This is a genomic window from Vitiosangium sp. GDMCC 1.1324 (assembly GCF_003044305.1).
Lineage (GTDB): Bacteria > Myxococcota > Myxococcia > Myxococcales > Myxococcaceae > Archangium.
This window is the reverse complement of sequence record NZ_PZOX01000008.1, coordinates 461,372-517,199: the sequence shown is the minus strand read 5'-3', so window position 1 is coordinate 517,199 and position 55,828 is coordinate 461,372. Positions and strand designations below refer to the sequence as shown.

General features: G+C 69.0%; 51 protein-coding genes (2 of these 51 cut by a window edge). 19 read left to right on the top strand and 32 right to left on the bottom strand.

Going from position 1 to position 55,828, the window contains the following annotated elements; genetic code table 11:
- The 5 genes from DAT35_RS25385 to DAT35_RS25365 all read right to left on the bottom strand — a co-directional run.
- Positions 1 to 2,763, bottom strand: the 5' portion of a protein-coding gene (locus DAT35_RS25385) for a type 2 lanthipeptide synthetase LanM family protein (RefSeq protein ID WP_108069709.1). The gene continues 84 nt to the left of window position 1, outside the view; the window shows 2,763 of its 2,847 coding nt (coding positions 1–2,763); its start codon is at positions 2,761 to 2,763; the stop codon falls past the left edge of the window.
- A 108-nt stretch (positions 2,764 to 2,871) separates the two neighbouring features.
- Positions 2,872 to 3,066 carry a DUF6229 family protein gene (locus DAT35_RS25380; protein WP_108069708.1) on the bottom strand — a complete coding sequence of 65 codons (195 nt, stop codon included), beginning with the start codon at positions 3,064 to 3,066 and terminating at the stop codon, positions 2,872 to 2,874.
- A 115-nt stretch (positions 3,067 to 3,181) separates the two neighbouring features.
- Positions 3,182 to 4,129, bottom strand: a complete 948-nt coding sequence (locus tag DAT35_RS25375) for a sulfotransferase domain-containing protein (RefSeq protein WP_158501868.1) — start codon at positions 4,127 to 4,129, stop codon at positions 3,182 to 3,184.
- 110 nt (positions 4,130 to 4,239) lie between these two features.
- A complete protein-coding gene (locus DAT35_RS25370) occupies positions 4,240 to 5,316 on the bottom strand; it encodes an acyltransferase (protein WP_158501867.1) in 1,077 nt (358 codons plus the stop codon).
- A complete protein-coding gene (locus tag DAT35_RS25365; RefSeq protein ID WP_108069705.1) occupies positions 5,313 to 6,389 on the bottom strand; it encodes an acyltransferase in 1,077 nt (358 codons plus the stop codon). Before DAT35_RS25365 ends, DAT35_RS25370 begins: the two co-directional genes overlap by 4 nt.
- Before the next feature lie 222 nt (positions 6,390 to 6,611).
- Here DAT35_RS25365 and DAT35_RS25360 point away from each other — a divergent pair, with 222 nt between their 5' ends.
- Complete coding sequence (locus DAT35_RS25360; protein ID WP_108069704.1) at positions 6,612 to 7,286, top strand: DUF4336 domain-containing protein; 675 nt, start codon at positions 6,612 to 6,614, stop codon at positions 7,284 to 7,286.
- 19 nt (positions 7,287 to 7,305) lie between these two features.
- On the opposite strand, the gene DAT35_RS25355 is transcribed toward DAT35_RS25360, so the two are convergent.
- A complete protein-coding gene (locus DAT35_RS25355; RefSeq protein ID WP_108069703.1) occupies positions 7,306 to 8,844 on the bottom strand; it encodes an alpha/beta fold hydrolase in 1,539 nt (512 codons plus the stop codon).
- 201 nt (positions 8,845 to 9,045) lie between these two features.
- On the opposite strand from DAT35_RS25355, the gene DAT35_RS25350 reads away from it, so the two are divergent.
- Positions 9,046 to 9,963, top strand: a complete 918-nt coding sequence (locus tag DAT35_RS25350) for an endonuclease/exonuclease/phosphatase family protein (protein ID WP_108069702.1) — start codon at positions 9,046 to 9,048, stop codon at positions 9,961 to 9,963.
- A 22-nt stretch (positions 9,964 to 9,985) separates the two neighbouring features.
- Here DAT35_RS25350 and DAT35_RS25345 read toward each other — a convergent pair whose 3' ends face one another.
- The gene (locus tag DAT35_RS25345; RefSeq protein ID WP_108069701.1) at positions 9,986 to 10,363 is read right to left on the bottom strand and encodes a hypothetical protein; all 378 of its coding nucleotides are present in this window, start codon (positions 10,361 to 10,363) and stop codon (positions 9,986 to 9,988) included.
- A gap of 73 nt (positions 10,364 to 10,436) precedes the next feature.
- Positions 10,437 to 10,916: a MarR family winged helix-turn-helix transcriptional regulator gene (locus tag DAT35_RS25340; protein WP_233261694.1), complete on the bottom strand. Its 480-nt coding sequence runs from the start codon at positions 10,914 to 10,916 to the stop codon at positions 10,437 to 10,439.
- Between the two features lie 274 nt (positions 10,917 to 11,190).
- Between DAT35_RS25340 and DAT35_RS25335 the strand changes: the two genes are divergently transcribed.
- Positions 11,191 to 11,682: a hemerythrin domain-containing protein gene (locus DAT35_RS25335; protein ID WP_108069700.1), complete on the top strand. Its 492-nt coding sequence runs from the start codon at positions 11,191 to 11,193 to the stop codon at positions 11,680 to 11,682.
- A 43-nt stretch (positions 11,683 to 11,725) separates the two neighbouring features.
- On the opposite strand, the gene DAT35_RS25330 is transcribed toward DAT35_RS25335, so the two are convergent.
- Entirely contained in the window at positions 11,726 to 12,373 is a 648-nt protein-coding gene (locus DAT35_RS25330) for an NlpC/P60 family protein (RefSeq protein WP_233261693.1), read from the bottom strand.
- Between the two features lie 147 nt (positions 12,374 to 12,520).
- Here DAT35_RS25330 and DAT35_RS25325 point away from each other — a divergent pair, with 147 nt between their 5' ends.
- The 6 genes from DAT35_RS25325 to DAT35_RS25300 all read left to right on the top strand — a co-directional run bounded on the left by DAT35_RS25325 (position 12,521) and on the right by DAT35_RS25300 (position 18,095).
- Positions 12,521 to 13,150, top strand: coding sequence for a LysE family translocator (locus DAT35_RS25325; protein WP_233261692.1), 630 nt, complete (start codon positions 12,521 to 12,523; stop codon positions 13,148 to 13,150).
- 165 nt (positions 13,151 to 13,315) lie between these two features.
- Positions 13,316 to 14,401: a type III polyketide synthase gene (locus tag DAT35_RS25320; protein WP_108069699.1), complete on the top strand. Its 1,086-nt coding sequence runs from the start codon at positions 13,316 to 13,318 to the stop codon at positions 14,399 to 14,401.
- The gene (locus DAT35_RS25315; RefSeq protein ID WP_108069698.1) at positions 14,395 to 14,967 is read left to right on the top strand and encodes an isoprenylcysteine carboxyl methyltransferase family protein; all 573 of its coding nucleotides are present in this window, start codon (positions 14,395 to 14,397) and stop codon (positions 14,965 to 14,967) included. The genes DAT35_RS25320 and DAT35_RS25315 overlap by 7 nt, the downstream gene beginning before the upstream one ends.
- Positions 14,960 to 15,253 carry an acyl carrier protein gene (locus DAT35_RS25310; protein WP_108069697.1) on the top strand — a complete coding sequence of 98 codons (294 nt, stop codon included), beginning with the start codon at positions 14,960 to 14,962 and terminating at the stop codon, positions 15,251 to 15,253. Before DAT35_RS25315 ends, DAT35_RS25310 begins: the two co-directional genes overlap by 8 nt.
- Positions 15,250 to 17,004: a fatty acyl-AMP ligase gene (locus DAT35_RS25305; protein ID WP_108069696.1), complete on the top strand. Its 1,755-nt coding sequence runs from the start codon at positions 15,250 to 15,252 to the stop codon at positions 17,002 to 17,004. Before DAT35_RS25310 ends, DAT35_RS25305 begins: the two co-directional genes overlap by 4 nt.
- Positions 17,001 to 18,095 carry an NAD(P)/FAD-dependent oxidoreductase gene (locus tag DAT35_RS25300; protein WP_108069695.1) on the top strand — a complete coding sequence of 365 codons (1,095 nt, stop codon included), beginning with the start codon at positions 17,001 to 17,003 and terminating at the stop codon, positions 18,093 to 18,095. Before DAT35_RS25305 ends, DAT35_RS25300 begins: the two co-directional genes overlap by 4 nt.
- Before the next feature lie 27 nt (positions 18,096 to 18,122).
- On the opposite strand, the gene DAT35_RS25295 is transcribed toward DAT35_RS25300, so the two are convergent.
- Complete coding sequence (locus DAT35_RS25295; RefSeq protein WP_233261691.1) at positions 18,123 to 19,247, bottom strand: 5'-nucleotidase; 1,125 nt, start codon at positions 19,245 to 19,247, stop codon at positions 18,123 to 18,125.
- A 179-nt stretch (positions 19,248 to 19,426) separates the two neighbouring features.
- Here DAT35_RS25295 and DAT35_RS25290 point away from each other — a divergent pair, with 179 nt between their 5' ends.
- Positions 19,427 to 20,317 carry a zinc metalloprotease gene (locus DAT35_RS25290; RefSeq protein WP_108069694.1) on the top strand — a complete coding sequence of 297 codons (891 nt, stop codon included), beginning with the start codon at positions 19,427 to 19,429 and terminating at the stop codon, positions 20,315 to 20,317.
- A 133-nt stretch (positions 20,318 to 20,450) separates the two neighbouring features.
- Complete coding sequence (traA, locus tag DAT35_RS25285; RefSeq protein WP_108069693.1) at positions 20,451 to 21,992, top strand: outer membrane exchange protein TraA family protein; 1,542 nt, start codon at positions 20,451 to 20,453, stop codon at positions 21,990 to 21,992.
- 82 nt (positions 21,993 to 22,074) lie between these two features.
- Here traA and DAT35_RS25280 read toward each other — a convergent pair whose 3' ends face one another.
- The 10 genes from DAT35_RS25280 to DAT35_RS25235 all read right to left on the bottom strand — a co-directional run bounded on the left by DAT35_RS25280 (position 22,075) and on the right by DAT35_RS25235 (position 33,688).
- Positions 22,075 to 22,962, bottom strand: a complete 888-nt coding sequence (locus tag DAT35_RS25280; protein ID WP_108069692.1) for a zinc metalloprotease — start codon at positions 22,960 to 22,962, stop codon at positions 22,075 to 22,077.
- A gap of 207 nt (positions 22,963 to 23,169) precedes the next feature.
- The gene (locus DAT35_RS25275; protein ID WP_108069691.1) at positions 23,170 to 25,014 is read right to left on the bottom strand and encodes a fatty acyl-AMP ligase; all 1,845 of its coding nucleotides are present in this window, start codon (positions 25,012 to 25,014) and stop codon (positions 23,170 to 23,172) included.
- Positions 25,015 to 25,042: 28 nt separating this feature from the next.
- Positions 25,043 to 26,101, bottom strand: a complete 1,059-nt coding sequence (locus tag DAT35_RS25270) for a type III polyketide synthase (protein WP_108069690.1) — start codon at positions 26,099 to 26,101, stop codon at positions 25,043 to 25,045.
- Complete coding sequence (locus DAT35_RS25265; protein WP_108069689.1) at positions 26,098 to 26,442, bottom strand: acyl carrier protein; 345 nt, start codon at positions 26,440 to 26,442, stop codon at positions 26,098 to 26,100. The genes DAT35_RS25270 and DAT35_RS25265 overlap by 4 nt, the downstream gene beginning before the upstream one ends.
- A gap of 256 nt (positions 26,443 to 26,698) precedes the next feature.
- Entirely contained in the window at positions 26,699 to 28,561 is a 1,863-nt protein-coding gene (locus DAT35_RS59110; RefSeq protein ID WP_158501866.1) for a methyl-accepting chemotaxis protein, read from the bottom strand.
- Between the two features lie 170 nt (positions 28,562 to 28,731).
- The gene (locus DAT35_RS25255) at positions 28,732 to 29,469 is read right to left on the bottom strand and encodes an SDR family oxidoreductase (protein WP_108069687.1); all 738 of its coding nucleotides are present in this window, start codon (positions 29,467 to 29,469) and stop codon (positions 28,732 to 28,734) included.
- A gap of 46 nt (positions 29,470 to 29,515) precedes the next feature.
- Positions 29,516 to 30,847, bottom strand: a complete 1,332-nt coding sequence (locus DAT35_RS25250) for an FAD-binding oxidoreductase (protein WP_108069686.1) — start codon at positions 30,845 to 30,847, stop codon at positions 29,516 to 29,518.
- A 19-nt stretch (positions 30,848 to 30,866) separates the two neighbouring features.
- On the bottom strand, positions 30,867 to 32,162 hold the full coding sequence (locus DAT35_RS25245; RefSeq protein WP_108069753.1) for a UbiA family prenyltransferase: 1,296 nt from the start codon (positions 32,160 to 32,162) through the stop codon (positions 30,867 to 30,869).
- Between the two features lie 105 nt (positions 32,163 to 32,267).
- Positions 32,268 to 33,308, bottom strand: a complete 1,041-nt coding sequence (locus DAT35_RS25240; protein ID WP_108069685.1) for a methyltransferase — start codon at positions 33,306 to 33,308, stop codon at positions 32,268 to 32,270.
- Entirely contained in the window at positions 33,305 to 33,688 is a 384-nt protein-coding gene (locus DAT35_RS25235; protein ID WP_108069684.1) for an MXAN_6627.5 family MYXO-CTERM protein, read from the bottom strand. The genes DAT35_RS25240 and DAT35_RS25235 overlap by 4 nt, the downstream gene beginning before the upstream one ends.
- Before the next feature lie 98 nt (positions 33,689 to 33,786).
- Here DAT35_RS25235 and DAT35_RS25230 point away from each other — a divergent pair, with 98 nt between their 5' ends.
- Complete coding sequence (locus DAT35_RS25230) at positions 33,787 to 35,112, top strand: response regulator (RefSeq protein WP_108069683.1); 1,326 nt, start codon at positions 33,787 to 33,789, stop codon at positions 35,110 to 35,112.
- Between the two features lie 63 nt (positions 35,113 to 35,175).
- Here DAT35_RS25230 and DAT35_RS25225 read toward each other — a convergent pair whose 3' ends face one another.
- The 3 genes from DAT35_RS25225 to DAT35_RS25215 all read right to left on the bottom strand — a co-directional run bounded on the left by DAT35_RS25225 (position 35,176) and on the right by DAT35_RS25215 (position 39,621).
- On the bottom strand, positions 35,176 to 36,462 hold the full coding sequence (locus DAT35_RS25225) for a hypothetical protein (RefSeq protein WP_146209877.1): 1,287 nt from the start codon (positions 36,460 to 36,462) through the stop codon (positions 35,176 to 35,178).
- A 69-nt stretch (positions 36,463 to 36,531) separates the two neighbouring features.
- Complete coding sequence (locus tag DAT35_RS25220; protein ID WP_158501865.1) at positions 36,532 to 38,724, bottom strand: carboxypeptidase regulatory-like domain-containing protein; 2,193 nt, start codon at positions 38,722 to 38,724, stop codon at positions 36,532 to 36,534.
- Positions 38,725 to 38,979: 255 nt separating this feature from the next.
- The gene (locus DAT35_RS25215) at positions 38,980 to 39,621 is read right to left on the bottom strand and encodes a hypothetical protein (protein WP_108069680.1); all 642 of its coding nucleotides are present in this window, start codon (positions 39,619 to 39,621) and stop codon (positions 38,980 to 38,982) included.
- Between the two features lie 52 nt (positions 39,622 to 39,673).
- Between DAT35_RS25215 and DAT35_RS25210 the strand changes: the two genes are divergently transcribed.
- The 5 genes from DAT35_RS25210 to DAT35_RS25190 all read left to right on the top strand — a co-directional run bounded on the left by DAT35_RS25210 (position 39,674) and on the right by DAT35_RS25190 (position 42,377).
- Positions 39,674 to 40,045 (top strand): hypothetical protein, encoded by a 372-nt coding sequence (locus tag DAT35_RS25210; RefSeq protein WP_108069679.1) that lies wholly within the window; start codon positions 39,674 to 39,676, stop codon positions 40,043 to 40,045.
- Between the two features lie 54 nt (positions 40,046 to 40,099).
- On the top strand, positions 40,100 to 40,750 hold the full coding sequence (gene bcp, locus DAT35_RS25205; protein WP_108069678.1) for a thioredoxin-dependent thiol peroxidase: 651 nt from the start codon (positions 40,100 to 40,102) through the stop codon (positions 40,748 to 40,750).
- Between the two features lie 392 nt (positions 40,751 to 41,142).
- Positions 41,143 to 41,451, top strand: a complete 309-nt coding sequence (locus DAT35_RS25200) for a hypothetical protein (protein ID WP_108069677.1) — start codon at positions 41,143 to 41,145, stop codon at positions 41,449 to 41,451.
- Between the two features lie 171 nt (positions 41,452 to 41,622).
- Positions 41,623 to 42,033, top strand: a complete 411-nt coding sequence (locus DAT35_RS25195) for a hypothetical protein (RefSeq protein ID WP_108069676.1) — start codon at positions 41,623 to 41,625, stop codon at positions 42,031 to 42,033.
- A 68-nt stretch (positions 42,034 to 42,101) separates the two neighbouring features.
- Entirely contained in the window at positions 42,102 to 42,377 is a 276-nt protein-coding gene (locus DAT35_RS25190) for a hypothetical protein (protein WP_146209876.1), read from the top strand.
- Between the two features lie 17 nt (positions 42,378 to 42,394).
- Here DAT35_RS25190 and nagZ read toward each other — a convergent pair whose 3' ends face one another.
- A complete protein-coding gene (nagZ, locus tag DAT35_RS25185; protein WP_108069674.1) occupies positions 42,395 to 43,504 on the bottom strand; it encodes a beta-N-acetylhexosaminidase in 1,110 nt (369 codons plus the stop codon).
- 168 nt (positions 43,505 to 43,672) lie between these two features.
- Positions 43,673 to 45,310: a CocE/NonD family hydrolase gene (locus DAT35_RS25180; protein WP_108069673.1), complete on the bottom strand. Its 1,638-nt coding sequence runs from the start codon at positions 45,308 to 45,310 to the stop codon at positions 43,673 to 43,675.
- Positions 45,311 to 45,443: 133 nt separating this feature from the next.
- Between DAT35_RS25180 and DAT35_RS25175 the strand changes: the two genes are divergently transcribed.
- Positions 45,444 to 45,836: a response regulator gene (locus tag DAT35_RS25175; protein ID WP_108069752.1), complete on the top strand. Its 393-nt coding sequence runs from the start codon at positions 45,444 to 45,446 to the stop codon at positions 45,834 to 45,836.
- Between the two features lie 4 nt (positions 45,837 to 45,840).
- Here DAT35_RS25175 and DAT35_RS25170 read toward each other — a convergent pair whose 3' ends face one another.
- From DAT35_RS25170 to DAT35_RS25150, 5 genes are all read right to left on the bottom strand, one after another.
- Entirely contained in the window at positions 45,841 to 47,943 is a 2,103-nt protein-coding gene (locus DAT35_RS25170) for a BatA domain-containing protein (protein ID WP_108069672.1), read from the bottom strand.
- The gene (locus tag DAT35_RS25165; protein ID WP_108069671.1) at positions 47,940 to 48,818 is read right to left on the bottom strand and encodes a DUF58 domain-containing protein; all 879 of its coding nucleotides are present in this window, start codon (positions 48,816 to 48,818) and stop codon (positions 47,940 to 47,942) included. The genes DAT35_RS25170 and DAT35_RS25165 overlap by 4 nt, the downstream gene beginning before the upstream one ends.
- A gap of 9 nt (positions 48,819 to 48,827) precedes the next feature.
- Entirely contained in the window at positions 48,828 to 49,859 is a 1,032-nt protein-coding gene (locus DAT35_RS25160) for a MoxR family ATPase (RefSeq protein WP_108069670.1), read from the bottom strand.
- Between the two features lie 300 nt (positions 49,860 to 50,159).
- Positions 50,160 to 50,585, bottom strand: coding sequence for a hypothetical protein (locus tag DAT35_RS25155; protein ID WP_108069669.1), 426 nt, complete (start codon positions 50,583 to 50,585; stop codon positions 50,160 to 50,162).
- Positions 50,586 to 50,587: 2 nt separating this feature from the next.
- Positions 50,588 to 50,893, bottom strand: coding sequence for a hypothetical protein (locus DAT35_RS25150; RefSeq protein WP_108069668.1), 306 nt, complete (start codon positions 50,891 to 50,893; stop codon positions 50,588 to 50,590).
- Between the two features lie 299 nt (positions 50,894 to 51,192).
- Here DAT35_RS25150 and DAT35_RS25145 point away from each other — a divergent pair, with 299 nt between their 5' ends.
- The gene (locus DAT35_RS25145) at positions 51,193 to 53,916 is read left to right on the top strand and encodes a TIGR02266 family protein (RefSeq protein ID WP_199242987.1); all 2,724 of its coding nucleotides are present in this window, start codon (positions 51,193 to 51,195) and stop codon (positions 53,914 to 53,916) included.
- Between the two features lie 13 nt (positions 53,917 to 53,929).
- Here the strand turns inward: DAT35_RS25145 and DAT35_RS25140 are convergent, their stop codons facing one another.
- Together DAT35_RS25140 and DAT35_RS25135 are read right to left on the bottom strand one after the other, a co-directional pair.
- Positions 53,930 to 55,510 (bottom strand): glucosyltransferase domain-containing protein, encoded by a 1,581-nt coding sequence (locus tag DAT35_RS25140; protein ID WP_233261702.1) that lies wholly within the window; start codon positions 55,508 to 55,510, stop codon positions 53,930 to 53,932.
- Between the two features lie 157 nt (positions 55,511 to 55,667).
- Positions 55,668 to 55,828, bottom strand: the end of a protein-coding gene (locus DAT35_RS25135) for a hypothetical protein (RefSeq protein WP_146209875.1). The gene runs 1,627 nt beyond the window's last position; the window shows 161 of its 1,788 coding nt (coding positions 1,628–1,788); its start codon lies off the right edge, out of view; the stop codon is at positions 55,668 to 55,670.

Genomic DNA, 55,828 nt, shown 5'->3' with positions numbered 1-55,828 from the left:
GTGCATCCTGAGCAGGAGGTGGATGACTCCGCCGAGCCCTGGCATCAGCCCGGGGGAGAAGGCCTCTCGTGCCAGGCCTCCCACGGGTCCGCGCTCCTCCAGGCTGGACAGCAGCTCACCGTCCATCCAGTCGCGGTCGGGTCCGGAGTAGCCGGAGTCGAGGCTCCGTGCGGTGTTCAGCAACTCCCACAGCCCGAGGTCGCCATGGCAGAGGGTGTGGCTCCAGCCAAAGCCCTCGCGGAAGCCCGCGGCGCAGGCCCGTCGCACCACGTCCAGGTGACGCTGCTCCCCGGTGCGGACGTAGAGGTCGCACGCCGCGAGCCCGATGCCCGTGCTGCCATGGCACCAGGCGGTGACGAAGTCGACGGCGCTGCCCTTGCGCGCATCGGCCCAGTTGCCCGCTTCCGGGCGGTACAGCGACTCCTCGAAGGCGAAGGCTTGGTCGGCGAGGCCGAGCCACCGTTGACGGTCGGACCCCGTGCCTGTGGTGCTGAGCCCCAGCCGGGCCAACGACCAGCCGATCCCCGTCGCGCCGTGGGCGAAACCGCCGATGGCCTCGGGGAACATCGAGGTCGACCATCGTGCGCCGGTCTCATCCCGCTGCGCGGTGCTCTCCAACCGGTGGCTGGCCGCGATGGCGGTGCGCAGCCACCGCTCCTCTCCAGTCTGCTCGGCCAGGTTGAGCATCGGCACGATGACTCCGGACACTCCGCCGATGATCTCCAGCAGGCGGTCCTCCTCGGTCATCCGCTGGTTGAGCACCTCGGCGCGGGCGCGCGCACGCTCCAGCATCCACGGCTCGCCCAGCAGGTCGTGCAGCGTGCTCCAGGTCCACACCTGGGAGGCCAGGCCCAGGAACGCACCGAGCTGCTGGGTGGGCACGTGGTCCTCCGTCGCGCGGAGCACCGCGATGGTGCCGGCGAGGGTGTCCGCCAGGCCCTCCACCGCATCGGCCCGCCGGTGACGCACCTCGTTCAGGTACTCGGCGAGCACGACCGCGACCCCTCCCTGCCCGCTGTAGACGTCGGCGGTCAACGGGCGGATGGCCCAGCCGAACTCGGTGAGCACGGGGCTGATCCATGTGACAGTGCCGTCCGTGCCGCGGATGGCCGCGTCGCCCATCATCTTGACCATCCTGGCGGCGAGCGTCCTGCGGCGGCTGTCCAGCTGCTCTCGGCGCCGCTGCTGTGTGGGGGTCTGCCTGCGCGGTGGCAGGACCCGCTCGTTCAGATAGGCGCTGACCAGTGCTCCCTGAATGGTCATTTCCTCTAAGGGGAGGTCGGCCGACCTCCACGTGTCCACGGTCCTTTCGAGCAACACGTCATCCACGGTGGCCGTGAAGACGGGGACGTCCCCCAGGAGCAGGTCGCCGATCTCGCGGTCGATCTCCTCGGGCTCGGTCGGTGCACCGGGAATCGCCTCCGCGTTGCGGCGCAGAATGTCCCGGGCGCGCGTGATGGCGGTGGGCTCGTTGTGCAGAGAGGCGGGGTGCCAGAGCATTCGGCCGATCTCTGCATAGGCCTGGGTGGGCCGGAGAATGCGCCGGACCTCGCAGCCGGAGAAGGGCCGCAGCAGCTCGGTGATTCCACGCCCGGCGTCCAGCTTGCCGAGGTGCGCGGTCAGGTCCCGGAAGCCGGTGACGATCTGGTCCCAGTAGCGTTCGAGGACCGGCCGCGGACTGGGATGGTTCTTCGTCGGCCGCAGGTCCGCCGTGGTCATTCCCAGGCGTGCGGTGTCCTTGCCTCCGTCGACGATGGTGGGAACGGGGATCTTCGGTTGCTGCCCGGGCAGCGCGCCCACGGCCGAGATGTCTACGCCCGCCAGGGCGAGGCCCGCTGTACGCAGGGGCAGGAGGCCGGTGCGCAGCACGGTGCCGCGGATCGTCTTCGCGGCGATGTCCACCGCATCTCCCCGGCCGGAGGGGGGAACCGTGGGGTCCGGAGTGAACAGGCTCTCGACGTCCACCACCACGGGGACCGGGCCATGCGCGATGAGGTTCTCCGAGTGCAGGTCGGTGCCGCCCACCAGCCGCATCACGGCGAGCCAGTGGCCGAGATTGAGATAGAAGCGGGTCAGCTCGGCCTCGTCCTCGCAGTAGCGGTGCTCGACGAACTCCGCCCAACCGTAGCCGTCGCGTACCAGTACCTGCGGAATCCGTATCCGCTCCTGGGCGGGTGTGCCGGCCAGGACGAGGTCCAGCACTGTCTCCAGGGCGCTGTCGACCTGGACCGGGCGCGGCTTGTACATCACCGTGCCCTGTTCGAAGTCCAGCCGGGCCACGGTGTGGCCGCCACGATGGGAGTCACCCGCGCCGAGACTGAGGGCGCGCAGCTCTCCGCCGGGCCGGCCCGGCAATCCGGTGAGGGCGTCCCGGTCCGCGACGAAGCGCTCCACCAGGGTGAGCACCGCGTCGAGCTGCAATCGGCAGGCGGTGGCGAGCCGCTCGTGCAGCGTCGGGTAGCGGCGGCGCAGGTGCTCGGAGAACGGTGCGGTGCGGGCCAGGTCGATGAACTGCGCCCACCGTCGCTGCTCGTCGGCCGCGTCGAGCCTGCCCGTCAGTCCCGCGGCGTGGAGCTCCAGCAGCAAGACCCGGTTGAGCTTGAGCTGGGCGTTGTTGCGCAGGCCTGCATCGGCGGCCGCGAGGACGATGGCACGTTCGCGCTCACCGAGGCCGCTCACCCGGCCGATCCGCTCGGCCAGCGTCTCGAGGAATGGCTCGATGAGCGTGGCCACCGGACGTGCGAATCCTTCCGAGTTCTCCATGCGAAGGCTCTCCCCCAGGAATCAATTCCTCTCACGACCACCGCGCGGCATCGGAGCTGGAGCGTCCGGTGCCGCACGGCGAACGGCAAGCACTGCCTCAGCCAGAGATCAGCAGCAGTAGCTGTGGAGGGAGCCAGTGCAGGAGCTACAGCCGGTGTACAGCGCATCAGTCGAATTGGTCAGCGCGGCCTCGGTGGCCTCGCCGCCGATATACAGCGGCCCCGCGGGGTTGTTCATTCCAAAGGCAGACTCGGAACCCGAAAGCCAGCCGGTCAGAATCTCGTCAATGCGGGAATCAGTCATTGAATCCTCCACTTGATACGAGTTTGAACCACGGAATGCACCGGGTGCGGTCACTCACAGGTCTCACCGTTCCCGGCGCGCGCATGATAAGCGCACCCGGTTTCGGGACGACAAGTTACGACGGTAACTTTCTCAGCTTTTCGTGAGTCGCTTCCTTTGACGCATCGTGTGAAGAGAGGACTTCTCCGCGCAGCAGCCGCTCTAGAGCGCCCGAGGCATCCAGCTCCCGGGCCCGGTCGAAAACCCGCTGTTCTTCACACAACACATCCGCCTGGAGCTTCGCGTCCAGCTCGCGCAGCCCGTCGCCCGTCTCGCCTTTGCGGACGAAATTTCCACGGCGGCTCAAACGCGGGTCGAACCTGGCTTCGAGTCTCTTCATGAAGGCCACACCGCACTGCTCCACGAGCAATGGCATGAGCGCCTCATCCAGCGTGAGGCCGCTGAACCGGGCCACGCGCCGGAGCGTCCCCGGCAGATCCGCCTGCATCTCGTCGTAGGAGAGGAACAGCACGTTCGGGTCGTTCCGGTGCTCCAGCCACGAGAGGACATGCCGGGCCCAGCTCCCTCCGTTCGTGCGCCGCGTCACCAGCATCTTCACGAAGACGTTGAGTCCACCCTTGAAGTCCTCCATCAGGAGGTAGTGGTGGTAATACGAGACGGCGACGTCCTTGAGGTTGCGGACGACGTAGATGTATCTGCCGCCCCGAGGCACGTCCTCATACGGTAGGTGGCTCTTGAAGAAGCGGGGGGACTCGAGCGCCTCCAGCCGGGGCAGATCCGCGGCGCCGCACCGGTCCAGAAAGGGCACCACGTCCTCGATGTGACGGAAGTCCAGGCTCCCCCCGGACTTCAACTGCCACACGATCATCTGCATCCAGGTGGTGCCGGACTTCGGATACGTCACGATGAACACATCATCCGGGCGAGCCTTGAACTGATACATCCGGAAGCGCTTCCACCGGAGCCGCATCGAGAGGGTGTGGATGGGGCCCATGACGCCCCAGACCAGCGACGCCAGCATGCCGAGGAGGGTGATACCGGAATCGAGCAGACGTCGATGCATCGGGGAGTGCCTCATGCGGCCCTTCGTAGCGCGGAAGGGCCATGAGCGAGCGTGCCTCGTGCCCGGCGCGTCCAGCATCGTTCACTGCACGGGCTGTTCGCCCGGTGAACTCAGTTCGACGACGGAGCCTGTGCGGGCGGGAGGGTGGGCTTCTGGCTCCGACGGTCGCGCCAGCGCAGCACGGGCTGCTCGATGAAGTAATAGCTCGCGGCGGCGAGCGCGAAGGAGGCGAGCACGTTCAACGGGAAGCGCTCGAACCAGGGGCCGCTGCTCGTGGTGCAGAACAACTGCTGCCACAGGTAGAGGCTGTAGGAGATCCGCCCAACCCATCGGATGGGGGCCAGTTCAAAGACGGACGAGAACATGCCGCCACGCCCTTCCACCAGCACCACCAGCGGCACGACGATGAGGAGCGACTTCAGGAGCTCCGGATCCACCCGGAAGAGCCTGGGCTGTGCGTCCAGGGGAGTGGCCAGCAGCGCCACCAGCGCGACCCCGGCCGCCACGAAGAGCCAGGGACCGAACGCCAGGAGCCTGTCCAGCTTCGCCTTCAGCCGCGGCTCCTTGCGCACCAGCGCGAAGAGCGCGCCGAGCAGCAGCCCGCTGTAGCGCAAATCCATGCGGACCCAGTTCACGTGGGCCGCGCCAAGGAGCCAGGTGTTGGCCTGACGCCAGACGGGCTCGGCGCAGATCAACCCCGCGGTGGCCCACAGCCGCGCCCGGCGCGGCAGCCACATCAACAGCAGCGGCCAGACGAGATAGAACTGCTCCTCGATGGCGAGGCTCCAGTAGTGGCGCGTATAGGTGGAGTCCACCGGCCCCAGGTTGCGGACGAAGAGGGCGGCGGAGAGCAGCTCTCGCATCGCGATGGGCGTGTCCCGGAGGTTCGCCACCACCGCCACCACCGCCAAGTACACGAAGGCGGGCGGAAGGATGCGCAGCGCACGCCGGTAATAGAAGCCCTTGAGGTCGATGCGGCCGGTCTTCTCCTCCTCGCCCAGCAACAGCCAGGTAATGAGAAAGCCGCTGATGACGAAGAAGACCTGGACGCCGATGTTTCCCGCCTCGGCGATCCGCTCGAGCGTGTGGCTCCTGGGAAAGCCCTCGGTGCCAACGGCGTGGTGCAGGATGACGAGCACGACCGACAGCGCCCGCAGGCCATCCAGTCCTGGCAATCGAGAGCTCATGGAAGGGGTTCTCCAGGTGCTGGAGCGAGGGCCGGTTTCTGGCGCCGGCGGTCGCGCCAGCGCAGCACGGGCTGCTCGATGAAGTAATAGCTCGCGGCGGCGAGCGCGAAGGAAGCGAGCACGTTCAACGGGAAGCGCTCGAACCAGGGGCCGGTGCTCTCGAAACAGAACAACTGCTGCCACAGGTAGAGGCTGTAGGAGATTCGCCCGACCCATCGGATGGGGGCCAGTTCGAAGAAGGACGAGAACACGCCGCCGCGCCCTTCCACCAGCACCACCAGCATCACGACGATGAGGAGCGCCTGGATGAGGCCTGGATCCACCTGGAGGAGCTTGGAGCTCGCTTCCGGGAAGATGTGCATCAGTCCCATCAGTGTGGCCCCTGCCACCGCGAACAGCCAGGGACCGAACGCCAGGAGCCTGTCCAGCTTCGCCTTCAGTTGCGGCGCCTCGAGCACCAACGCGAGGAGGGCCCCAACCAGCAGACCGCTGTAACGCAGATCCGTGCGGGTCCACATCACCTGCGTCGCGCCGTAGTGCCAGGTGTTGAGCTGGCGCCAGAGCGGCTCGGCGCAGATCAACCCCGCGGTGGCCCACAGCCGTGCCCGGCGCGGCAGCCACATCAGGAGGAGCGGCCAGACGAGGTAGAACTGCTCCTCGATGGAGAGGCTCCAGAAGTGCTTCGTGAAGGCGGAGTCCCCCAGGTTCAGGTTGCGGACGAAGAACACGGAGGCGAGCAACTCCCGGTTCGTCACGGGGAGCCCCCGGAAGGCCGCCATCACCGCCACCACCGCCAGATACACGAATGCGGGCGGAAGGATGCGCAGCGCGCGCCGGTAATAGAAGCCCTTGAGGTCGATGCGGCCGGTCTTCTCCTCCTCGCCCAGCAGCAGCCAGGTGATGAGAAAGCCGCTGATGACGAAGAAGACCTGGACGCCGACGACTCCCGTGCGGGCGACCGCCTTGAGCAGCGCGATGTCGGGGAAGCCCTCGGTGTGCGCGCAGTGGTAGAGGATGACGAGGCCGATCGACAGCGCCCGCAAGCCATCCAGTCCTGGCAACCGTGACCGCATCAAGGCGCTCTCCAGATGGGCCCCCGAGCCGCCTGGCCCCGGGAGAAGATCCGCCCCTTCTAGCCGAGCGCCCGGTGTCCCTCCAAGGAGCGGAATCCGATGCCTGCTTGCAGGGCGCGCGGGTCCTGGACCGTGTCTTCCTGCCTGGAGAGCCCATGGCTGGCGTTGATTCCGGACGTGGGTTGGTTTTTGGTTCGCCGGTCGGCAACCAAGGAGCCCGCCATGTTGCGTCCGCTGTCCGATGACCTCTTCGTCCTGGATGTCCCCTTCCGCATCGGGGGCATGGAGCTGGGCGGACGGATGACGGTCGTCCGCCTGCCGGACGGAGGACTGTGGCTGCACTCCCCCGTGAAGCTGGACGCGGCTGCTCGGAGCGCCGTGGATGCCCTGGGGCCGGTGCGCTTCCTGGTGGCGCCCAATGTGATGCACCACGTGTCGCTCGGGGACTGGGCCGCCGCGTACCCCTCGGCCAAGGTGCTCGCGCCCGCGGGGCTGCGCAAGAAGCGGCCCGACCTGCGCATCGACGTGGACCTGTCGGACACGCTGGACGTGGGCCAGTCACCCACCGTCGAGCTGCTCCTGACGCACGGCATCCCCAAGCTCGAGGAGTTCGTCTTCCTGCACCGCCCCAGCCGGACGCTGCTGCTCACCGACCTGGCCTTCAACATCCACGACTCGCCCTCGTGGGTGACGCGGACCTACCTCAAGCTGTGCGGGGCCTACGGGCGTCTGGCTCCCACGTGGCTGCTCAAGTCCATGGTGAAGGACCGGGCCTCGCTGCGCGCGTGGCGGGACCGCGTGCTCACGTGGGACTTCGACCGCGTGGTGCCCTGCCATGGCCAGGTGCTCGAGAGCGGTGGCCGCGAGGCGCTGCGCGATGCCTTCGCGTGGCTCTAGGTCCTCCAGCGCGGTCTCGTCACAAGGCGGGCCTGGCGGGCGCTGGGAACGCCGGCCGCTGGAACTCGGGAGCGCGGAGCGTCACGTGGACCGGAAAGTTTCGTGTGTCTCCGGTCTTGAAGAATTCGATGAGCTGAGCCCAGAGCTGAGGGTGCTGTTCGCGCAGGGTTTTGCGATCACCATGCGTGCCGCGGTGGACCAGGATCGCCCGGCTGTTGGTGAAGTACGGCAGGATGTTCAACAGGTTCTCGATGGGCGTGGAGGTGTCCCAGTCCCCATGCAAGAAGAGCACGGGAATCGGGCTCGGAACCGTGAGCCTCATTTCATCGCCGAGGTCCGGCGTCGGCCAGGCAGGTGCGGAGGCGATGTAGGAATGGAATGCCCCCGTGCCCAGGAAGTCGATGCCTGAGTCGGTCCGCAGGAGATGTTCACGCTCGGCGGATACCCCCAGGCTCGTATCGATCAGCGGACCAATGAGCGCGGCGGGCTCAACGCTCCTGCGCTGGTGGATGACCTCACGCGCCCAGTCGTCGTAGTGACGGTGATAGAGGGACAGAATGAAGGCGGGCCAGGTCTCCGCTGACCTGAGCAGCGAATCCTGAAAGTCTTCCAACCCGAGCGTCACGGTCTGGGCCTTGCCCGTCGTCTCATCCTTGACCTTGACCTTGATGGGCCCGCTCGCGAGACGGTCGCGAACCGCGCGCAGCGCCCCCATCACTCCGCCCTTCGGCAGATAGGGCGCAAGTCCAGGATCCCGATCGGCATCCCAGGCAATCCGCTGGAGCGCCGCGAAGACGTGCGACGGCATGTCATAGCCGTAGTCCAACGGCTCCACGTCCGTGAGCAGCGCTCGCGCCACGATCTCCGGGTGAAGCCGCATCACCGCGAAGCCCCACTGCGAGCCGAAGCTTGCTCCGTACAGTGTGACCTGGCTGTACCCGAGCGCCCGCCGCAGGTCGTTCACGTCCTCTGCGCACTGGGCGATGGTGTACCCGGCGAGATCCTTGTCGGGGTGGGCCGCAACCGCCGCCTTGGCCGCCTGCACCAGGCTGTCGGCGTTCTCGGCCAGGGAGCGCGGCCGATCCAGAGGCTGCTCTGGAGTGGTGAACTCCAATACCTCGCCCCGTTTCGAATAGCCGCGCTGGTCCACGACCACCACGTCGCCCGCGGCGCTGTACTGGACCCACAGAGCCAGTCGGCGTCGCGAAGCCGCGTCGCTGTCGGTCAAGGTGCTCAGAAGGGTGCTGCCGGGACCGCCGGTCAGAATGAAGACCGGTGGGCCTCCGGTGGGGCTCGCTGCCCGGATGCGGGCGAACCCGACGCCGATGAGCCGGCTGTGAGGCGCCGCCCGGTTCTCCGGAACGAACAAGGTGCCGAGCTCGTATGGAACCGTCTCTCCCTCCGGCGTCTTTCCCGCGCCGCTCTCCATCACGACGTCCCCGGCCTTCCGCGAGCCGGTCGCGTCCGCTGCGTGGGCTGGCTGGGCGATGACCATCCGCGCGAGAATGAGCAGGGCGCCTGCTGTCCGGAGCCACCGTATCCCCTCGAGGCCCATCATGATTTCCTCCATCCGTGCGTGGGTGCTTTACCGAGAGTTGGGCCGCAGAACGCCTGCCTGGTCTGAAGATTCCCTCCAGGTGAATGACCTTCACCGCCGGTACAGGGGTGTCCTCTCGGGTTACCTGGCTGCTCTCCGGCCTGACTCAGAGGGGCGTGAAGACGGGCTTGCGGATTGCTGAGATGATCCCTCCCCACCCTCATGCGAATTGACCGACTCCTTGCCGGCCTGTTCCTCGCGACCCCGCTCGCGTGTGCCTCCAACCCGCAGCTCCTTCGCGCCGAGCCCACTCCCGTGGCGCTCTCGGCTCCCGGAGCCTTGACGGTCCCCGCGGCCGCGCCGGCGCACGCCGAAGGTGATCTGCGGGTGATGACCTTCAACATCCAGTCGGGCCGCCAGGGTCTCGACAAGGTGGCTGAAGCCATCCACTCCGCCGCGCCCGACATCGTTGCTCTCCAGGAGGTGGATGTCCGCACCCGGCGCTCCCATGGGTTGGATCAGCCCGCCGTGCTGGCCCAGCGCACCGGGTTGCCCTACTTCGCCCACTTCCGCACCACCACCCTGTACGGTGGGGACTATGGCGTGGCGATCCTCTCCCGCTTCCCGCTGGAGTCCGTGGAGCAGCATCCGCTGCCCGTGGAACCCGGCGCCGAGCCGCGCACCGTGGCCCGCATCCTCATGAAGGTGCATGGGCAGGAGGTAAGCGTCTATGTCACTCACCTCACGCGGCGCCCCTTCAACGGGAACATCCGCGTGCGCCAGAGCGTGGCCATCATGAAGCTGATGGACCAGGATCCGAGGCCCAAGCTGCTGATGGGTGACATGAACGACACGCCCGATTCAGGTGCCGTGCGCCTCTTCAAGCGCGAGCTGCTGGATGCGTTTGCCCTGCGCGGCCAGGGCTCCGCGGACACCTATCCGCTGCCCATCCTCCCCAGCGTGCGCATCGACTACGTGCTGGCCTGTGACCGCTTCATGCCCAAGAGCAGCAAGGTGCTGCGCGTGAAGGCGTCCGACCACTACCCCGTGGTGGCCGACCTCACCCTGCTCGAGCCCGTGAAGGCGCCCACCGCCGAGGTGGTGCAGGCCCAGGCGCCTTCCGCCGTCACCAGTCCGTAGCCCCCGCCAGCGGGTGGCCGGCTCACTCGAGCTGCAACCCGCAGTCGCTGCACGCGCCCTCGACCAGGGGGGCGGCCGTGCCGCACGCGGGGCAGGGGAGCTCGCCGTCCTCCGGTACCTCCCGTGGACCGCGGCCCTCGGGGATGACGCCCTCTCGCTGCAGGCTGTCCAGCCAGCGCTGCTGAAGCAGCTTCGCGACCCGGGGAGCATCCTCGGAGCGCACGAGCACCTGGAACTTCGGAGAGCAGCTCGGCTTGCTACACGCCTCGCGGTGGACAATGGCGGGAACGTCCTCGGCCAGGCACGCCTCCACCAGCATCCGGGCGTCCGCCAGTTGTGTCTCCATGCACGGCACGACTTCCGCGTCCGCCAGGGCCTTCTCTGCTTCGTGAGGAGTCATCGGCCGCAGTGAAGCGCAGCCGGACGCACTCGTCCATGGCCTCCGGTGTCTTCTGTCCGCTCCATCCATCCGCTCAGTCTCGTGGCCCTGTCTTCGGCGTGTCCGAGGCGATGAGCTTCTCCAGGATGCGGAAGAGGGCCCGCCGGTCGGTGGTGTCCAGGTGCTCCAGGAACTGGCCCATCCCCTGTGTGACGGAGGCATCCAGCTTGCGGCGGAGCCGGGCGCCCGATGCGGTGAGCCGGCAGCGGATGACGCGGCGGTCGTCGGGGTTGCGCTCGCGGTGCACGTGGCCACTGCGCTCGAGCCTGTCCACCACGCCGGTGACTGTCTTCTCGGTGATGCCCAGCCGCTGGGCCAGCTCGCCCATGGTGAGGGCGCCTTCCTGCCCCAGCCACAGCAGGGCATGGGTTTGCGGTGCGGTGAGCTCCATCCGCTCGCAGTGTCTGGCCAGCGGGTCCCGGAGCGAGTGCTGCCGGCCCAGCGTGAACAAGAGCCGGCGGAGCCGGTCGACATCGGCCGCCGTGCCTCCCGTCGTGGCGATAGTCCGTGACACGGAGTTTCCTCGTGCCGGCCCGGGTCGCTGAGTGTACCCGCTCCGTCAAGGCAGAATGTTGGCGCGCTCCTTCTGGAGGGAAGGCCACCTGGAGGCGGCAAGCGGCCACCGCCGTGCACGTCCCGTCGGGGAGCGGGCATGCATCCGGGGCTTCCACACCTGCTCTGGCACGTCCCCTGGCGGGGGAGGGGCCTTCCAGTTGGCGTCCCCGGATGACGTGCCGACATTAGGTCCACCGCACCGGATGGAACTCACGCAGCACGGGAGAGACACCATGGACGCCATCGAACTGTTGAAGCAGCAGCACCGCGAGGTCGAAGACTTGTTCGAGAAGTTCGAGAAGGCCATCGACGGCGGCGACGAGTCGCTGATGGACCTGTTCGCGCGCATCGCGGACAACCTCGCGGCGCACTCGTCCATCGAGGAGAAGATCTTCTACCCCAGCGTCTACGTCGGGCCCACGGCGGACAAGCTCCAGGAGGCCGTGGAGGAACATCTGGCGATGAAGCGCATCATCGCGGATCTGCTCGACATGGACCCCTCCGACATGCAGTTCAGGGCCAAGATGAAGCTGCTCCAGGAGATGGTGGACCACCACGTCGAGGAGGAGGAGGGCGTGCTCTTCAAGGACGTGAAGAAGATGATGACGAAGGAGGAGCTGGCCGTCATGGGTGAGCAGCTGGAGACCCTGTTCTCCGAGCTCATCCAGACCGAGCCTCGCATGCAGATTCCCCGTGAGACCGGCGAGGCGGCGCCCCTGGTATGAAGCACGGGGAGTCCATCGTCATGCCGGGATAGCGCCGCGTTCGTCAAGGAGTTGTGAACCACCGCTGGTCCACGGTGGCGAAGCCCGCGAGCAGCTCGCCCGCCAGCCGCGGCCGCACGCGTTTCTCCGGGCGGCGCAGGTAGTCGTTGAGCACCCGGCCCTGGGCGTCCCTGCGGACGCCGGGCTGGCTCAGGTTCAGCTTCGAGCGCTTCACGCCTCCGCCCGCGCGGTGAACGAACGTCACCGTGCCGTCCGGCTCCACGCGCTCCACCACGCCGATGTGCGTGAGCCCGTCGTTGCGCCGCCCATCGCCGTTGCGGTCGTACGTCTCCCGGAAGAAGACCAGGTCTCCCGGGCGCGGCTCGTCGTGCAGCGCGTCGAGTGACCGGGCCTTGCGGTAGATGGCGGCGACTCCTCCCTCTCCGGGGTTGGTGCGCTCGGGCAGCAGGTTCAAGCCCCGCTTCCGGTAGGCGAGGTTCGCCAGTCCGGAGCAATCATCGTTCACCGAGCGGCTCACCCTGGTGAGAGAGGGAAGCCCCACCCACAGGGAGGCACGGACCACGGCCCGGCGAGCGAGCGTCCCCGATGCGCTCTCGGTGCTCTGGCTCGAGGCGGCGCGGCGAGCGGCCCCGGCCTCGGCGCCCGAGAGCAGAATGCCCAGCATGGCACACAGCAGGAAGGCACGGTGCATGCCGGGTCCTCATCAGCAACCGCCGTGCCCCCGGCTTTCACCGGGTGTGCTGTCCGTTCGCCAACGGCCGTGTTCCCTTCCTTTGTCCCACCTGGGGAAGGACTCTGCCCAACGCGTCCTCCCGCCGGCGCGCGATAGAGTCCAGCCATGCTCGACCTGACGACCTTGATGGTGTTCCTCGCCGCGACGCTCGCGCTCAACGTGACGCCCGGCCCCGACATGCTCTACGTGGTGGCCCGCAGCGTGAGTGAGGGCCGCAAGGCGGGCATCGTCTCCGCGCTGGGCATCGCGGCCGGGTGCCTCGTGCACACCTTCGCCATCGCCGCGGGGCTCTCGGGCCTGCTCATGGCCGTGCCGTTCGCCTTCGAAGTGGTCAAGCTCACGGGGGCCGCCTACCTCCTGTACCTCGGCGTGCGCGCGCTCGTCAGCCGCGACACCGCGCTGGCCGCGCCCACCGTCGAGCGCGCCCGGCTCTGGGCCATCTTCCGCCAGGGCGTCGTCACCAACGTGCTCAATCCCAAGGTGGCCCTGTTCTTCCTCGCCTTCCTTCCGCAGTTCGTGGACCCGAAGCGTGGCCCCCTGGCGGCTCAGTTCCTGTTGCTCGGGTTCATCTTCAACGTCTCGGGCACGCTGGTGAATGGCGTGGTGGCGCTCGTGTCGAGCGGGGCCGGGCTCTGGACGAAGCGCCGCCTGGGCGCGTCCACCGTCTTCAAGCGGCTCACGGGGCTCGTCTTCGTGGGGCTCGGGTTGCGGCTCGCCCTGCTCGAGCGGAAGTAGCCCCCGGCCAGCCCTGGGGGGCGGGTTTGTGCACCAGCGGACACGTGCGCGTGCCGCGAGGTGGTGGCTCGAGTTGTCAGCCCTTTTGCCCTTTTCACAAGGGGTCGCACTCTCGCGGATGGGTGATAAACCCTCGATTCCCCCTCCACTCCAGGGACGGCGTCGATGAACTCCGCACCAGGCCAGGACTCTTCTCCCGTCATCCGCGCGGTGGAGAGAATGCTTCCCCCCCACTACGTCCCCCAGGACCAGATCATCGGCGCCCTGCGCGGCCTGTGGTCCACCCGGCACTTCAACATCGAGCGGCTGGAAGAATTGCACCGCTCGGTCCAGGTGGACGGGCGCTTTCTCGCGCTGCCCATCGAGCGGTATCTGTCGCTCGTCACGTTCCAGCAGCGCAATGACGCGTGGATTCAAGCCGCGTTGGACCTGGGCGAGCAGGTGGTGCGCAAGGCGTTGGACCGTGCCGGGCTCACGCCCCGGGACGTGGACCACGTCTTCTTCGTCACGGTGACGGGCATCGCCACGCCGAGCATCGACGCGCGGTTGATGAACCGGCTGGGCATGCGCGCGGACATGAAGCGCACGCCCATCTTCGGGCTGGGGTGCGTGGCGGGCGCGGCGGGGACGGCGCGGGCCTCGGACTACCTCCGGGCGTGGAAGGGCCAGACGGCGCTGCTCCTCTCCGTGGAGCTGTGCTCGTTGACGCTCCAGCGCGAGGATCTCTCCATTCCCAACATCATCGCCTCGGGGCTGTTTGGCGATGGCGCGGCCTGCGTGGTGCTCCAGGGCGCCGAGCGGGGGAATGCCACGTCCGGCCCGCGCATCGTGGCCACGCGTTCGGTGCTCTATCCGGACACCGAGCGCATCATGGGTTGGGACGTGGTGGATACGGGCTTCAAGGTGGTGCTGTCCGCCAAGGTGCCGCAGCTCGCTCGCGAGTTCATCCGCCGGGACGTGGATGGCTTCCTCGCCGAGCACGGGCTCACGCGCAAGGACGTGAAGCACTGGGTGGCGCACACCGGTGGCCCCAAGGTGTTGCAGGCCTTCGAGGAGGCGCTGGAGCTGACGCCGGAGGCGCTGGCGCACTCATGGGCCTCGCTGCGCGAGGTGGGAAACCTGTCTTCGGCCTCCGTGCTCTTCGTGCTGGGCGACATGCTGGAGTCCGGCAAGGCCCAGCCGGGGGACTGGGGGGTGATGTTGGCCATGGGACCGGGCTTCTGCGCCGAGCTGGTGCTGCTGCGATGGTGAGCTCCCTGCAGGGTTATCTGGCCTTCCTGGGGCTGCTCGCCGCCGAGCGGCTCGTGGAGCTCGTCCTCTCCAAGCGCAACGCGGCGCGGGCCTTCGCTCGCGGCGGGGTGGAGACGGGACAGGGCCACTACCGGGTGATGGTTGTCTTTCACTCGCTCTTCCTCGTGGCGTGCGCGGCGGAGGTGCTGGTGCTCGAGCGTGCCTTTCCCGGGGCGTCTGGCTTTGCCGCGCTCGGTGTGGCGCTCGTGGCCCAGGCGCTGCGCTACTGGGCCATCGCCTCGCTGGGAGACCGCTGGAACACGCGCATCATCGTGGTGCCGGACCTGACCCCGGTGACGCGGGGGCCGTACCGGTTCCTGCGCCATCCCAACTATGTGGCGGTGGTGTTGGAGCTGGCCGCGGTGCCGCTCATCCACGGGGCGTGGGTGACGGCCGTCGTCTTTACCTTGGGCAATGCCCTGCTGCTCCGGGTGCGCATCCGCGCCGAGGAGGAGGCACTGGGCGCCGCCTACGCAGAGGCCTTCGCGAACAAGCCTCGCTTCATCCCGGAGGTGCACCGTGGTTGAGAACGAGCTGGTCGTCCTCTCCGAGATACGCCGCATCGTCTCGCAGGAGCTGGACTGGAAGGGGCCGGTGGAGCCCTCGCAGCACCTGATGAAGGACCTGCAGTTGGACAGCCTCGGGCTGACGGTGCTGGCGGTGGAGTTGGAGAACCGCTTCCGCATCCGCCTGTCGATGGAGGACTCGGTGGAGGTGAGCACCGTGGGGGACCTCGCGCGTCTGGTGGCGGCGCGCGCCGCCGAGGAACCGCACGAGGAACCGCAACAGCGGCGCGCGGGAGGTGCGTCATGAAGGGAGCGGCGCTGCCTTCCGTGAAGCACGCCACCCTCGATGCGGTGCTCGCCGCCGCGGCGCGGACCCGGCATGGGCTCGTCTTCGTGGACGCGGCGGAGCGCGAGACGTCCCTGTCCTGGGCCCAGGTGTACGGGCGCGCCCGCCGCACCGCCGCGGGCCTGCAACGGTTGGGGGTGGCTCCCGGGGAGCGCGTGGCGGTGTTGCTGCCCACCTCGCCGGGCTTCATGGATGCCTTCTTCGGCACGCTGCTCGCGGGCGCGGTGCCGGTGCCGCTCTACCCGCCGGTGAGGTTGGGGCGGCTGGAGGAATACCACCGCTCCACCGCGCGCATGCTGGAGGTGTCCGCCTCGGTGGTGGTGCTCACGGATTCGAAAGTGAGGCTGCTGCTGGGCGAGTCCGTGGCGGCGGCGCGTCCGAGGCTCGGCTGCCACACGGTGGAGGAGGTGTCCCGCGACGAGGGGGACCTGGCCGTGCCCGCCAGTCCCGAGGCGCTCGCCCTCATCCAGTTCTCCTCGGGCTCGACGGTGGACCCGAAGCCGGTGGCGCTCCGCCATGGCGACCTGGTGGCGCAGCTCGCGGCGCTGGAGGCGGAGATGCCGCTCACGCCGGATGTGGCGCGAGTGGGCGTGTCCTGGCTGCCGCTGTACCACGACATGGGCCTCATCGGCTGCCTGCTGTCCGCGGCGTACTACCCGGGCAACCTGGTGCTGATTCCTCCCGAGGTGTTCCTCGCGCGCCCGGCGCTGTGGCTGCGTGCACTGTCGAGGCACCGCGGTTTCATCTCCCCCGCGCCCAACTTCGCCTATGGGCTGTGCCTCAAGCGCGTGAAGGACGCAGACATGGAGGGCGTGGATCTCTCCGGCTGGAAGCACGCGCTCAACGGCGCGGAGCCGGTGTCGCTGGAGACGCTGCGCCGCTTCACCGAGCGCTTCTCCCGGTGGGGCTTCCAGGCGGGAGCACTGCGGCCGGTGTATGGGCTGTCCGAGGCCTCGCTGGCCGTCACCTTCCCACCAGCGGGCCGGGGGCCGCGCGGGCTGGGCGTGGACGCGCGGGTGCTGGCCACGGAGCGGCGCGTGGTGGACGGCTCGCGCGAGGTGGTGTCCGTGGGACGTCCGGTGCCGGGCTTCGAGGTGCAGGTGCGTGACGAGCTGGGACACGAGCTGCCGGAGCGGCGGGTGGGGCGGGTGTTCGCGCGAGGGCCCTCGGTGATGGTGGGCTACGTCGGCAACACGGAGGCCACGGCACGCGCGCTGGACGCCGAGGGCTGGCTGGACACGGGAGACCTGGGCTTCGAGGCGGACGGCGAGCTGTTCCTCACCGGCCGGGCCAAGGACCTGGTCATCATCCGAGGCGCCAACCACGCGCCCCAGGAGTTCGAGGAGTGCCTGGAGGGAGTGGAGGGGCTGCGCACGGGTTGCGCGGTGGCGCTGGGCTTCACGCCCGAGGGAGAGCAGGACGAGGTGCTGCTCGTGCTCGCCGAGAGCGCGTCGGGTGCGGAGGTGGAGGGGCTGGAGGAGCGGGTGCGCGAGGCGGTGGTGGCGGGCACGGGCGTGAGGCCGCACACGGTGCGGGTGCTGGAGCCGGGGACGTTGCCGCGCACCTCGAGCGGGAAGCTGCGCCGGGCCGAGGCGCTGCGGCGCTACCTCGCGGGCGAGCTGACGGCGCCGAAGAAGGTGGGGACGGTGGGACTGGTGGTGGAGATGGCGAAGAGCGCGCTGGCCTTCGCGCGAGCGGGACGCGGGGAGTGAGCGCCTGGGACGTCGCGGTGGTGGGCGGAGGTCCCGCGGGGTTGGCGGTGGCGCTCACCACGGCGAAGCGGGGCCTGCGCACGGTGGTGCTGGAGCGCGCCGCCGTGCCACCGGACAAGGCGTGTGGTGAGGGGCTGATGCCCTCGGGAGTGGCGGCGCTGGAGCGCTTCGGGGCGCTCGAGTTGCTGGACCGGAGGGAGTGCGCGCCCTTCGTGGGCATCCGCTACGTGCAGGAGGACGGGAGCGGCGCGGAGGGCCGGTTGCCGGCGCCTGGAGGACTGGGCGTGCGGCGGGTGGCGCTGGCGACGGCGATGGCCACGAGGGCGCGGAGGGTCGGCGTGGAGCTGCGCGAGCGGTGCGCGGTGTTGGGCCAGCGGCGCACGGCGGAGGGCTGGGAGGTGGAGACGGCGGCCGGGCCGCTGCGAGCGCGGATGCTGGTGGCGGCGGACGGGCTGGCCTCGCCGCTGCGGCGCGCCGAGGGGCTGGAGCTGGAGGTCGCGGGGCCGAGGCGCTTCGGGCTGCGCAAGCACTTCCGGATGAAGCCCTGGGCGCCCTTCGTGGAGGTGCACCTGTCCGAGGGCGTGGAGGCGTACGTGACGCCAGCGGGGGATGAGCGGGTGGGGGTGGCCTTCCTGTGGGCGGATGGGCTGCCGGGGCACATCGGCTTCGAGTCCCTGCTCACGCGCTTCCCGGTGTTGGCCGAGCGGGTGACGGGAGCGGAACCGGACTCGAAGGCCCGGGGGGCGGGGCCGTTGGCGCGAGCGGCGCGGGCGCGAGTGGCGGACCAATTCGCGCTGGTGGGAGACGCGGCGGGGTACGTGGACGCGGTGACGGGGGAGGGGTTGTCACTGGCCTTCACGTGCGCGGAGGCGCTGGGGAATCTGTTGCCGGACGCGCTGACGAAGGGCGCGACGCGCGAGTCGTTGCTGCCCTATGAGCGGGTGTTCCAGCGGGCGTTCCGCAAGTACGCCTGGCTGACGCGGGGAATGCTGATGCTGGCGAACAGGCCCAGGCTGCGCCGTCCCCTGGTGCGCTGGTTGGGCACGAGCCCGCGCGTCTTCGAGCGGATTCTCGCCCACGTCATCGTCTAGCGAGCTCCCCCTGCGCGCGGAGGCTCGTCAGTGCGGGGCACTGGCCGAGCCGGCCGGCTCGAGCTGCTCCACCCGCTGCTTCAGCACCGGGTCATCCGGCACCGCCAGGCCCAGGGTGACATAGGAGAGTTGGTGCGCGCGTCCGCCGGCGGGGGGCTTCACGTCCACCTCCGCCTCGAGCTGCCGCAGGCGACCCTCCAACTCCACGATGGTGCGGGTGAGCTCCGCGCGCGTCGGCTCGTCCTGGGTGCTGGCCAGACGCTCGTTCGCCTTCAGGAGGTTGTCCTCCACCACGCGCAGCTGCTGGCGGGCCCGCGTCCCCGAGCCCAGGTCCACCGAGGGCCCTGGCCCGTCCACGCTCAGCTCCAGCCGCGTTACCTGCTTCCCGAGCTCCCCCGCGGGGAAGACGGCGGTGTGGCTGCCCACCAGCTCGCCTATGCCGATGCCCCGGGCGTCATTCGACTGCACCACGAAGTCCACCGCGTCCCCGGCCAGCAGGGCCATCTTCACGGCCTGCTGGTAGGGCACCGCCGCGAGGATCACCACCACGTCCACCTTCCGGGTCTGGCGCAGCCGGCGGGCCTCGGCCAGCGCGACTTCCACCGGAGGGCGGCCCTTCAATCCAGGCTCCCCGGCCGGCGAGCCCTCGGGGGACACCCCGACCACGCCCAGCTTCAGCCCTCCGGCCTCCACCACCATGGAGGCTGCGAAGGGGGCCTTGCCGGCCTTGTCCACCAGGTTGGCCGACAGCAGCTTCATCTTCTTCCCGCGCGTGGCCTTCTGGAGATAGGGCAGGCCCAGCGACAAATCCCTCTCTCCCACCGCCATGGCCGCCGTGCCCTGCGCCTCCATCTGATCGAGCACCAGCTCCGCCCGCTGTTGCACCAGGGGCTCCTCCCGGCGCCCGGGCTCGCGGAACAGTGCGTTACCCGAATCCAGCAACACCACCGGCAGTCCCCGGGCCCGCTCCTGCTCGATGGCTGTCTTCCTCCGCGCCAGTCCGCCCTGTGGTTCCTGCTTGCAGCCACAGGGGGCGATCTCTCCCCGGTTGTCTCCCGTGAAGAGCAGCACCAGCCGCCGGGGCGCCGCCTGGGCCATGAGGGGCACCAGCAGCAGCACGGCCATCAGCATCAGTGTGAATCGGGTCTTCACTTCTTCTCCTCGGCACGGGGACGGGCCCGGAAGGTCGTTGCAACTGAAACTTGTTTTCTGGGGCAGACCAGGAATTCCGTCTTAAAAGATATTTGGTGTATTGAGTATTTTCTCAGACTAATTTAAAAGATGCGCCTCCTTCAATTGGGGCTTCTCAATTGCGAAAGGTGGAGGCACACATGCGTTCGATTCTCGGGAAGTCGGTTCTGGCTTTTGGTGCGATCGCTGCGATGACGGGCTGCGGCCCCATTGATGGCGCGGAGCAGCAGGGCGAGGCTGTGGATGCCCAGGCGGTGGCGGACCCCCGCCAGTGCGGCAACGCCGACTTCGAGCCGGAAGAGGTGGCGCAGATCGAGGCCCGCTTCGAGGCGCTCCAGGCGAAGCAGGCGATGGGCGGGCAGGTGCACGCCATGGCCGTCTCCATCCCCGTGTACGTTCACGTCATCCGTGACTCGAGCGGCAACGGCGGTGTGACCACCACGCAGATCGCCAACCAGATCTCCGTGCTGAATGCCGCCTACGCGTCGGCCGGCTTCAGCTTTACGCTGGCGGGCACGGACTATACGAACAACTCCACGTACTACACGTGTACTGGCGGCACGTGTGAGACGAACATGAAGAATGCCCTGCGCAAGGGCACCGCGACCGCGCTCAACTTCTACACCAACAACATGGGCGGCGGCCTGCTGGGCTGGGCGACCTTCCCCTGGAACTACGCCAGCAGCCCGAAGATGGACGGCGTGGTGGTGCTCCAGTCCTCGCTGCCCGGCGGCTCGGCCACCAACTACAACCAGGGCGACACCGGCACGCACGAGGTCGGTCACTGGATGGGCCTGTACCACACGTTCCAGGGCGGCTGCGCCAGCCCCGGTGACAGCGTGAGCGACACCGCGCCCGAGGCCTCGGCGGCCTCCGGTTGCCCCACCGGCCGCGACACCTGCTCCGGCGGCGGCGTGGACCCCATCACCAACTTCATGGACTACAGCTACGACACCTGCATGAACACGTTCAGCGCGGGCCAGAACACCCGCATGAACAGCATGTGGACCTCGTACCGCTCGGGCAAGTAATCCCCGGCTCGGGACATCTCTCGTCCCGGACATGAGCAGCGGGCCTCTCACGCGAGTGGGGGCCCGCTGTTTGTTTTTGGCGTGCAATGCCCTCTGTCGGAGCGGCGTCCGACCCGCATAGTAGGACCACCGGATGCTCCTACTCCGACGCTTCCTGGTCCTCCTGCCCTTCGTGCTGGTGATGAACTCCGGACCCGCCTCCGCCGAGCTCCTTCCCTCGGTGGTAGTCACGGGCGACCCCGTTGCACCTTCGCCAGCGCAGCCCGGCACGGGACTCTGCTCCACGTCGAGGATCTCGACGAACCCGTCCACGGACTTTCCCCAGAGCAACGCCACCTTCATGGGGGGAATCAATGCGTTCCTGGAGGCCCCGCCGGATGCCGCCAATCCCAATGCGCGGATGACGTCGGTGCTCCGGACGTGGCTGGACCTGTCCAACAACAACACCTCCGGGTTGAAGCTGAGCCACGGCGATTTCGAGAACGCCGCACCGGGCTGCCAGAGCGGTGGCTGCGATTTCTTCGTCAACGACGCCACCACCTCGTTCGGCACCCGGCTGCGCGGCTATCTGAACGTGACCCCGGACATGGTGGGTCTGCCCGTCCATTTCGGGTTCTACGCCGACGACGCGGTAGCGTTCACCCTCTACGACCGCAGTTCCCGTATCTACCTGGTCATCAACCGGCCATTGCAGCTCGGGTATCCGACCTGGCGCACGACGAATAGCGTGACCTTCGTGAAGCCGGGCCTCTATCCCATCGAGGTGCTCTACGCCGAGGTCAGCGAGCACGCCGCACTGGAGATGTCGTTCTTCAAGGGGACGTTCAGCGACTTCGAGCGGCCCGCGAACCAGGCGCCCGTCATCAAGCTCTCGGATGAGGGCTTCGCGCTCGTCACGCCCGCGATGTTCTACCAGTCCGAGACGGGGCACCCCTCGTTCCCGGATTTGAACACGTGCGCCCAGTGCAATCGCCAGTACGCGAACACCGCGGGCAGCAATGGCTGCGATCCCGGCTACTACTGCAATGGCGCGGCGCTGTGCGATGTCTGTAACACGGCGGTTTTCTGCGGCGCGTCGTGCTCGCCCTGTGGGGCGGCGACTCCCCACTGCGTGGCCCGGTCCGGTGACTACGTTTGTGCGGAGTGCGGGCAGGACTCGGACTGCGCGGCGCCTGACGCCTGCCACGTCGGAGTCTGTGATGCGACGGGAGCCTGTTCCTTCCCCTCGGTGCCGGATGGGACGTCCTGTCCGGGGGGTGCATGCCAGGCGGGCGTGTGCATGCCTCCGGATGCGGGTAGCGCGGACGCGGGCAACCCGGATGCCTCGACTCCCGACGGAGGCGGAGGGATTCCGGACGGAGGCGGAGAGGTTCCGGACGGAAGCGTAACGCTGGATGGCGGAGGTGCGGGTCCGGATGGTGGAACGGGAGCTCCAGATGCCTCGACCCCTGGCTCCGACGGAGGTGCACCGGGTGGAGCGCCGGATGCGGGCCTGGGAGCGGACGCGGGGGCGGATCCGGGAACGGGTGGCGAGAACCCGTGTGGTGATGAGCGGCCCGTGGGTTGTGGTTGCGGCGCGGGATTCCCGTCGCTCGCGCCCCTGTCCCTGCTGGGGCTCGCCCTCCTCGCGAGGCGTGTCCGGCGGACCCGTGTCCGTCACGTGCCCGGAAACTGAGTCACCCAAAAAAGAAGACGCCGGAGCGCTCGAGGGCGCTCCGGCGTCAGGACTTCAAACTCGAATCGACTTCAGGCTCGAATCACAGACCACGGTACTGAGCGACCAGCGAATCCATGCGGTCGTTCTGGCCCGCCGTGAACGTGTTCATGCACGAGTCGTCGGTGTAGTCCATGAAGTTGGTGATGGGGTCCAGGCCGCCGCCGGAGCAGGTGTCGCGGCCGGTCGGGCAGCCGAAGGCGGAGGAGGCCTCGGCCGGGGTGTCGCTCACGCTATCACCCGTGCCGGTGCAGCCACCCTGGAAGGTGTGGTACAGGCCCAGCCAGTGGCCGATCTCGTGGGTCGCCGTGTCGCCCTCGTTGTAGGGAGCCGCGGTGCCGCCGGGCAGCGAGCTGTAGAGGATGACCACGCCGTCCAGGCTCGGCTGCGAGGCGTAGCTGGAGGGGAAGGTCGCCCAACCCAGCAGGCCGCCGCCCATGTTGTTGGAGTAGACGTTCAGGTCGCCCGCGCCGCCCTTGCGCAGCGCCGCCTTCATCTTCTTCTCCGAGGCGCCGCCAGAGCTGGTGTACCAGGTGGAGTTGGTGGTGCGGTCCGTCGACACCAGGGTGAACCGGAACGGCGTGTTCGCGTACGCGGCGTTCAGCACGGAGATCTGGCTGGCGATCTGCGCGTCCGTGATGTTGCCCAGGGCCACGGTCGTCCCGTTGTTGATGACGTGCCAGTAGACGTTCACGTTCACCGAGCCATTGGCGCGAGCCTGGGTCTTCACGCGGCCGGCGATCGCCGCCTCCACCGCCTGCTGCTCGACCTCGGTCAGGTCCACCGTGGCGCAGCCGCTCTTCACCACCTGCTGCGTGGGCTGCTGCTCCTCGGCCGGCTTCTGCTCCGAATTGTTGCAACCGGTCAGCGCCATGACGGTGCCGAGCACCACCGCGAACTTTCCACCCATCGAGATAACGCTACGGGACATTTCCAACTCCTCAGGAAAAGTTGGAGCGTCTTATATCCCAAGAATAAGCGCCGAGCAAGGGACCAAGCGAAATCGCTGAAACATTCTGTTGTCACGGATGTGGGGAAACCACGGTGAGTCGGGCGGAACACGTAAAAAAGGGGAGCCCCGACACACCGCGTGTGTCCGGGCTCCCCTGGGAGTGACTGGGAGTGAGGCTGGGGGCCGTCAGTGCACGAGGGCCTGCCGGGACGGGGGCGTCACCAGCAGCGAGAGGTTCTCGAAGGCCTCGATGTTCTGGCGGATGTAGGCGCGTTTGATTTTGCCGCTGGTCGTCTTGGGCACGGTGTGCGGGGCGACGGGGATGACGCGGTTGGGGCGCACGCCGGAGCCCTGGTAGACCATCTCCTCCACGTGCTTGCACAGCTGGCGCAGCGCGTCGGGCTTCGTCTCGGTCGTCTCGCAGACGATGACGATGTCCTCGGTGCCCGTCTGGAGGTTGCCGACGCCCACCGCGGCCACGCAGCCCACGCGCACCCCGGCCACCTGCGAGGCGGCGTTCTCCATGGTGTACGGGTGGTGGTTCTCGCCCGCCTTGATGATGAGGTCCTTGCTGCGCCCGCAGATGAAGAGCTCGCCGTCGGCCACGTAGCCCAGGTCGCCGGTGTACAGCCAGCCGTCGCGCAGCACGCCGTCGGTGGCCTCGGGGTTCTTGTAGTAGCCGCTGAAGAGGGAGGTGCCCCGCAGGAGGATTTCGCCCTCCTGGCGCTCACCCACCGGGCGGCCCTCGTCGTCGACGATGCGCAGCTCGATGCCGCGCAGCATCCGGCCCACGCTGAGCACGGTGAGTGAGTCCTGGCCCGTGCCACCCGTGTGCGGCACGGCCCGCCGCTGCGAGGCCAGCGCGGAGCGGGAGAGCGTCTCCATGCGCAGGACATCCCCCCGGCTGCGGCAGGACACGCCCACCACCATCTCCGCCATGCCGTACGAGGGGCGCCAGGCCTCCGGCTCGAAGCCGCAGGAGCGGAAGCGCTCGGTGAACTGGCTCACGGTGTCGGCGTGGATGAACTCCGCGGCGTTGTAGGCCCGCTCCCACGCGCTCAAGTCCAGGCCCTCCAGCTCCGCGTCCTTGATGCGCTTGACGCACAGCTGGTAGGCGAAGTTGGGCGCGAAGCACGAGGTGGCGCGGAAGTAGTGCATGGCCCACAGCCAGCGCGAGGGCTTGAGCAGGAAGCCGAAGGGCGGCACGAGCGCCGTGGGCAGGCCGTGGACGAAGGAGGCCAGGGTGGAGGCCACCAGTCCCATGTCGTGGTAGAGCGGCAGCCAGCAGACCATCAGGTCGTCCGAGTCCCACTGGCCGCTCTCGCCGATGGCCGCGCAGTTGGCCAGCAGCGCCCGGTGGGAGATTTGAACGCCCTTGGGCGCGTCCGTGGTGCCCGAGGTGAACTGGATGAAGGCCACCTCCTCCGCGCCGACGGTGGGGGGCTCGAAGGGCTCGGCGTCCGCCACCAGGTCCTTCAGGGTGGCCACGAAGGGCGGTGCGTGTCCCGGCTCGGGCTGGTAGCCCGCGAGGGCCTCCTGCGCCAGGTCCACGAAGTCCGGGTCGATGAGCATCGCCCGGGCGCCGAGCAGCCGCAGCTTCACGCGCAGCCGCTCGCCCCAGGCCTGCACGGAGACCTTCGACGAGGGCAGCTCGATGAGGCAGGGCGTGGCGCCCACCAGGCCGCAGGCGAAGAAGCTCTCGAGGAACTCGGGGCTGGTGTCGAAGGAGAGCACCACCATGTCCCCCTGCTTCACGCCGCGCGCGCGCAGGTTGGCGCCGATGCGCATCGCGTTGTGGTGCAGGTCCCCCGCGGTGAGGACGGTGAGCTTCTCCTCCAGGTCGACGAAGTAGAAGACGGGCTGCGAGGGGCGCGTGCGTCCCCAGTGCACCACGGCCTCGGCCAGTGTCTGGACGGGGGCCGGGGTGGCGCGGGTGGGGGCGCGCTGGGCCATGTCCCGGGTGGGGTGGCGCCCCAGGCCGGGGCCCAGTTGCACGTGTCCCGTCTGCCGCCGCAGTGGCTCCTGGCTCATCGGTGTTTGTCCTCGCTGAAGAAACGACTCAGAACCGGACCAGCATGCCCTCGACGGTGAGGCCGGGGCCGAAACCCATCATCACACCGTATTCGCCGCGCTGGGGCTTCTCCGTCTTCAGCACCTCTTCCAGCACCAGCAGGACGGTGACGGCGCCGCAGTTGCCGAACTCGCTCAGCACGTGCCAGCTGGCGCGCATCCGCTGCTTCTCCAGCTTCAGTTGCTTCGCCAGCGCCTCGAGAATCTTGGGTCCGCCCGGGTGGATGAGCCAGTGCTGGATGTCGCCCACGCCCAGCTTCTCCGGGCCGAGCAGCTTCTCCAGGAAGCCATCCACGTGCTCGCCGAGCACGAAGGGCACATAGGGCGACAGGGTCATCCGGAACCCGTCGTTGTGCATGTGCCAGCCCATCAGCTCGTGCGTGTCATAGAGCTGCTCGGTGTGCGAGCGGATGAACTGGATGCCCTCGCCGTCCGGGGCGCCGCCGATGACCACCGTGCACGTGGCGTCACCGAAGAGGCCGTGGATGACGGCCTGCTCCGGGTCGGGCGTGGCGTGGTAGTGCAGTGAGGCGAACTCGGTGGCGTTGGCGATGACGTACTCGTCGGGCCGCGCGGCGATGCTGTCCATGGCCACCCGCAGCGTGGGGAACGCCGCGAAGCAGCCCATGTGGCCCACGAAGGTGCGGCGGATGCTGGAGCGCAGGCCCAGCTTCTTGGCGATGAAGAGGTCCACCCCCGGTCCCGAGTAGCCCGAGTTGGTGGTCATGGTGAAGGCGCCCACCCGGGAGCGATCCAGGTTCCCGAGGGCTGTCTCCACCGAGCGGCCCGTCACTTCCAGGCCCACGCGCTCGTAGACGCGCACGCGGTCCCCCACGCCCCGAGGGCCGTTGGCCAGCTCCACGCGCGGGTCCCACGCGAAGTAGCGCCGACGCACCCCCGTGTTCTTGATGATGCGCTCGGCGTTGGGGATGCCCTTGTACCAGTGCTTGAACAGGTCCTCGTAGATCTCCTCCTGGGAGATCGACAGGGGCGGCACCGCCGACGCGATGGACAGCAGGGTGGGGCGGCGGGGTGCTGCCTGCGTCATGCCACCTCCACGTCGAGCTCACGCGGCTCGCCGGTGGAGCGGGAGTCCGACGGCGTCTTGGCGGGGCTCTCCGTGACGTTCTGCGACAGGCGCTCGTCGATGAAGTCCACCAGGCTGCCCACGGTGTCGTGCCCGCGCCGCGAGGCCTTGATGTACCAGGGCGTGAACTCGATGTCGGCCACTTCGTCCTTGAGCCGCGAAATCATCGACTCGAGATGGAAGGAGTCCATGCCCAGATCATACGTCATCGAGGCGAACTCGCTCACGTCGTCCGGGAACAGGCCGGTGTGGGTGGCCAGGATGATGTTGCGGACGTGATCGAGAATCTCCTGCCGGTGCATACGGACCTCCCGCCTCGGGCGAGTCAGCGCGTGGTGGCCCCCCCTTGCATCTGTGACAGAATATTACAGATATGGGACACGTGCGGTCAACCTGGAATTCTCGTGCAGAACGGTAATGTAGGAATGACGCAGAGCAGCACCTACATGTGACTCCGACGGACGAGGGTAGGCCCGTAGAGGCAGGTGTCATCGTGCGCATGGTGAGAAAAGAGGGAAACCCCGGAAACACCTGCCCTGGAGGGCAGGGAATCCGGGGTTATTCGACGTGGTACTGGCCGGCCACTTGACTCACCTGGCCGGAGACCTTCTGGAGGGTGTCGGCGGCCTCCTGGGTGGACTCGAGGCGCTCCATGGCCTGGTCCATGCTGCGCGACAGGTCGGCGACGGCGTTGAAGATTTGAGCGAAGCCGGCGTTCTGCTGGCTCACGGCGGCGGTGATTTGAGTCACGGCGGCGGAGCTCTCGTTCACCATGAGGGAGAGCTGGCGCAGGCTGTCGCCGGACGTCTTCACCTTGCCCAGGCCGCCCTCCACCTGGGCGGCGCCCACGTCCGTCATGGTGACGGCGTCACCGATGGCGTTGCCCACCTCGTCGAGGATGGTGCTGATGCGGGTGGTGGCGCGGATGGACTGGTCGGCGAGCAGGCGGATTTCGCGGGCCACGACGGCGAAGCCCTTGCCGTGCTCGCCGGAGCGCACCGCCTCGATGGCGGCGTTGAGCGCGAGCATGTTGGACTGGTCGGCCAGGTCCTTCACCGTCTGGGTGATTTCACCAATCTGCACGGCGCTGGCCTGGAGACGCTCCATCTTGCCGCGGATGGCGAACACCGAGTCGCGGATGGCGCTGAAGCCGGCGATGGTCTGCTCGATGGCGAGGGTGCCGGCGCGGCTGAGCTCCTCGGCGTGACGCACCACGTGCAGCACCTCCTCGGCGCGGCGCGCGGTGAGGTCGGAGGTCTGCTTGATTTCGGTGGCGGTGACGTTGGTGTCCTGGATGGCGTTGGCCTGGGTGGTGAGGGCGCGGCGCTGGGCCTCGTTGGCGTGGCGCAGGGTGGCGCCGGCCTCGACGAGCTGGGCGGCGGACTGCTGGAGCGTGCGGGGCAGGGCGCTCAGTTGCAGGACGACGGCGTTGAGCCCGAAGGCCAGGTCTCCGATTTCGTCGGAGGACACCCACTGGGGCGGGCGCACCTTGCCCACGGAGAGGCCCTCGATGGCCTGCAGCACCGCGAGCGAGCCCTGCTCCTGGCGGCGCGCCAGCATCCACGCGGAGACGGTGGCGAGGGTGAGCAGGAAGAGGGCGAGCACGGCCACGGGAATGCTCAGCTCGGAGAGCAGCGAGGAGCCCAGCCCCTCCAGCATGTAGGCCGCCTGGTGCTGCCCGGCGGCCTGAAGGTCCTCGATGTAGCGGCGCTGCACGTTGCCCGTCTGCACGGCCACGGTGAGGCCGCCCAGGATGCACAGCGACAGCACGCAGACGGTGAAGGCGTAGGGGAGGAACCAGGACTGGCGCACCCAGAAGAAGCCGCCGCCCACCACGCGCAGGTGGGGGTGGCGCGCCTGCTCCTCGAGGGCCAGGGGCTGCACCCAGCGCTCGATGACGATGCCCGCGGGGAACGTCAGCATCAGGCTGAGCGACAGCGCGATGGCGGTGCCCCAGACCACCAGCCAGGGGCTCTTGTCGAACCACAGGCAGACGCCGGTGCAGAAGAAGATGGCGCCGAAGCCGTAGGAGCCCGGCAGCACGTAGATGGCGATGCGCCAGGGCAGCTTCAGCAGGCGGCCCAGACGCATGCCGGGGGGCTCGCCCGGAATCACCTGGATGGCGCTGTTGTGCAGGTAGTTGATGAGCAGCGGCGGGTAGAGCACGCCCCACACGAGGATGGTGGGCGGCAGCAGCCAGAGGACGGACTGGGTGACCTGGGTGCCCTCGAGTCCGAGCACCATCCCCACCAGGTAGGCCACGAAGGGGGCCAATGGCATCGCGCACGAGCGCAGGAGCGCATCGATACGTCCGGGCAGGGAGCGGTGGCTGCTGCTCATCGGATTGGGGAACGCCATGGTAGAGGCCCGGGGCGATGCGGTGACGCGGGCGATATACGTGGCCGCCCGCGGGCCAGCCACGCCTTCCGATGGACGCTATCACCTTTTGTCCACCGGGGCGCGGCGGGGCGTGGGCGGTGACGGAGTGTCCGGCCTGTCCGGTGTTGGAGCCCGGCCGCCTGCCCACCTTGCGCGTGGGCGAGGGCCCCGCCGAGCGGCTCACCGCTTCATGCGCTCAGAGCTTCATGCGCTCAGAGCTTCATGCGCTTGAAGATGCGCTCGGGGATGCTGCGGATGGCGAACATGATGGGCCCCCAGAAGCCGGGCAGGTAGACCTCGTCCTTGCGCGCGTCCGCCGCCCGGACGATGCCCCGCGCCACCTTCTCCGGCGTGGCGAAGAGCGCGTTCTTCTTCACGTCGGCCGTCATCGGAGTGTCCACGAAGCCCGGCTTCACCGTCACCACCGCCACGCCCGCGGGCGCCAGCCGGTTGCGCAGCCCCTGGAGGAACACGCTCAGCGCGCCCTTGGAGGCGCCGTAGACGTAGTTGCTCTGCCGCCCGCGATCTCCCGCCACCGAGGAGATGACCACCAGCGTCCCCGCCTTCTGCGTCTCGAAGCGGTTGGCCAGCGGCGTGAGCAGCGACACCGCGCTCAGGAAGTTCGTCCTCAGCACCTTCTCCGCCTCCGCGTACGAGCGCTGTGCCGCTTCCTGGTTTCCCAGAATCCCATGGGCGAGCAGCGCCCCATCCAGGCCCCCGAGCGCCGTTGCCGCGCGCTCCACCAGCGCCTCGTGTTGGGCGAGGTCATCCAGGTCCACCGCCTCGGTCTGCGCCGTGGGAGCGCCACGTGTCCGGGCATCCTTCGCCACCGCCTCCAGCCGCTCGGCGTTGCGGCCCACCAGGTACAGCGATGCGCCCCGCGCGGCCAGCAGCCGCACCGTGGACTGGGCAATGGCGCTCGTGGCGCCGAGGACGAGGACCTTCTTCATAGCGGTTCAGGGGGGTTCGGGGTGGGGGCTCTGAGGGAGGGCGTGTTTAGCCCGCGCCGTTCACGCGGCGCCAGAACGATGAGGAGAACGCCGGGTCCACATAGCGCGAGAAGCGCTCGCGTTCGGGGTAGTACGCCGCGAAGCTCTCCGGGCTCATCCGCGCGTCCTTCGCCGGGTAGACCCTTCCGCCCGCCTCGCGCGTCAGCCTGTCGAGCTCCTCCACCAGCCGGTACGTGCGCTCGCCCCGGTTGGCGAAGTCCAGCGCCAGCGTCACCCCCCGCTTCGGGAAGCTCATCATCCCCGGCGAGGGCACGTCTCCGAACATCTTCAGCACCGTGACGAAGCTCGGCATGCCGCTGCGTGCGCTCCGCTCGAGCACCTCCCGCAGCGCCGCCACGCCCGCGTCGCTGTCCGGCACCACGCACTGGAACTGCAGGAAGCCCCGGCGCCCGTAGATGCGGTTCCACCGGTGCACCCCATCCAGCGGGTAGAAGAAGGGGTCGTAGTGCACCAGCCCCTCGGCCGGCTTGGCCCGCTGCCAGTGGTAGTAGAGCCAGTTGATGGCCGCCACCGACAGCCGGTTGAGCGCGAAGACCGGGAAGTCGAAGGGCACCGCCAGTCCGCTGCGGTGCGACAGGTGGCTCTTCGCCAGCGGCACCGCGTCGAACTGCGGCGGCGCGTGGTTGCCCCGGTAGAAGAGGCCTCGTCCCAGTTGCTTCCCTCGCGCCAGGCTGTCCACCCACGCCACGGTGAACTCGAAGTCCCGCTCGGACTCGCGCGTCAGCGCGAGGAAGCCGTCCAGGTTGGAGAAGGGAATCGTCTCCTGGAAGATGTACGGGTTGCTCACCCGCCGCAGCTGCACGTCCGCCCAGGTGATGAGCCCCGTCAGCCCGAGGCCTCCGATGGTGGCCTCGTACCAGTCCCGGTTCTCCTCCAGCGAGCACACCCGCCGCGAGCCATCCGAGCGCACCAGCTCGAAGCGTGGCACGTGCCGGCCGAAGGTGCCCGCCCGGTGGTGATTCTTGCCGTGGACGTCGTTGGCGATGGCCCCGCCCACGCTCACGAACTTCGTCCCCGGCGTCACCGGCAGGAACCAGCCCTGCCACGACACCAGCCGGAGGATGGCGTCCAGCGTGACGCCCGACTCGCAGCGCAGCACGCCCGTGGCCGGGTTGAAGTCGAGGAAGCGGTCCAGCCGCGCCGTCGTCAGCAGCGCGCCGCCCGCGTTGAGGCACGAGTCTCCGTAGCTCCGGCCCTGCCCGTAGGGCAGCAGCGTGGCTCCTCCGGTGGGTACCGGCAGGGGCTCCGTGGTCCACGTGACGGGAAGCGCCCGCTGCTCCGCTACGCGCGGGTACCGGCCCCAGGATTTCAGCTCCATCCCCACGTACGTCACTCCCTCATGTCGCGGTCAGCATCACGCCCGCGGCGATGAGCCCCACCGCATAGCTGACCTTGTCCTTCAGCGCGAAGACGAGCGGGTCCTCGTTCACCTGGCCGCGGTGCGCCAGCAGCCACACCCGCCCCACCCAGTACATCATCACCGGACACAGCAGCCACAGGCGCTCCGGGTGGAGGTAGAGCACCGTCACTTCCTTGCTGGTGATGTAGAGCGCGAGCACCAGCACGGACAGGTAGCCGCTGGACACGCCCAGCATGGCCAGCTGCTCGTAGTCCCCGGCCACGTACCCGCGCCCCGGTGCCGCCGACTCGTTGCTCAGCCGCAGCCGCCGCACCTCGCTCAGCCGCTTCACCAGCGCCAGCGACAGGAACAGGAACATGGAGAAGGTGAAGAGCCAGCTCGACGTGGGCACGCCCACCGCCAGCGAGCCGCCGAAGATGCGCACGGTGTACAGCCCCGCCAGCAGCAGCACGTCCAGCATCACCACCTGCTTGAGGTAGAGCGAGTACGCCAGCGTAATCCCGTAGTAGGTGCCCAGCAGCGCCAGGAACTCGCGCGGCAGCACCAGCGCCACCGCCGCTCCAGCGCCCAGCAGCAGCGGCGCCAGCAGGAGCCCCGTGCGCACCGACAGGTCTCCCGCCGCGAAGGGCCGTCGGCGCTTGGTGGGGTGCTTGCGGTCCGAGTCCAGGTCCAGCAGGTCGTTCAGCACGTACACGCTCGAGGCGCACAGGCTGAAGGAGATGAAGCCCAGCAGCGCCTGGAGCAGCAGCGGCACGTTCAGTGCCTTGTGCGCGGCGAGAATCGGCACGAAGACGAGCACGTTCTTGGCCCACTGGTGCACCCGCAGCGCCTTGAGCAGCGTGCGCGGGAAGGGCTTCGTGGGCCCGGCGCGGCGCGCCTGCTCATGTGGGCCGCTGAGCGGAGTGTCACTCGCGTGGACCGAGTCGAAGAGGCCCAGGTGCGCGGCCACCGCCTCCGCCGTCCGCCGGTCCGCCGTCGTGGTCAGCACCACCCGGCGCCCTCGGGCCCTCTCCTCGGACAGCCGCGACAGCAGCGCCTCGTCATAGGGCAGCCGCGTCACGTCCAGCTCCACCCGCCGCGCCACCTCCGCCTGGAGGAAGGCCCGGCCCCGCAGGCTCCACCCCAGCACCGCCGGAGCCAGGTGCGGCTGGCGCTTGAGCAACCGCAGCAACCCCTCGTGCAGCGTGTCCGTGCGTGCCAGGACTCCGTCCAGCTCGACGGAGAGCGGCGTCGCGTCCTGCGACTCGGAGTGGGTGGCGTTGGTGGTCAGCATGGTCGGGCAGCGGCGCAGGGTACCGCAGCGGGGGCGCACCGCACCCTTTCTGTGAGGCATCCGTTCGTGGACTCCCGGACAGCCAGGGGGCAGGCGGGCACTCTTCTACTCGGGATGGGCGATGATCAGCGTCTGCAGCGGCAGGTGGCGCACCGGCTGGCTGCTTTCAATCCGGAAGCCCGCGTCTCCCAGGAAGCCCTCCATCTCGGCGGGCGTATACGCCGCCGCCTTCGAGGTGAGGAAGTAGTGCAGCCCGATGAGCGGGGCGGCGCTCGGCGGCTTCTCCACGTCCTCGCGCAGGTACTCCAGCACCGCCAGCGTCCCCTTGGGCGCGAGCGACGTGCGCACCCGGCGCAGCAGCGCCACGTTCTGCGCCGGTGACAGGTGGTGCACCACCTGGAAGAGCAGCACCGCGTCGTGCGGGCCCCCCAGGTCCGAGGTGAGCAGGTCCCCCTCCTTGTGCGTCACCACGTGCGACAGGCCGGCCCGGGCGATGATCTCCCGCCCCACCCGCACGCTGCCCTCCAGGTCCAGCACCGTGGCCTTCACCCCCCGGTTGCGCCGGCACAGCTCCGCGGCGAACCAGCCGTGCGCACCTCCCAGGTCCAGCACGTGCCGCGCTCCCCGGGGCAGGGGAATGGAGCGCGCCACCTCGGGCGCCGACAGCCGCGCCATCTGGTACATGGCGAGGATGTAGGAGCTCCAGCGCGGGTCCTCCGGCGCGAAGTGATGGATGTCCACCGACTCCCCCGTGCGCACGGCCTCCTCCATGTGGCTCCACCACTCCCACTGGGTGTAGTTGAAGTCGAGGAAGCCGCCCACGTACTGCGGCGAGCGGGGATCCAACCAGCGCCGGGCCCGATCCGCCATCCGGTAGCGGCCCTTCTTGCGCTCCACCGCCTCGCACGCCTCGAGCGCCTCCAGCAGTGCGCGCGTGCCCTCCGGTGACAGCTTGAGCCGCGCCGCCAACTCCTCCACCGTGGCCGAGCCGTCCGCGAGCGCCGCGTACACCCCCAGCCGCTCCCCGGCCATCAGCGTGCGCGACGCCATCATCCCGAAGAAGGCGTGCGCCAGCGGCTGCGGCGCCAGGTTCAGCCAGTCCGCCACCCGCTCCAGCAGGTTGTCCGCCTTGAGCCCGAGCCTCATCGTCCCTCCCGGCCGCGCCGCCGCGCCGCCACCACCAGTCCCAACCCCACCACCGCCAGTGTGTCCTCCGGGCCCAGCAGGCACCCCACGCGCTCGGCCTGGCGGATGCCGGTGTAGCGGCACCTCCCCTGGGAGCAGCTGAAGCGCGCCGAGCAGTCGCCGTTGCTGCGGCACGCCCCGCCCGGCCGGCCCGCGTTGTCGTCTCCCTCGGGGTTGTCGCGATCCGGGCCCCCACTTCCCACCGAGGCATCCGGGACGTCGTACAGGCTGCCCGAGTCCGGGGTGCCTGCGTCCTGGGCTCGGGCCGCGACGGCCAGTAGAATCCCGAAGGTGAGGGCGAAACGCGACAGCATGCGACGGGCGGGGTAGGGCATCTTCATGGGGGAGTCTCACCCTACCTGCCCGGCAGGCGGGATGCACCCGTTGGGAAATGCAAGCTCTTACGGAAGGGCGGGCTTTTGATTAGGGTGTGCGCCCGATGGCCCCCCGAATCCTCGTCGTCGATGACAACCAGGAGCTCCTCACGCTCCTCACCCAGCTCTTCGAAGATGCAGGCTACGAGGTGGTCGGCGCGGGCAAGGGCAAGCAGGCGGTGGATGTCGCTCGCGCCCAGCCGCCCGCGGTGGCCGTGCTCGACATCCTGCTGCCCGACATGATGGGCTACCACCTCGCGGACGCGCTGAGGAAGGATCAGCCCCAGCTCCCGCTCATCTTCATCACCGGTGTCTTCAAGGGCGGCAAGCACGCCACCGAGGCCCGCCAGAAGTACGCCGCCGCCGGCTACTTCGAGAAGCCCTTCGAGGCCGCCCGGTTGCTGGAGGCCGTGCAGAAGCTGGTGCCCGTGGAGAAGAAGGCCCCGGCCGCCGTCTCCGCGCAGGACGACTTCGACGTGGAGCTCGACATCGACGTCGAGGAGGAGGGGCCCCAGGACGCCATGGAGCTCACCGGCCGCATCAAGGTGACGGGCGGCGACAACCTCACCGCCGAAATCCGCGGCGCCAACCTCACCGCGAGCCCCCTGCACAAGGTGCCCGCCACCCTGGTGCGCCCGCCCGTGCCGGGCCGTCCGCCGGATCCGCTCCCCGTGGGCGCGGGCGCTCCAGGCCACCGCCGCGGCGAGCTCAAGGACAACCTGCCCTCGCTCCTCACCGCTTTCTACCTGTCGCGCGAGACGGGCGAGCTGGGCGTGCAGCGCGGCAAGGTGCGTAAGGTCGTCTACTTCGAGCGCGGCACCCCCGTGTTCGCCCTCTCCAACCTGCTGGCGGACCGCTTCGGCCAGTTCCTGGTGCGCGTGGGCAAGATTAAACCCGAGCAGCTCGCGGACGCCTCGGCGGTGGCCACGGCCAGCAACCGGCGCACCGGCGACGTGCTCGTGGAGCGCAACCTGCTCAAGGACACCGAGCGCCTGTACTACGTGGGCCAGCAGGTGAAGGCCATCATCTACTCGCTCTTCTCGTGGGAAGACGGCACCTACGTGATGAGCTTCAAGGAGAAGGCCTCCACCGAGTCCATCAAGCTGGACGTGCACCCGGCCAACCTCATCGTCCGGGGCATCAAGAAGCTCTACAAGCCCGAGCGCCTGCGCCGCATGTTGCGGCCCGAGGACCGGCTCATCCCCGCCGTCGCCCCGGCCTACCAGCTGCACGAGGTGGAGCTGGAGCGGTGGGAGGCGGAGCTGCTGCCGAAGATCGACGGCAACCGCACCATTGGGGAGTTGCTCGCCTACGCCAACCGCCCCGACCAGATCGTCTATGGCTTCCTGGTGGCGATGATCTCGCTGGGCATCCTCGAGCCGCGCAGCTAGCCGCGTCGGTCTTGGGGCAGCCCGGGGCGCATCTGCCACGATGCGCCCCTGACTGGCGTTGCCTTACTGGGGATGGCTCGGGCCGCGAACCTCGACGCTGAAGGCGCCCTGGACGTCACAGGCGCTCGTGCAGTCCGAGAAGCCGTTGACGGCGAGTTCGAGCGTGCCATCGGCCGGTGCGAGCAGGGCATTCTGCGCTCCCAGCAGCACCACCTGGCCACCCACCCGTCCGTACAGGGCGAACAGGAAGCGCGAGGGGAGGAAGGACGTCCCGCCCAGCGCCGAGGAGCCGAATGCATCCAAGGGCTTGTCGAACAGGTCGGGGTCGTCACCGGTGAGCTGTCCCGTGGCCCGTACGAGGAGCGGATCTCCCTTCTTCAGCACCAGCGAGGTCGGCGTCCACTCCATCGCGGGCCGCAGTTCCGCGGTGGCCCGCGCGAAGTCCGCGGTGTCCGCACCGATGAGCCCGCGCGCCGGCACCACGCCGAGCCCTACCGTCACGTCGAAGCCGCCGGTCGCCTCATTGGCGTGGTTGATGACCAACTCCAGCTCGCCCGTGGCAGGAGCCAGCAGCGCCGCGTTCGTACCGAGCTCGAAGACATTTCCGCCGACGCGGCCGTACAGCCGGTGGGGCGTCGCATTCACCACGAGGTAGGGCTCTCCGGCGAGCCATCCCTCCGCGCCGTCGGCCGTCAACGTCTCGCCGTTGGCCTCCACGGTTCCCGTCGCCTGAACGAAGAGCTTCTGGCCCTTGCGCACCTGGATGCCGCTGAGCGCCCAACCCGTGGTGGCCGTCACCTGGACGGTGGAGGACCGGGTGACGGTGTTGTCCGTGACCGAGGGCGTCTCCGCCAGCGCCACGCCCTCCACCGGCTGGGAATACACATCCACCGTGAAGTTCCCCGAGTTCGCGCAGTCTTCGCACCCGTTGACGAGGAGCTCCAGCGGGCCCGTATCCGGAGCAATGAGCGCCGTCTCGTAGTTCACCGGAAAGACGTTGCCATGGATGCGCCCGTACAGCGCGAAAACGCGGCGGTTGATGAGCTGAAAGGAGGTCCCCCCCAGCGCGGGGCTGCCATCTGGGCCTACCTGGCCCCAGGGCGTCTGGAGAGTGCCGCTCGCGGTGATGAGCAGCACCTCTCCCGCATGGACCGATACGCCACTGCCCAACCCCTGTCCGGCGGTCCCATTCACCTGGAGCGTGCGCCGCTCCTTGAAATCAGCTGGCTGGAGCTCGAAGAGCGACTTGAGCGTAGTGGCAGTGGTGGTGGTGGGAGGAGCGTTGTCGTTGCTATCGTGCTCACCGCAAGCGCAGAGAAGGAATGAGAGTGCTACGAGAAAACGATACACGGGTGACATCGGGTCTCCTTGACCTCATGACAGCGTAGGGAACTTCGTGATGCTCGAGAGGGCTCGCGCCTACTGCGGTCCAGCGCTGGGAGCCGGCACGGACAGCAGGGGCGTCAGCGTGACGCTCGATGCTTCTGGATCATCCTCGCCATCCCAGACGCGAGCCCTGACCGCCGCTTCGTTCGTCGTCCCCCAGTAATTGTTGCTGGCGAGGGTGAGCGACTGGGAGGGGTTGCTGAAGAAGAGCTCGTAGGTCGTCGGATTCGAGACCGTGTTGTACTGCAAGGTCATCGAGCCGCTGATGACATAGAAGGCCGCGCTCTGGTTGGCGTCGCTGCGATTGTTCTCGATGACATTGTACTCAATCACCGGATGGCCATTCGTGATGCTGATGGCAGTGCCAGTGCTGCTGGCCGGCGCTCCAGCCCCCATCTTGGAGTCCGTAGAGTTGTCGCGAATCTCGTTGTGCCGGATGACGAAATCCACCCCGCCGTACACCTGGAGGGCTCCGCCGCCCCCACCCACACCGGTGCGGTTGTGCAGCAGGCGGTTGTTCTCGATGAGCGCCCGCCCCCTGCCGCTCCCTTCTGCCGTGCAACTCCAGGGTCCGGAAAGATATATGGCTCCGCCACCCCAGGCGGAGTTGACGTTGTCCTGGAGGGTGTTGCCGATGACCTGTGCATCGCCGCAGCCCTGCACCGTGAGGCCCCGGGTGACATTCTGCTCGATGAGGTTGTTTCTCACCATCGCGGCGGAATCCGTCAAGGAGAGTACGCCGGGGCTGAAGGTGGGTGAGCCATTGGAATGGAAATGACTGTCGGCGACCAGCGGTGCGCTGTGTTTGATTTCGATTCCGATGGCGTAGCGGATGTCCGTGAAGGCAAGGACGCTCCCGCGGACGTACTCGCCGGAGCTTTCGAGGACGGCGTCGGTGCTGCTGTCGTCGAACACGATGCCGTTCCAGTCTCCCGGTTGGGGAAGGGCGGCGTTCGAGGTGAAGACGATCCTGCTTTCCGCCGTTCCCCGGGCGACCAGCTCACCCCGCACCTGGAGCTTGTAGGGCCCGTCGAAGCGGACTTCCACTCCCGGCTCGATGGTGAGGGTTCCGTCCACCGGGACGACCACGTTGTCCGTCACCACGTAGGGATTGCCTGTCGCGGTCCACCTGCTGCTCGCGGGCAGCGTTCCCGAGACCGGGGTACCGGTCACCACCGTCGCCGCGGCGGAGACGGGCTCGGGCATCTCATTGCCCACAATGTCGCGGAGCTTGACGTACACCCGGGTTTGAGAGGACGCGTCGGAGAGCGTCCAGGCCCGGTTGACGGTGAAGGGCTCCCAACTGGCATCGGCCAGCGCGGGGTCATTGCTCACCTTCATCTCCGCCACCTGGCTCGTGGCGTCCTCGGCGGAGACCGTCAGGGTGACCTGGCGCGAGGTGAGGACTTTCGCCCCGCTGTTGATGAGGAGCCTGGCGTTGGAGGGGGGCGCGGTGTCCACGATGATGGAGTCCGTCACCGGCGCGGTCTCCAGCCCCTGGCTATCCGCGAACTTGGCATAGAGCCGCTGCTCACCATCGGCGGCGAATGACCAGGTCGTGGACGGAGTCATCGGCCGCCAGGCGGCCCCGAGGAAATCGGTCCGCTCACTCAGCATGTAGAGCGCGGCGTCCTGCGAGCCCTGAAGGCCCACGGACACGGTGCGTGAGCTGGAATAGAGTTGGTTCTCCGCCAGGATGATGCTGCCGGAAGGGCCCGAGGTGAGGTTGAGCTCCAGGGGCTGCACCCTCACGCGGGCGCCCGAGGACACCTTCACGTCCTTCACCCTCAGCGGACGGTAGCCTTCCTTCTCGAACCCGAGCTCGTAGAGTCCTTCGGGAACCCCCTCGAGAGTCCACCGGCCCTCGGCATTGGAGCGTGCCTGAAGGGAGGTGCCCGGAATGTACACGGAAAGGCCGGTGTGCTCGTTCTGGCCGGCCAACCGGACGACACCCTCGATGCTCCCGGCGGCGGTGATTTCGAGCGTCCCGAGGTCCACGTTCCCGGCCTTGTCCTGGGCTTGCGGCACCTCGATGGGCTTGAGGAAGGCATGCGTGCCCTCGGGGGTGGCCCGCTTACAGATGAGGATGTAGCTGCCGGCTGCCAGCCCCCCGTAGTGGAAGTAGCCCTGCTTGTCCGTGACCGTGCGTCTGTCCGTGCCTTCGAGGGTACATTCGGCGTCCGGGACTCCCACGCGCTGCTCCGCCATGCCCGTCACGAAGGACATGGAAGCGGACGATGTTCCGGAACGAATGACGACCTGGCCTCGTACGACACCGGTCTCGATTTCAGAGCAGGCCGCGAGTGCCGAGAGGAGCAGGGCCGTGGTGCAGGCCAACCACCTGTGGGCGGCAATGAAATGAGGATGAGGGCGGTGCATGCCCTTCTCTACGGAGCCACCCGCGACGGCTGGCGAAATCCACCCTCATTTTCCGGGCCCGACCGTCAGGGCGCATTTGTCCGGGAGGGTGCTCCGAGGACCTCAGAGGCGGCTGGCGATCCAGAACAGGCCGAGCGCGGCGGAGCCGATGGCCACGAAGCGCTGGAGCCGCTCGGCCAGACCCGCGCCCATTCGGGCGAGGCCCTCGGCGAAGATCAGGCCCACCGCGCCCATGCCCACGAGGATGCCGAGCGCGAAGCCGGGCAGGTACGTCCACCCGGAGGTCTGAAGGCTGCCGCCCACCAGCAGCGGAGGCAGGGCCAGCAGCAGTGAGCGCACCCCGCTGACGGCCATCAGGGCGCCGGCGGCGGTGCTCACCTGGTCGTGCATGTGCGAGTGCGGCTCGTGCGTGTGGCCGGGCAGGTGCGGGTGCCCATGGCGCAGCACGTTGGGGAAGAGCAGGGCGGCGACGGCCAGCGCCACCAGCACGATGCCTCCGAAGATCTCCGCCCAGCGCTCGAAGGTCTCGGAGAGGCCCACCCCCGCCAGGAGGCAGAAGGTGGCCACTCCGCCGAGCACCGCCGCATGCCCCACGGCGAAGCGCAGCGCGACGAGCAGGGTGGCGCGGCGCCGGGCCGGGCCCAACGTGCCGAGCGTGGCCATGGCGGCGCAATGGTCCGGCCCCACCGCGTGGAGCAGGCCCTGGCCCAGACCGAACAGGAATGCGAAGAAGAGGGGCGACACGAAGAGCCACCCTATCCCCCCTTCGTGTCCGAGGCCAGCAGGAGGGTTGCACGTGTCTCCCATCCATCGAAACCGCCGGGCCGTGGTGCCGCTCCTGTTAGGACTCGTGCTCTCCCTGGGCGCCTGTCACCGGGACGAGGGCCCCGAGCGGCTCGCCCGCGCCGAGGCGAAGTACGCCGACCTCGTCGAGCGCGGCATCAACCCGTCGGACCCGGCCTGGGACGTCGTCATCGCCGAGCTGGAGTCCGTGCCCCAGGACTCCAAGGCGCGGCCCGAGGCGGAGCGGCGGCTCAAGCTCCTCCGGGAGCGCCGGAGCATCCCGCTGCCACCCCGCCCCCTGTCGAGGCCCGATGAGCCGGATGGGGGCTCTCCCTCCCTGGACGAGCACGGCCATCCGATGGACGGGCATGGTCACCCGAGGTGACCTCGAAAGTCGGGCTTGCGAACCCGTGTGGATGGATTATCCAGGCACGCACCTATGCCCATTCCCCAGACCGGCACTCCGGCTCCCGAGTTCCAACTGCAGGACCAGAACGGTAACGACGTGAAGCTCTCCCAGCTCCGGGGGAAGAACGTCGTCCTCTACTTCTATCCGAAGGACGACACTCCGGGCTGCACCCGGGAGGCGTGCGACTTCCGCGACGAGCACTCCGCGCTCCAGGCGGCCGGTGCGGTGGTGCTGGGCGTGTCCCCCGACGACGTTCGCAGCCACCAGAAGTTCGCCACGAAGTTCTCCCTGCCCTTCCCGCTGCTCGCGGATACCGGACACAAGGTGTCCGAGTCCTATGGCGTGTGGGGGGAGAAGTCGCTGTATGGCCGGACCTTCCTGGGCATCACGCGCGCCACCTTCCTCATCGACACCGAGGGCAAGGTGGCTCGCGTGTGGCCCAAGGTGAAGGTGCAGGGCCACGTGCAGGAGATCCTCCAGGCGCTCGAGGGCGGCGCTTCCTCCTCGACGCAGACTGCTGCCTCCGGGGCTCCCGCGCGGAGCGCACCGGCCCGTAAGAAGGTCGCGAAGAAGGCCGCACCGGCCTCGAAGAAGGTCGTGGCGAAGAAGGCTCCGGCGAAAAAGGCCGCGTCGGCCTCGAAGAAGGCCCCGGCGAAGAAGGCCCCGGCCCGCCGCCGCTAGCCGCCTGGGGACCGGGGGCTCGTTCATGCCCTCTCCCTCGCCTCCCCCAGTCCTCGTGCGAGCGAGCAACTCTCGCCCGGCCGCTCGCCGCTACCGGTCTTCCGCGCGCATGGCCACCCCTGTCCGTAGGGAACGGACCCGACCGGGAGGCGGTCATGCGGAAGACGGGTGTGAGGCTGGCACTGCTCGGTGCATTCGCCGGAGCGGCCCTGCTCGCGGGGTGCGGCGGGGATGGTGGACGCTCCTGGGCTCAAAACTCTCAGCAGGGGGACTACAGCCCTAACGAGCAGGGCTCGTATGTCCGCCTCCTCCGGTCCCGCAATACCGGGTTCCCTCGCCACATCCCCCTCACACCCGGTGACAAGGCCGGGCCAGGTACAGGCGGAGCGGGTTTGAGCACGGCGGCAGAGAAAGCGCGGCAGAAGGCCATTCCCCCGTCCCAGCTCAAGTCCGATGAGCAGGCGCGGGAGACGCTCTGGTTGCGGCAGGACGAACGCGTTCCGTTCCCGCCCTCTTCATTCGATGCCGAGGCCGCTGTTTCGCTCGGGACGGGCAAGCCGCTGCGGGCCGGCCCCAATGGGGCGTGGATCCAGGGGACCCATGCCGTCGAGCTGGGCTCGGGTGTCGCCCGGTCGGTCGCGCCCACGAGCACGGACTATCAGCCCGAGGAGCCGGCGGTGCCGGGCCGGGTTCCCCCATAGAGCCCTCCGACAGAAGAGACGCGAGCGCCTCACCGGGAGCGGTCCATGGGCCCGCTGCCCGCGTCGCAGGACGGCCGGACGAGCGGGCCCTCGCCGGAGACCCGCTTGGTGGTCTGGAGGCCTCCGGGTGCCCATCCCTGAAGGCGCTGGACGTGGTCCCGGGAGACGGACATGCACGACAGAGGTTTCAAACGGTGGTGGGTGGTGGGAGCGCTGGCGTCGGCCTCGTGGTTGGTGGCCGCATGCGGAGCCCTGCCGAGGACGGGAGGCAACTACGAGGTCCCCCCCGGCTTCGTCCGGGAACCGTCCCTGGCTGGTTACAACGGGACCATCCGGGACATCCCCGACAGCATCGACCCCCGGACGCCCGACAAGAACGGCACTCAGGGCCGCTCCTTGCGGATGGATGCCGGCGAGCGCGCTCTGCTTCAGCGGCTGGGTGAGACGGGGTTGGGTGGCAGCGGCGCCGCGGGCAAGGGCGTTGGACCCTCGAACGAAAAGCCCGCGGCGCAGAGTCTCCCCGGAGAGACCCGCGAGCCCTCGGGGCAGAAGACGAATCCGCTGATCAAGCAAGCGCCGTAGCGCCAGTCCGGCCGCGGTGGCTCGCGACTGGAACCCCTGTGGATGCAGGGAACGACGGAGGGGCGGAGATGCGCGGACGTTGTCGCAAGTGGATGGTGGTGGGGGCGCTGGCGTCAGCCTCCCTGCTGTTCCCGGGGTGCACGAACACCCAGCGGGGAGCCGAGGACGAAGCGCAGGGCCAGATGGGCACGGGTGGCTCGGGCAGCGCGGGCACCGAGGAGCCCTCGGGTACTGGCGGCTCCGGTGGCGCGCACAAGGGAACCAGGGGCACCAAGGGGGGCGGAGCCACGGCGCATGACGCGGGAACTCCGGGCCCGGCGGACGCGGGCGTTCCCTCCCAATAGCCGGGCGAGCGTCCCGGTCAGGCCGGACGGGACGCCAGCATCACCTCGGTGGGGTCCTTCCCGGTGAAGCCGCTGGCGAGCCCCTCGGCGAGCGCGCGGTGCTGCGCATCGCCGAGCGTGGCCAACCGGTCCTCGGGGCCGTGCGCGAAGCGGGCCTCGAGCCGGGCCAGACGGCGGTGGGCCTCCTCGATGCGAGCGCGGGGCACGCGGCCGGACTCCACCGCGCGCACCAGCGCCTCGATGGCCCGCCGCTGCACGTCCGCACGGTGGCAGACGAGGAACAGGTCCACCCCGGCCAGGGTGCCCTGCACGGCGGCCTCCTCCACCGAGTAGTGGTCGGCGATGGCCTTCATCTCCAGGTCATCGCTCACGAGCACGCCGTCGAAGCCCAGTTCCTCGCGCAACACGCCGTGCAGGACGCGGTGGCTCATGGTGGCGGGCACCTTCGGGTCGAGCGCGTCGAAGAGCACATGCGCCGTCATCAGCGAGGCGAGCCCCGCCTGGGCGAAGGCGCGGAAGGGGACCAGCTCCACGCGGCGCAGACGCTCCATGTCGTGCGGCAGCCGGGGCAGCGTCAGGTGGCTGTCCGAGGTGGTGTCGCCGTGCCCGGGGAAGTGCTTGCCACACGAGGCCAGGCCACCGGCCTCCAGGCCGCGCGCCAGCGCCACGCCCATGCGCCCTGCCTCGTCCGGGTCGCGGCTGAAGCTGCGGTCGCCGATGACGGGGTTGGCGGGGTTGGTGTCCACGTCCAGCACGGGCGCGAAGTCCCAGTCGAAGCCCACCGCGCGCAGCTCGTGCGCGAGCAGCCGGCCCATGCGCTCCACGAGCGCCAGGTCTCCACGTTGGCCGAGCTCCCGCATGGGAGGCAGGGCGGTGAAGGGAGCGCCGCGCAGCCGGGCCACGCGTCCACCCTCCTGGTCCACGGAGAGGATGAAGGGCCGGCGGGCGCGTGACTTGATGTCGCGGCACAGGGCGGCCGTCTCCTGGGCGCTCCCCACGTTCCGCTTGAAGAGGATGGCGCCGAAGATGCCGTCGTCCATCAGCGCGGCGAAGTCGTCGTCGATGCGCGCGCCGGGGAAACCCACCATGAAGAGCCGGGCACAGTCCCGGTAGAGGGCGTTGCTCATAGGAGTCCTACCTTCTCACGCCCTCCACCCCACGGGGAGGGAAGAGCGCAGTGGATGCCAGCCTCCGTACGTGGCTGCCTGCCCATCCGTCAGGAATGCCGCACTCGGTGGGAGGGGAGCCGGGCGGGCCAGCAGTCCCCCTCCCGCCGGTGGGCCCGGAGAGGAGTCTCAACCCATGACGGGAAGCAGGAGGGCGGAGGGATGTGAAGGGTCGTGGAAGACGGTCTGGTCCGCCGGGACCAGCGTCTTCGCGGTGGCGAGGGGCTCCCCGGTGCCGGGATTGCGGGTGAAGCGCGGATGGGCGCCGCTGGAGACCTGGAGCCGGATGCGGTGGCCCGCGAGGAAGCGGTGGGCGGTGGGCCACAGGTCGATGGAGACGCGCAGGGTGCCATCGGGCTCGGAGGCGGGCCCTCCGGGGACGAGCCGCAGCAACCCATCGCAGAGGTTCGTGGACCTGCCCGAGGGGTCGACGTCGCACAGGCGGACGAAGAAGTCGGTGTGCGGGCGGCTGGAGCGGATGAAGAGCTCGGCCTGGACGGGGCCGATGACCTCAAGGTCCTTCTCCAGGGGCGCGCTGGTGTACGTGAGGACGTCGGGCCTGGCCTCCAGCGCGCGGTTGTCCCTCGGGCCTGCCTCGTTGGTGAAAAGCGGTCCTCCTACGTTGGGAGTCGGGTCGGCCGGGTCGTAGCGGAAGCGATCGGGCTCCGAGGCCGCGGGAGCTGCGGGCGCGAAGCCCCGCTCCGGTTGCAGGTGCCAGCGTTGTGTCCGAGTGCCGGGCGGAGGCCACTCGGAGAAGTCGCGCCAGACGTTCGCGCCCATGACGAAGAGGCGGACGGGCGCCTCGCGCAACCGGCGACGGTCTCCCTTGAGATGGGCCTGGAGCCACACCAGGGACTCGCGCGCGGTGGCCACCACTCCCTTGAGCGAGGAGTGGCTCCAGGGTCCGAGGGTCAGGTAGGGCGCGTGGCCGGCCCGGCGGAGCGCCGCGTAATCCTTCACCTGCCAGGGCAGGAAGATGTCGTACCAGCCGCCAATCAGATGCACTGGGGCGGTGACCTCGGGGACCGAGCCGCTGAAGTTCACGGGCTTCCACCAGGGGTCTTCCGGTGCGTTGTGCTCGAGCCAATCCTGGAAGAACGGCACCCGCTCTCCGGTCGCGAGCGCGTCCACCTCGTTCAACGGCAGGTGCTGGAAGAGGGGCTTCAGCTTACGGCTCGCGCCGAGCTGCGCGAGCAGGGGGGCCAACCCGGGCTTCTCCTGGGTGCGGATGATGTGGGCCCAGGAGAGCATGGTGCCGAGCGAAAAGGCGCCGCCCGCGTAGGTCTGGCCCTGGAACTCGGACGCAGTGACGTGGACCACCATCGCCTTCAAGGTGGGCCCCGCGTCACGGGCGAGCGCCCACTGGGTGAAGCCCAGGTAGCTGGACCCGAGCGTGGCGAGCTCGCCGGAGAACCAGTCCTGCTTCTTCAGCCATTCGAGTGTCGCCAGGCCATCGGCATGCTCGTTGCGGAACGGGTCGAACTGCCCGCCCGAGCCGAAGGTGCCTCGGCAGCTCTGGACGAGCACCTGGAAGCCGCGCTCGGCGAGGATCCTGCCGAACTGGAAACCGAAGAATCCCCGCCTCCCATAGGGCGAGCGCACGAGGATCGTCGGAAGCCTGCCACCCCCGCAAGGGGCATGGCGGTCGGCCAGCAGCTTGACCCCATCATGCATCGGCACCTCGAGATCCTTCTCGACGGTGATGTCGTAGGTGTCCGCGGGGGGCATCTCCAAGAGACGTGCGAGGACACGGCTGGCGATGGTCATGGCCGCTCATGAGGATGGCCATGGCCGCGTATGGTGACACCTGACGACTGGGCCACTCATCTCTATTGATCAAGAGATGAGGGGCGCGAGCTGGCCATCCAGCCCAGGCGCTCCGGAAAGCAGGGTGACCTCCGTGAGTACGATACTGCTGGTCGACGACGAGCCGGACTTGTTGGACCTCTACACGGACGTGCTGGAGGTCATCGGCTACCAGGTCATCCATGCGCACGATGGCCTGGAAGCCCTGGAGAAGGCCCGCCAGCAGCGGCCGGACCTGATCGTGACGGACTGGATGATGCCTCACATGGACGGGGTCGAGCTCTGCCTGCGCCTCCTCCATGAGCCGGGACTCGAGGGCGTTCCCATCATCCTGCACAGCACCCGGCGGGCTCCCCGGATTCCAGGAGTCCACGTCCTCTCCAAGAGCTGTCCGCTGGACGAGTTCGAGGATGCCGTGGCCCGGGCGATCGACAAACTGCCCGAGCCACTCCTACCGCCCCCCGTGCATGCAACCGAGGGGGCGTGAGGCGCTACTTGCGCAGCAGCGTGCCCTCGAAGAAGAAGGCGAGCGCCGCGGCCACGATGAGCCATGTCCACAGGGGCACGGGAGGACGCTCCGAATCCGAGCTCGAGGCCTTCACCGTCTCCTCGCCGAAGTGGGCGGACAGGGCGTCCTGCGGCAGCCGGCTCAAGTCGCTCTCGGCCGGGTCGAGCGTCGCGGCGAAGGCCAGCGCGCTCACCGGCTTGCCGTCTCCGCCCAGCACCGAGAACGTGCCCGGCTGCTCCACCGGCCCCACCAGCACGGTGCCGTCCGGCTGAGGCTTGTGGGGCACCTCCGCGCCGTCCGGGGCCTTCACCGCCGATACCGTTTGCGAGCCCTCGGGCCGCAGCGCGAGCGTCTCACCCACGCGCACCTTCTGCTCCTCACGCTCCTCCAGCGAGCCCGCGAGGTACGCCGCGAAGCGCTGCATGAGCGGTAGGAAGCTCGTGCGGATGGGGAAGTCGCTCCAGTCCCGGTCCACCGTGCTGGTGAAGAGCGCCACGCGGCCCTTGCCCCGCCGCGCCACCGCCACGGCCGGAGCGCCGTCCTCGTACGTGGCCAGCACCTGGCTGGCGCCCTGGGGCGTACCGCTCCCGTCCGCCTCCAGCAGCATGTACCGGTAGAAGCGGGCCCCCACGAGGCCCTCCTCGGCCCGGCCGGTGAAGGGGGCGAAGAGCGGATGCTCCACCTTCACCTGCGCCAGCTTCGCGGCCTTGTCGTCCGCGTCCGGGTCGTCGCGCTCCACACTGGTGCGCACCAGCCGCAGGTTGCGCGGCAGCAGCGCGCCCAGCCGCGTGTTGTACGCCTCCGGGTCCACGTGGTCGCCCATGCTGATGAAGAGCCCTCCGCCGTTCTCCACGAAGGCCCGCAGCTTCGCCGCCCCCGCCTCGTCCGGCGCCGGTGCGTTCAGCAGGTACACCAGGTCGTAGTTGGCGAGGTCCTCGCGCCACCCGGCCTCCGCGTCCCGCATCGCCACCTGCACCGGCGAGCCCGGGGCCGACAGCGCCGCCTCCATGAAGAAGGCCTCGTCCCGGTAGCGCGTGGCGTTCGGCGCTCCGTTCACCAACAGGGCCTTCAGGGGCCTCGGCACCGTGAGCACGAAGGCCCGCCGGTCATCCTCGGCCAGCCCGTCCGGCGTCAGCGTTCCGTAGCCCGTCACCGTGCCGCCCTGCTGGAAGCGCACCGTCAGCGACTTCTGCGCCGTGCCGTTGGCGGGCACGTCCACGAAGCCCTTGCCCAGCGTGGTGTCGCCCGAGCGCACCGCCGCCTCCAGGTCCTTCAGGGGCTTGTCGCCGAAGTTCTTCACCGTGAAGGTGAACTGGAAGGCGCGCGGGCCCGCCTGCAGCGCGGGCTCCACCTTCAGGTCCACCAGCGCGTGGTTGGGCAGCGAGTCCTTTCCGTTGGCCGCGTCGCGCAGCACCACCTCGGGACGCACCACCTCGCCCGTGGGGCCCTTCACCGTCGGCGGTGGCGACTCCAGGCGCATGGAGCCGGCCGTCAGGTCCGACACCACCACCAGGCGCTTGCCCGCCATAGGGTTCTCTTCCAGGGCCCGCGCCGCCAGGTCCAGGCAGCGCGAGAGGTCCGCCGCCGCGTACGTGGGCCGGGCCTCGTCAATCACCTGGCGCAGCTTCGAGCGGTCGAAGCCCGGCGCCGCGGGCGGCAGGGGCGAGCCCGTGCACACCAGCACCGTCGCGGGCTCCTCGGGCCGCAGGTCCGCGAGCGCATCTCGGGCCTCTTCCCGGCCGTGCTCGAAGAGCGAGGTGCCGTCCGACCAGCGCATGGACAGCGACGCGTCCAGCACGATGGCCGTGGCCGCCGGGCCCTTCGCCACCGCCGCCGCGGCCACGTCCCGCTTCAGCTCCGGCCGCGCCAGCGCCACCGGCAACGCGAGCAGAATCAACGTGCGCAGCGCGTACAGCAGCAGCCGCTTGAGCTTGAGCCGGCTCGCGGTGCGCTTCTGGCTGCGCAGCACGAAGGCCAGGGGCCCGAAGGGGTGGGGCCGGGGCCTCCGCCGATCGAAGAGGTGGACGAGCAGCGGAATCAACGCCGCCAGCGCGCCCAGCAGCATCCACGGGTGCGCGAAGGTCACCGGCGCCTCCCGCGCTTGCCCAAAAAGCGCAGCAGCACCTCGTCCAGCCGCTCGTCGGTGCGCACCAGCTCGTAGTCCACGTCCGCCTCCGCGCAGGCCGACTTCACGTTCGCCAGGAAGGCTCCGAACTCCTCCAGGTAGCTCTCCTTGATTTCACGCGGGTTCACCTCGATGCGGCCCTCGCCCTCCATGTCCAGGAAGAGCGTGGGGTCATCGAAGGGGAAGGTCAGCTCCGCCAGGTCCACCAGGTGGAACACCGCCACGTCGTTCTTGCGCTGGCGCAGCGCGAGTATCCGCTTGAGCGAGTCCTGGTTCTCGTCGAGGAAGTCCGACAGCACGATGACGGAGGAGCGGCGCGGGAGCACCTCGGCCAGGTGGTCCGCCGCGGACAGGAGGTTCGTCCCACCGGTGGGCGTGGCGTGCTCGAGCGCGTCCAGCAACACGTTGAGGTGGCCGGCCGAGGCGCGTGGAGGCACGTCCTGAAAGCGCCCGTCCGTCATCAGGGCGATGCCCGCCGCGTCCTGCTGGCGCACGAGCAGGTAGCACAGCGCGCCCGCCAGCGTGGTGGCCACCTCCAGCTTGGAGAGCGCCCCGCTGCGGTAGCCCATGGAGGCGGACGCATCCACCACCATCACCGCGCGCAGGTTCGTCTCATGCTCGAAGCGCTTGATGTAGTACTTGTCGAACTTGCCGTAGGCCTTCCAGTCCAGGTGGCGCAGCTCGTCACCGGGCGCGTACTCCTTGTGCTCGGCGAACTCGACGCTCTGGCCCTGGTGCGGGCTCTTGTGGAGGCCGGACAGCACCCCCTCCATCACCGCGCGGGCGCGCAGCTTCACGCCCTGGAGCCGGGCCAGTGTCTGGGCATCCAGCAGCATGCGCGGGCGCTATCCCTTCACCAGCGCGACGAGCTGGTCCACCAGCTTCACCGAGGTGATGCCCTCGCTCTCGGCGGTGAAGTTGGGCAGCACGCGGTGGCGCAGCACCGGCCGGGCCACCGCCTTCACGTCCTCCACCGAGGCCACGAAGCGCCCATTCAGGATGGCGCGAGCCTTGGCCGCCAGCACCAGGTACTGGCTCGCACGAGGGCCCGCGCCCCACGAGACGCTCCGGGCGATGAAGTCCGGTGTCCCCGGCTCCTTGGGCCGCGTGTGGCGCACCAGCTCCACCGCGTAGCGCACCACGTGGTCCGGCACCGGCACCTTCCGCACCAGCTCCTGCAGCGCGAGAATCCGCTCGGGGGAGAGGATCTTCTCCAGCTTCGGCTGCGAGCCGCCGGTGGTGGACTTGACGATCTCCACCTCCTCCTCGGCGGTGGGGTAGCCCACGTCCACCAGGAACATGAAGCGGTCGAGCTGGGCCTCGGGCAGCGGGTAGGTGCCCTCCTGCTCGATGGGGTTCTGCGTGGCGAAGACGAGGAAGGGCAGCTCCAGCGGGTAGGTGCGGCCGCCGGCGGTGACGCGGTACTCCTGCATGGCCTGCAGCAGGGCGGCCTGCGTCTTGGGCGGGGTGCGGTTCACCTCGTCCGCCAGGATGATGTTGGCGAAGAGCGGCCCCTTCAGGAAGCGGAAGGCGCGGTGGCCCGTGGCCTTGTCCTCCTCGAGGATGTCCGTGCCGGTGATGTCCGAGGGCATCAGGTCCGGGGTGAACTGGATGCGGTTGAAGGACAGGTTGAGCACATCCGCCAGGGTGGAGATGAGCAGCGTCTTGGCGAGGCCCGGCACGCCCACGAAGAGGCAGTGGCCGCGGGCGAAGAGTGCGATGAGCAGGTGCTCCACCACGTCCCGCTGCCCCACGACGCGCTTTTCGATCTGCGCTTGAATCTGGGCTTTGGCCCGGGCGAGCTCCTCGACGGCCTGGAGATCCTCGCGAGTGGCTTCCGGTGCGGGCGGTGGGGAGGTGGGGGCGGCGTTTTCCATGAGGGGGGTTTTCTTAATCGCGGGAGGCTCGCGGTCCAAGGGGTTCCCGTCGAGGCCGCGGGTCGAACGTGGCCTGCCAACCGTTCGGGCATCCGCGTATTCCTGCCATCGGACGTTCGTTCGCCCTCCGACAGCCGAGGATGCCCCCCGGGGGTGCCGGTGACCCCCCATCCCCTGGGGATGCCGGTGGGCATGACGTCCCGGTGCCTGCCCACCATGATGCCCAGGGAGCCTCTGTCTGGACGCGGTGGCTCGACCTGGTGGTCGAGGGAACGAAGCTGAACGAGGCAGTGTGCGGCCTCAATGCACGTTCTGCAAGGCGCTCTGGTAGCGCTGAGGAAGCCGAGTGCCGCGGAAGCGAACGTTCTGCGCCTTCGCCGGCACTTCGACGACCTTGGAGAAGTGGCTCTCCCCGGGCTCCACCCGTGCGCCAGACACCTGGTAACGGGTCGACCCGCGACGGGCCGCGAAGCTGCGGCGCGCGTATCCCGCGCGCTGCTGGGCGTAGTCGATTCGCACGCCGTGGACCTTGCGTCCGGAGCGCTTCTCGAAGTCGCCCACCTTCCACCCCTCGATGTCCCCCGCGATGTAGACGCGCTTCACCTTGGGGTAGAGCGCCGTCTTGCCGCCGCGCGTCCGCTGGGGCAGGTCGTAGGTGACGTAGGTCTGCTCCGCGCCGCCCTTGAACTTCGACTCCGTGGGCTTGATGGTGTGTCTGCCGGCCATGGCTACCGTCCCCAGGTCTCGTCGTAGTTGGGCTCGACACCGACCCGCTTTGCCTGACGATTGATCTTCCTCACGGTGCTCGAGAACTCGTGTCGCGCGGTGTCACGGAGCTCCTTCACCCTGGTACCGAAGTGCTTCCGCCATGAGGGGGCATGCGTCAGGGTCACCAGGTAGCCCGCGCGCTTGTACAGCTCGGTGAGCGCTGGCCGCGATCGGGCCTGGTCCACCTCCTTGCGGATCTCCCGCTCGATGTTTCGGATTCCGGTCCTGGAGTTGACGCCTCCGTAGATGTTGCGGCGTTCGGCCATCGGAACCACCTCCTCCCTCGAATCTGGGCGGCTGACGGAAGTCGTCCAGCGGGCGGCGCTGGAGTTGCTGTTCCCCCGGGCAGGCATTCCGACTCCTAGGGAAGCAGGAATTTTCCCGAGAAAGCGCGAAGAACCCGATGGGTCGCGCACCTGGGTGCCTGCCGGGCACGTCTCTCGAGGGGGAAATGCGTGGGCCCGGGTCGCTCATGTGCGCACCTGTGCCGGGCGAGCGGCGGGCAGGCAGGCGTGGGAGGAGAGAAAGACTTGAGCGCGAGGGTGGGACCCGCGACAGTCAGAGCATGGATCAGGGACGGCGCACCACGGAGCGCAAGGCCGTGGGCCTGCTGGTAAAGCTCAAGCACACGGACATCGGCAGCTTCGTCGAGGAGTTCGCCGTCAACATCAGCCCCGGGGGCATGTTCATCCGCTCGCGCGAGCCGCAACCGGTGGGCACTCCCGTGAAGTTCGAGGTGCGCATCGCCGACGGCGTGCGGGTGATGAAGGGCTCGGCGGTGGTGCGCTGGGTGCGGCCTCCCGAGGACCTGTCCGGACCCCCGGGCATGGGCATCCAGTTCACGGAGCTGGACGCACCCTCGCAGGCGCTCGTCGACCGGATGCTGCAGCGCAAGGGAGAGACGTCCGCCCAGGCCGCCCCGGCCCCGGCCGCGCAGGCCCCGCGTGCGCCAGCCTGGACTCCACCACCGGTGTCCGCCTCGGCCGTGGCCCCCGTGAGGGCACCGGTCTCCGCGCCCGTGGCCCCGGTGGTGCCCGCGGTGTCGGGGATTCCCTCCGTGGCACCCGTGGCCCCCGGTACGCGGCCCGTCGCCGCGCCCCGCCCGGCCGAGCCCCTCACGCCCCCTCCTCCACCGCCGGTCACCGCCGTCGACATTCCGATCGATGAGCTGATCGCCAGCACGCCCCCGCCCGCGAGCCCGGCTCCAGAGCCCGCGCCCGTCCCGAGGCCCCCACCGCGCCAGTCCGGGAGCATGCAGGAGTTCGACCTGGCCGATCTCTCGGCGGCGGCCACGTCCGGACCCGTCTCCCCGCCTCGGCCCACGGCGGCGGCCACCGCGCAGCGCGGGAGCGCGGTGGAGCTCGAGCTGGAGTCGTCCGACGATGACGAGCCCCTCGAGTTCGCCAGGCCGGTGGCGGGGCAGCAGCCCCGCAGGCCTCCCGCGAGGAAGCCCGCGGCCCCCGCCCCCGTGGCACGTCCTCCGGCTCCGGCGGCGCCTCCTCCTGCGCAGCCCCAACCGCAGCCCATGGCGCAGTCCGTTGCGTCCGCTCCCGTGGCCGCGAAGCCGGCGGCCCCGCTGCCTCCCGAGCCCAAGAGCTCGCCGGGGCAGGTGCGCACCGTCTTCCTCACGCCGCCGGCGAACATCGAGAGCAAGGGCCCGGTCATCGGCATCGACCTGGGCACCACGAACTCGTGCGTGGCGGTGGTGGTGAACAACAAGCCCACGGTGCTGCGCTCGCGCGAGGGCTACAACACCATTCCCTCGGTGGTGTCCATCTCCTCGCAGGGCAAGCTGCTGGTGAGCCACCGAGCGAAGAGCCAGGTGCTGCTGCGTCCGGAGCAGACCATCTACGGGGCGAAGCGCCTGGTGGGCCGCCCGTTCGACAGCGCGGTGGTGAACCAGGTCCGCGAGCGCTTCCACTACGAAATCGTTCCCGACGCCCGAGGCCGTGCGGCGGTGCGCATGGGCGACAACGTGCTGTCGCTGGAAGAGGTGCAGGGCATCATCCTGCGCGAGTGCAAGGAGCTGGCGGAGCAGCACCTGGGGCAGAAGGTGGAGCGCGCGGTGGTGACGGTGCCGGCGTACTACTCGGAGCCGCAGCGCGAGGCGGTGCGCCGGGCGGGGTGGATGGCGGGGCTGAAGGTGGAGCGCATCCTCAACGAGCCCACCTCGGCGGCGCTGGCGTACGGGCTCAACCGGGAGGTCTCCAAGAAGGTGCTCGTCTATGACCTGGGCGGTGGCACCTTCGACGCGACCATCCTGAGCATCGACAAGAACGTCTTCGAGGTGCTGGCCACGGGCGGCGACATCTTCCTGGGCGGCATGGACTTCGACAACGTGCTGGTGGACCTGTTGCTGGAGCGCTTCCAGCAGGCGGAGCGGGTGTCCTTCCAGGGAGACCGCATCGCGCTGTCGCGGGTGACAGATGCGTCCGAGCGGGCGAAGGTGGCGCTCTCCGAGGCCAACACCTACGAGGTCCACATCCCGATGCTGATGATGGACGAGTCGGGGCAGCCGAAGGACCTGCACGTCACGCTGACGCGGGCGGAGATGGAGAAGGCGTGTCTGCCGATGGTGATGCGCACGCTGGACGTGGTGCGCGACGTGCTGCTGGACGCGAAGATGCGGCCGGCGGAGATCGACGACATCCTCCTGGTGGGTGGGCAGAGCCGCATGCCGCTGGTGCGCGAGAAGCTGAAGGAAGTCTTCGGCAAGCCGCCGCACGCGGGCGTGAACACGGACGAGGCGGTGGCGCTGGGCGCGGCGCTGTACTCGAACGCGGTGGACAAGGTGAGCAGCGTGGTGCTCATCGACGTGCTGCCGATGACCATTGGCGTGGCGATGCCGGGCGGCGCGTTCACGCGAGTCATCGAGCGCAACACGCCGCTGCCGGCGCAGCGCTCGTTCGCCATCTCCACGACGCGGGACAACGAAGAGGTGATGGAGCTGTCCATCTTCCAGGGAGAGGACACGCACATCTCGGCGAACGAGTACCTGGGGACGGTGCGGCTCGAGGGCCTGCCCAAGGGGCCGAAGGGCTCGGTGCGGGTGGCGGTGACGCTGCGGCTGGACTCGGAGTGCGTGCTGCACGTCAATGCGCTGGAGTACTCGACGCGCAAGGAGATGAAGGCGACGCTGGCGACGCGCTACACGCCGGAGGAGCTGCGGCAGCGGCTGGGCGTGGCCTCGGACGCGGCGCGCGCGGCGGAGGAGCGGCGGGGCCAGGAGCTGAAGGAGCGCTCGGGCCGCTTCTGGGGCTTCCTGAAGAAGGTCGTCGGCAAGGCCTGACCCCCGCGCCCGCTCATTGAGTGGAGCGGACGTCCTTCCGGCTGCTCGCGTCGTGTGAGTCGAGCTGGGCGTGGAAGTCTCCACCTGCCTGGCGGAGCCTCCGCATGTCGATCACCACGTCATAGGCGCGCGGCTCTGGGGCGCTCGCGCCGGCGGCGAACCGGTAGAGGCTGTTCCTCTCCTGCACGTCCGGGAACCGCTCCGCCAGGAGCATCTTCAACACTTCCTTGGCCACCCACTCGGTATCGATGGAGACGGAGCCGAACTCATCCAGATACCGGAGCGGCGCGGACGTGTCGTTCTGCCGGGCGGTGATGACGAAGACCCGTGGGTGTTTTGCCAGGGCGATCTGCCGCACACCTTCTTCCATGAGCGCGAGCTCGCGGCCCTGCGGTGCCGCGAACAGCTCGAAGGACTGCCGGTGCCCGAGCAGGGCGCCCGCAATGGCGAAGACTCCCAGCAGGGCAGTGGCCAGCTGCTGGCCTCTGGAGGGCCGGAGGGCTCCCAGGTTCACGAGCGATGCGGCGAAGAACACGGTCCACACGCCGGTGAGCGCATAGAGCGTGCGGTAGGTCGGCCAGCGTTCTCCCGCGAGGAAGCTCACGCACCAGGCCGCGCCGGACAGCGTCACCAGGCCCAGCAGCCAGCGCCAATACCCGGTGGCTCCGGCACGGCGTCCTTCGAGCACGATTCCCAGGGTGACGGTCGTCAGGGTCAGCACCACCATGGCCAGGTACCCCACGGACGGGGTGCCGCGAGTGTCATCGAGAACGATCAGCGCCAGCACATGGGGGAGGACGTCGGTCACCATCCATCCCGCCTTGCTCAGCCAGTGGGTTTCGAATGCAATCCGCGGCGAGCGAGTGAACACCCCGGTCACATACAGGATCTGGGTGGTGAGGAAGGCCAGGCCCAGTCCCACGCCCATGACACACAGATGGCGCGCCATCCGCTGGAGCGTCTCCTTCAATGTGTCGTCGCGCCGCACCGTGAGCGAGGCCGCCAGCAGGACGGCATAGAACAGACCACTCGCCTGATACGTGAGCGTCGCCGAGGCCATGGTGAGCGCCGCGAGGAGCCACCAGCCCCACCGTGCTCGCGCACCTGGTGGACAACGCATTCCCCGCGAGGCGAGCGCGAACGCGCCCGTTCCCAGCAACAACGCCAGGGCCTGCGGCCAGCAGATCGCCCAGCTCGCGATCACCTGCGCGGAGGGGGTCAGTGTCAGGGAAGCCGCCAGCAGTGCCGCGATCGGCAAGCTCCAGCCCTCCTGGACCAGCAACAGGAAGAGCGAGGAGCCGAGCAGGCCCAGGCACACGGCGGCCGCCAGCCGCATCCAACACAGGCCGTCGATTCCTCCGGCCGCACGTGTGGAGGTCTCGAGGAGCCAGCCATAGAAGGGCCGCCCGATCGACGAGCAGACCTTCAGAATCTTCCCGGGCTCTTCGCGAGCCTCCCGGAGGATCGCGTAGTCATCGCGCATCCCATACCGATGGAAGATCGTGCTCCAATAGGTGGCCAACGGGACGAAGAAGAGCAACGCGGCCGTCCAACCGAGGCTGGCCCGGCGTTGCGTGAAGGGTGCACCCATCATCACGATGAAGGTACACCGGACTCAATGCTCCAGGGGAGGTTGCTCCTCGCGAGCCCGGGGTTCTTCCCCACGTCGTTGCTGCCCCAATCCTCGCAGCTCCGCGCTTCGCCAGGGCCAGTGCCCCTCGAGCTCCACGCAGCACGAGCACGTCGCGCCGCTACGCGAAGGAGGCCGTGGGCGCGGGGCCACTCAGCAGAGAGGTGTAGCGTTCCGCGGCCCGGCGCAGTCTCGCGGATTCCTCCGGGACGACCTCCTCCAGCGCCGAGGCCGCCATCACATGGTGTCCCAGCTGGAAGGCCAGGTAGCACGGCCGGTAGA

Coding starts and splice junctions, on each gene's coding strand:
- DAT35_RS25380 (WP_108069708.1), bottom strand. CDS start 3,066: ATGACTGATTCCCGCATTGACGAGATTCTGACCGGCTGGCTTTCGGGT.
- DAT35_RS25375 (WP_158501868.1), bottom strand. CDS start 4,129: ATGCATCGACGTCTGCTCGATTCCGGTATCACCCTCCTCGGCATGCTG.
- DAT35_RS25370 (WP_158501867.1), bottom strand. CDS start 5,316: ATGAGCTCTCGATTGCCAGGACTGGATGGCCTGCGGGCGCTGTCGGTC.
- DAT35_RS25365 (WP_108069705.1), bottom strand. CDS start 6,389: ATGCGGTCACGGTTGCCAGGACTGGATGGCTTGCGGGCGCTGTCGATC.
- DAT35_RS25360 (WP_108069704.1), top strand. CDS start 6,612: ATGTTGCGTCCGCTGTCCGATGACCTCTTCGTCCTGGATGTCCCCTTC.
- DAT35_RS25355 (WP_108069703.1), bottom strand. CDS start 8,844: ATGATGGGCCTCGAGGGGATACGGTGGCTCCGGACAGCAGGCGCCCTG.
- DAT35_RS25350 (WP_108069702.1), top strand. CDS start 9,046: ATGCGAATTGACCGACTCCTTGCCGGCCTGTTCCTCGCGACCCCGCTC.
- DAT35_RS25345 (WP_108069701.1), bottom strand. CDS start 10,363: ATGACTCCTCACGAAGCAGAGAAGGCCCTGGCGGACGCGGAAGTCGTG.
- DAT35_RS25335 (WP_108069700.1), top strand. CDS start 11,191: ATGGACGCCATCGAACTGTTGAAGCAGCAGCACCGCGAGGTCGAAGAC.
- DAT35_RS25330 (WP_233261693.1), bottom strand. CDS start 12,373: ATGCACCGTGCCTTCCTGCTGTGTGCCATGCTGGGCATTCTGCTCTCG.
- DAT35_RS25325 (WP_233261692.1), top strand. CDS start 12,521: ATGCTCGACCTGACGACCTTGATGGTGTTCCTCGCCGCGACGCTCGCG.
- DAT35_RS25320 (WP_108069699.1), top strand. CDS start 13,316: ATGAACTCCGCACCAGGCCAGGACTCTTCTCCCGTCATCCGCGCGGTG.
- DAT35_RS25315 (WP_108069698.1), top strand. CDS start 14,395: ATGGTGAGCTCCCTGCAGGGTTATCTGGCCTTCCTGGGGCTGCTCGCC.
- DAT35_RS25305 (WP_108069696.1), top strand. CDS start 15,250: ATGAAGGGAGCGGCGCTGCCTTCCGTGAAGCACGCCACCCTCGATGCG.
- DAT35_RS25290 (WP_108069694.1), top strand. CDS start 19,427: ATGCGTTCGATTCTCGGGAAGTCGGTTCTGGCTTTTGGTGCGATCGCT.
- traA (WP_108069693.1), top strand. CDS start 20,451: ATGCTCCTACTCCGACGCTTCCTGGTCCTCCTGCCCTTCGTGCTGGTG.
- DAT35_RS25280 (WP_108069692.1), bottom strand. CDS start 22,962: ATGTCCCGTAGCGTTATCTCGATGGGTGGAAAGTTCGCGGTGGTGCTC.
- DAT35_RS25275 (WP_108069691.1), bottom strand. CDS start 25,014: ATGAGCCAGGAGCCACTGCGGCGGCAGACGGGACACGTGCAACTGGGC.
- DAT35_RS25270 (WP_108069690.1), bottom strand. CDS start 26,101: ATGACGCAGGCAGCACCCCGCCGCCCCACCCTGCTGTCCATCGCGTCG.
- DAT35_RS25265 (WP_108069689.1), bottom strand. CDS start 26,442: ATGCACCGGCAGGAGATTCTCGATCACGTCCGCAACATCATCCTGGCC.
- DAT35_RS25255 (WP_108069687.1), bottom strand. CDS start 29,469: ATGAAGAAGGTCCTCGTCCTCGGCGCCACGAGCGCCATTGCCCAGTCC.
- DAT35_RS25250 (WP_108069686.1), bottom strand. CDS start 30,847: ATGGAGCTGAAATCCTGGGGCCGGTACCCGCGCGTAGCGGAGCAGCGG.
- DAT35_RS25245 (WP_108069753.1), bottom strand. CDS start 32,162: ATGCTGACCACCAACGCCACCCACTCCGAGTCGCAGGACGCGACGCCG.
- DAT35_RS25240 (WP_108069685.1), bottom strand. CDS start 33,308: ATGAGGCTCGGGCTCAAGGCGGACAACCTGCTGGAGCGGGTGGCGGAC.
- DAT35_RS25235 (WP_108069684.1), bottom strand. CDS start 33,688: ATGAAGATGCCCTACCCCGCCCGTCGCATGCTGTCGCGTTTCGCCCTC.
- DAT35_RS25230 (WP_108069683.1), top strand. CDS start 33,787: ATGGCCCCCCGAATCCTCGTCGTCGATGACAACCAGGAGCTCCTCACG.
- DAT35_RS25220 (WP_158501865.1), bottom strand. CDS start 38,724: ATGTCCTTCGTGACGGGCATGGCGGAGCAGCGCGTGGGAGTCCCGGAC.
- bcp (WP_108069678.1), top strand. CDS start 40,100: ATGCCCATTCCCCAGACCGGCACTCCGGCTCCCGAGTTCCAACTGCAG.
- DAT35_RS25195 (WP_108069676.1), top strand. CDS start 41,623: ATGCACGACAGAGGTTTCAAACGGTGGTGGGTGGTGGGAGCGCTGGCG.
- DAT35_RS25190 (WP_146209876.1), top strand. CDS start 42,102: ATGCGCGGACGTTGTCGCAAGTGGATGGTGGTGGGGGCGCTGGCGTCA.
- nagZ (WP_108069674.1), bottom strand. CDS start 43,504: ATGAGCAACGCCCTCTACCGGGACTGTGCCCGGCTCTTCATGGTGGGT.
- DAT35_RS25180 (WP_108069673.1), bottom strand. CDS start 45,310: ATGACCATCGCCAGCCGTGTCCTCGCACGTCTCTTGGAGATGCCCCCC.
- DAT35_RS25165 (WP_108069671.1), bottom strand. CDS start 48,818: ATGCTGCTGGATGCCCAGACACTGGCCCGGCTCCAGGGCGTGAAGCTG.
- DAT35_RS25160 (WP_108069670.1), bottom strand. CDS start 49,859: ATGGAAAACGCCGCCCCCACCTCCCCACCGCCCGCACCGGAAGCCACT.
- DAT35_RS25155 (WP_108069669.1), bottom strand. CDS start 50,585: ATGGCCGGCAGACACACCATCAAGCCCACGGAGTCGAAGTTCAAGGGC.
- DAT35_RS25150 (WP_108069668.1), bottom strand. CDS start 50,893: ATGGCCGAACGCCGCAACATCTACGGAGGCGTCAACTCCAGGACCGGA.
- DAT35_RS25145 (WP_199242987.1), top strand. CDS start 51,193: ATGGATCAGGGACGGCGCACCACGGAGCGCAAGGCCGTGGGCCTGCTG.
- DAT35_RS25140 (WP_233261702.1), bottom strand. CDS start 55,510: ATGATGGGTGCACCCTTCACGCAACGCCGGGCCAGCCTCGGTTGGACG.